This window comes from Novosphingobium sp. (assembly GCF_031424035.1).
Lineage (GTDB): Bacteria > Pseudomonadota > Alphaproteobacteria > Sphingomonadales > Sphingomonadaceae > Novosphingobium.
Map to the genome: position 1 here is coordinate 1 of NZ_JANPGP010000035.1, position 56,305 is coordinate 56,305.

At 63.2% G+C, this 56,305-nt stretch carries 53 protein-coding genes, 1 tRNA gene and 1 pseudogene (1 of these 55 cut by a window edge); 22 read left to right on the forward strand and 33 right to left on the reverse strand.

Annotated features, from left to right (window positions below; all coding sequences use genetic code 11):
• Positions 1-196, forward strand: a 196-nt coding sequence (locus RMO89_RS04920) for a thiamine pyrophosphate-dependent enzyme (protein WP_310531578.1), incomplete at its 5' end; no start/stop codon positions are given.
• On the forward strand, positions 196-1,518 hold the full coding sequence (locus RMO89_RS04925; RefSeq protein ID WP_310531579.1) for a pyruvate dehydrogenase complex E1 component subunit beta: 1,323 nt from the start codon (positions 196-198) through the stop codon (positions 1,516-1,518). The genes RMO89_RS04920 and RMO89_RS04925, both read left to right, overlap by 1 nt.
• Here RMO89_RS04925 and RMO89_RS04930 read toward each other — a convergent pair whose 3' ends face one another.
• The 6 genes from RMO89_RS04930 to RMO89_RS04955 form a co-directional block, all read right to left on the reverse strand.
• Positions 1,519-2,172 carry a pilus assembly protein gene (locus tag RMO89_RS04930; RefSeq protein WP_310531580.1) on the reverse strand — a complete coding sequence of 218 codons (654 nt, stop codon included), beginning with the start codon at positions 2,170-2,172 and terminating at the stop codon, positions 1,519-1,521. It lies immediately after the preceding gene.
• Entirely contained in the window at positions 2,169-2,738 is a 570-nt protein-coding gene (locus RMO89_RS04935) for a TadE/TadG family type IV pilus assembly protein (protein ID WP_310531581.1), read from the reverse strand. Before RMO89_RS04935 ends, RMO89_RS04930 begins: the two co-directional genes overlap by 4 nt.
• A 17-nt stretch (positions 2,739-2,755) precedes the next feature.
• Positions 2,756-4,687, reverse strand: a complete 1,932-nt coding sequence (locus tag RMO89_RS04940; RefSeq protein WP_310531582.1) for a Tad domain-containing protein — start codon at positions 4,685-4,687, stop codon at positions 2,756-2,758.
• Between the two features lie 142 nt (positions 4,688-4,829).
• A complete protein-coding gene (locus RMO89_RS04945; RefSeq protein WP_310531583.1) occupies positions 4,830-5,264 on the reverse strand; it encodes a TadE/TadG family type IV pilus assembly protein in 435 nt (144 codons plus the stop codon).
• The gene (locus RMO89_RS04950; RefSeq protein WP_310531585.1) at positions 5,261-5,746 is read right to left on the reverse strand and encodes a TadE/TadG family type IV pilus assembly protein; all 486 of its coding nucleotides are present in this window, start codon (positions 5,744-5,746) and stop codon (positions 5,261-5,263) included. Before RMO89_RS04950 ends, RMO89_RS04945 begins: the two co-directional genes overlap by 4 nt.
• Positions 5,743-7,353 (reverse strand): pilus assembly protein TadG-related protein, encoded by a 1,611-nt coding sequence (locus RMO89_RS04955; protein WP_310531586.1) that lies wholly within the window; start codon positions 7,351-7,353, stop codon positions 5,743-5,745. The genes RMO89_RS04950 and RMO89_RS04955 overlap by 4 nt, the downstream gene beginning before the upstream one ends.
• A 167-nt stretch (positions 7,354-7,520) precedes the next feature.
• Here RMO89_RS04955 and RMO89_RS04960 point away from each other — a divergent pair, with 167 nt between their 5' ends.
• Together RMO89_RS04960 and RMO89_RS04965 are read left to right on the forward strand one after the other, a co-directional pair.
• Positions 7,521-8,183, forward strand: a complete 663-nt coding sequence (locus RMO89_RS04960; protein WP_310531587.1) for a hypothetical protein — start codon at positions 7,521-7,523, stop codon at positions 8,181-8,183.
• Positions 8,184-8,219: 36 nt separating this feature from the next.
• A pseudogene (locus RMO89_RS04965) lies at positions 8,220-8,675 on the forward strand (hypothetical protein); the annotation flags it as partial.
• Between the two features lie 177 nt (positions 8,676-8,852).
• Here the strand turns inward: RMO89_RS04965 and trmFO are convergent.
• On the reverse strand, positions 8,853-10,223 hold the full coding sequence (gene trmFO, locus RMO89_RS04970; protein WP_310531589.1) for a methylenetetrahydrofolate--tRNA-(uracil(54)-C(5))-methyltransferase (FADH(2)-oxidizing) TrmFO: 1,371 nt from the start codon (positions 10,221-10,223) through the stop codon (positions 8,853-8,855).
• A gap of 53 nt (positions 10,224-10,276) precedes the next feature.
• On the opposite strand from trmFO, the gene RMO89_RS04975 reads away from it, so the two are divergent.
• A complete protein-coding gene (locus RMO89_RS04975; RefSeq protein ID WP_310531590.1) occupies positions 10,277-10,936 on the forward strand; it encodes a lysoplasmalogenase family protein in 660 nt (219 codons plus the stop codon).
• Positions 10,937-11,130: 194 nt separating this feature from the next.
• Here RMO89_RS04975 and RMO89_RS04980 read toward each other — a convergent pair whose 3' ends face one another.
• Positions 11,131-11,484: a DUF952 domain-containing protein gene (locus RMO89_RS04980; protein WP_310531591.1), complete on the reverse strand. Its 354-nt coding sequence runs from the start codon at positions 11,482-11,484 to the stop codon at positions 11,131-11,133.
• Positions 11,481-14,216, reverse strand: coding sequence for a DNA gyrase subunit A (gene gyrA / locus RMO89_RS04985; protein ID WP_310531701.1), 2,736 nt, complete (start codon positions 14,214-14,216; stop codon positions 11,481-11,483). The genes RMO89_RS04980 and gyrA overlap by 4 nt, the downstream gene beginning before the upstream one ends.
• 290 nt (positions 14,217-14,506) lie before the next feature.
• Between gyrA and RMO89_RS04990 the strand changes: the two genes are divergently transcribed.
• Positions 14,507-15,925, forward strand: a complete 1,419-nt coding sequence (locus RMO89_RS04990; protein ID WP_310531593.1) for a hypothetical protein — start codon at positions 14,507-14,509, stop codon at positions 15,923-15,925.
• A gap of 72 nt (positions 15,926-15,997) precedes the next feature.
• Here RMO89_RS04990 and RMO89_RS04995 read toward each other — a convergent pair whose 3' ends face one another.
• On the reverse strand, positions 15,998-16,651 hold the full coding sequence (locus RMO89_RS04995) for a carbonic anhydrase (protein WP_310531594.1): 654 nt from the start codon (positions 16,649-16,651) through the stop codon (positions 15,998-16,000).
• A 67-nt stretch (positions 16,652-16,718) separates the two neighbouring features.
• Here RMO89_RS04995 and lipA point away from each other — a divergent pair, with 67 nt between their 5' ends.
• Both lipA and RMO89_RS05005 read left to right on the forward strand, forming a co-directional pair.
• A complete protein-coding gene (lipA, locus tag RMO89_RS05000) occupies positions 16,719-17,648 on the forward strand; it encodes a lipoyl synthase (protein WP_409035514.1) in 930 nt (309 codons plus the stop codon).
• A complete protein-coding gene (locus RMO89_RS05005; protein ID WP_310531595.1) occupies positions 17,648-18,109 on the forward strand; it encodes a type II toxin-antitoxin system RatA family toxin in 462 nt (153 codons plus the stop codon). The genes lipA and RMO89_RS05005 overlap by 1 nt, the downstream gene beginning before the upstream one ends.
• On the opposite strand, the gene RMO89_RS05010 is transcribed toward RMO89_RS05005, so the two are convergent.
• The 4 genes from RMO89_RS05010 to RMO89_RS05025 form a co-directional block, all read right to left on the reverse strand.
• Positions 18,070-18,576, reverse strand: a complete 507-nt coding sequence (locus RMO89_RS05010; protein ID WP_310531597.1) for a CinA family protein — start codon at positions 18,574-18,576, stop codon at positions 18,070-18,072. The genes RMO89_RS05005 and RMO89_RS05010 overlap by 40 nt on opposite strands.
• A gap of 1 nt (position 18,577) precedes the next feature.
• A complete protein-coding gene (locus tag RMO89_RS05015) occupies positions 18,578-18,997 on the reverse strand; it encodes a hypothetical protein (protein ID WP_310531598.1) in 420 nt (139 codons plus the stop codon).
• Positions 18,998-19,114: 117 nt separating this feature from the next.
• Positions 19,115-19,639, reverse strand: a complete 525-nt coding sequence (locus RMO89_RS05020) for a hypothetical protein (protein ID WP_310531599.1) — start codon at positions 19,637-19,639, stop codon at positions 19,115-19,117.
• Positions 19,640-19,655: 16 nt separating this feature from the next.
• Entirely contained in the window at positions 19,656-20,801 is a 1,146-nt protein-coding gene (locus RMO89_RS05025; protein WP_310531601.1) for a bifunctional 2-C-methyl-D-erythritol 4-phosphate cytidylyltransferase/2-C-methyl-D-erythritol 2,4-cyclodiphosphate synthase, read from the reverse strand.
• Between the two features lie 74 nt (positions 20,802-20,875).
• Here RMO89_RS05025 and dusB point away from each other — a divergent pair, with 74 nt between their 5' ends.
• The 7 genes from dusB to hflX all read left to right on the forward strand — a co-directional run bounded on the left by dusB (position 20,876) and on the right by hflX (position 30,166).
• On the forward strand, positions 20,876-21,892 hold the full coding sequence (gene dusB, locus RMO89_RS05030) for a tRNA dihydrouridine synthase DusB (RefSeq protein ID WP_310531602.1): 1,017 nt from the start codon (positions 20,876-20,878) through the stop codon (positions 21,890-21,892).
• A 9-nt stretch (positions 21,893-21,901) separates the two neighbouring features.
• Complete coding sequence (locus RMO89_RS05035; protein WP_310531603.1) at positions 21,902-23,002, forward strand: ATP-binding protein; 1,101 nt, start codon at positions 21,902-21,904, stop codon at positions 23,000-23,002.
• Positions 22,999-24,408 carry a sigma-54 dependent transcriptional regulator gene (locus RMO89_RS05040; protein ID WP_310531604.1) on the forward strand — a complete coding sequence of 470 codons (1,410 nt, stop codon included), beginning with the start codon at positions 22,999-23,001 and terminating at the stop codon, positions 24,406-24,408. Before RMO89_RS05035 ends, RMO89_RS05040 begins: the two co-directional genes overlap by 4 nt.
• Positions 24,409-24,464: 56 nt before the next feature.
• A complete protein-coding gene (locus tag RMO89_RS05045; protein WP_310531605.1) occupies positions 24,465-26,693 on the forward strand; it encodes an ATP-binding protein in 2,229 nt (742 codons plus the stop codon).
• A 16-nt stretch (positions 26,694-26,709) separates the two neighbouring features.
• On the forward strand, positions 26,710-28,098 hold the full coding sequence (locus tag RMO89_RS05050) for a sigma-54 dependent transcriptional regulator (RefSeq protein ID WP_310531606.1): 1,389 nt from the start codon (positions 26,710-26,712) through the stop codon (positions 28,096-28,098).
• A gap of 161 nt (positions 28,099-28,259) precedes the next feature.
• Complete coding sequence (hfq, locus tag RMO89_RS05055; RefSeq protein WP_310531607.1) at positions 28,260-28,826, forward strand: RNA chaperone Hfq; 567 nt, start codon at positions 28,260-28,262, stop codon at positions 28,824-28,826.
• Positions 28,823-30,166: a GTPase HflX gene (hflX, locus tag RMO89_RS05060; protein WP_409035517.1), complete on the forward strand. Its 1,344-nt coding sequence runs from the start codon at positions 28,823-28,825 to the stop codon at positions 30,164-30,166. The genes hfq and hflX overlap by 4 nt, the downstream gene beginning before the upstream one ends.
• Here hflX and mazG read toward each other — a convergent pair.
• Genes mazG through RMO89_RS05110 form a run of 10 tightly spaced genes read right to left on the reverse strand, consistent with a single transcriptional unit; the run spans position 30,155 to position 39,111 of the window.
• Positions 30,155-30,925 carry a nucleoside triphosphate pyrophosphohydrolase gene (gene mazG, locus RMO89_RS05065; RefSeq protein WP_310531609.1) on the reverse strand — a complete coding sequence of 257 codons (771 nt, stop codon included), beginning with the start codon at positions 30,923-30,925 and terminating at the stop codon, positions 30,155-30,157. The two genes, hflX and mazG, sit on opposite strands and share 12 nt — an antisense overlap.
• Positions 30,926-30,976: 51 nt before the next feature.
• Positions 30,977-31,153 carry a hypothetical protein gene (locus RMO89_RS05070; protein WP_310531610.1) on the reverse strand — a complete coding sequence of 59 codons (177 nt, stop codon included), beginning with the start codon at positions 31,151-31,153 and terminating at the stop codon, positions 30,977-30,979.
• On the reverse strand, positions 31,150-31,917 hold the full coding sequence (locus tag RMO89_RS05075; RefSeq protein WP_310531612.1) for an MBL fold metallo-hydrolase: 768 nt from the start codon (positions 31,915-31,917) through the stop codon (positions 31,150-31,152). The genes RMO89_RS05070 and RMO89_RS05075 overlap by 4 nt, the downstream gene beginning before the upstream one ends.
• Complete coding sequence (locus RMO89_RS05080) at positions 31,914-32,690, reverse strand: TatD family hydrolase (protein ID WP_310531613.1); 777 nt, start codon at positions 32,688-32,690, stop codon at positions 31,914-31,916. The genes RMO89_RS05075 and RMO89_RS05080 overlap by 4 nt, the downstream gene beginning before the upstream one ends.
• Positions 32,690-34,264, reverse strand: a complete 1,575-nt coding sequence (gene metG / locus RMO89_RS05085; protein WP_310531614.1) for a methionine--tRNA ligase — start codon at positions 34,262-34,264, stop codon at positions 32,690-32,692. The genes RMO89_RS05080 and metG overlap by 1 nt, the downstream gene beginning before the upstream one ends.
• 29 nt (positions 34,265-34,293) lie before the next feature.
• Positions 34,294-35,253, reverse strand: a complete 960-nt coding sequence (locus RMO89_RS05090) for a DNA polymerase III subunit delta' (protein WP_310531616.1) — start codon at positions 35,251-35,253, stop codon at positions 34,294-34,296.
• Complete coding sequence (gene tmk, locus RMO89_RS05095; protein WP_310531617.1) at positions 35,250-35,879, reverse strand: dTMP kinase; 630 nt, start codon at positions 35,877-35,879, stop codon at positions 35,250-35,252. Before tmk ends, RMO89_RS05090 begins: the two co-directional genes overlap by 4 nt.
• Positions 35,876-37,102 carry a D-alanyl-D-alanine carboxypeptidase family protein gene (locus tag RMO89_RS05100; RefSeq protein WP_310531619.1) on the reverse strand — a complete coding sequence of 409 codons (1,227 nt, stop codon included), beginning with the start codon at positions 37,100-37,102 and terminating at the stop codon, positions 35,876-35,878. The genes tmk and RMO89_RS05100 overlap by 4 nt, the downstream gene beginning before the upstream one ends.
• A gap of 40 nt (positions 37,103-37,142) precedes the next feature.
• Positions 37,143-38,096, reverse strand: a complete 954-nt coding sequence (locus RMO89_RS05105; RefSeq protein ID WP_310531620.1) for an SPOR domain-containing protein — start codon at positions 38,094-38,096, stop codon at positions 37,143-37,145.
• Positions 38,080-39,111 (reverse strand): lytic murein transglycosylase, encoded by a 1,032-nt coding sequence (locus tag RMO89_RS05110; protein ID WP_310531621.1) that lies wholly within the window; start codon positions 39,109-39,111, stop codon positions 38,080-38,082. The genes RMO89_RS05105 and RMO89_RS05110 overlap by 17 nt, the downstream gene beginning before the upstream one ends.
• Before the next feature lie 178 nt (positions 39,112-39,289).
• Here RMO89_RS05110 and RMO89_RS05115 point away from each other — a divergent pair.
• Positions 39,290-39,379 (forward strand) — tRNA-Ser (locus RMO89_RS05115).
• 85 nt (positions 39,380-39,464) lie between these two features.
• Here the strand turns inward: RMO89_RS05115 and RMO89_RS05120 are convergent.
• Positions 39,465-40,289 carry a flagellin gene (locus RMO89_RS05120; protein ID WP_310531622.1) on the reverse strand — a complete coding sequence of 275 codons (825 nt, stop codon included), beginning with the start codon at positions 40,287-40,289 and terminating at the stop codon, positions 39,465-39,467.
• 202 nt (positions 40,290-40,491) lie between these two features.
• Here RMO89_RS05120 and RMO89_RS05125 point away from each other — a divergent pair, with 202 nt between their 5' ends.
• The 4 genes from RMO89_RS05125 (at position 40,492) to RMO89_RS05140 (ending at position 46,229) form a co-directional block, all read left to right on the forward strand.
• Positions 40,492-42,186: an FAD-binding protein gene (locus tag RMO89_RS05125; protein WP_310531623.1), complete on the forward strand. Its 1,695-nt coding sequence runs from the start codon at positions 40,492-40,494 to the stop codon at positions 42,184-42,186.
• Positions 42,183-42,710 carry an SRPBCC family protein gene (locus RMO89_RS05130; RefSeq protein ID WP_310531624.1) on the forward strand — a complete coding sequence of 176 codons (528 nt, stop codon included), beginning with the start codon at positions 42,183-42,185 and terminating at the stop codon, positions 42,708-42,710. Before RMO89_RS05125 ends, RMO89_RS05130 begins: the two co-directional genes overlap by 4 nt.
• Positions 42,711-42,809: 99 nt before the next feature.
• On the forward strand, positions 42,810-44,060 hold the full coding sequence (locus RMO89_RS05135; protein ID WP_310531626.1) for a FecR domain-containing protein: 1,251 nt from the start codon (positions 42,810-42,812) through the stop codon (positions 44,058-44,060).
• 3 nt (positions 44,061-44,063) lie between these two features.
• Positions 44,064-46,229 (forward strand): CHASE2 domain-containing protein, encoded by a 2,166-nt coding sequence (locus RMO89_RS05140; protein ID WP_310531627.1) that lies wholly within the window; start codon positions 44,064-44,066, stop codon positions 46,227-46,229.
• Here RMO89_RS05140 and RMO89_RS05145 read toward each other — a convergent pair.
• Positions 46,216-46,719 carry a hypothetical protein gene (locus RMO89_RS05145; protein ID WP_310531628.1) on the reverse strand — a complete coding sequence of 168 codons (504 nt, stop codon included), beginning with the start codon at positions 46,717-46,719 and terminating at the stop codon, positions 46,216-46,218. The two genes, RMO89_RS05140 and RMO89_RS05145, sit on opposite strands and share 14 nt — an antisense overlap.
• A 34-nt stretch (positions 46,720-46,753) precedes the next feature.
• Positions 46,754-47,449: a response regulator transcription factor gene (locus tag RMO89_RS05150; RefSeq protein ID WP_310531630.1), complete on the reverse strand. Its 696-nt coding sequence runs from the start codon at positions 47,447-47,449 to the stop codon at positions 46,754-46,756.
• A gap of 307 nt (positions 47,450-47,756) precedes the next feature.
• Between RMO89_RS05150 and RMO89_RS05155 the strand changes: the two genes are divergently transcribed.
• Positions 47,757-48,083 carry a PilZ domain-containing protein gene (locus tag RMO89_RS05155; protein ID WP_310531631.1) on the forward strand — a complete coding sequence of 109 codons (327 nt, stop codon included), beginning with the start codon at positions 47,757-47,759 and terminating at the stop codon, positions 48,081-48,083.
• A gap of 41 nt (positions 48,084-48,124) precedes the next feature.
• Here RMO89_RS05155 and lpdA read toward each other — a convergent pair whose 3' ends face one another.
• From lpdA to RMO89_RS05170, 3 genes are read right to left on the reverse strand one after another with little or no spacing between them, the layout of a single operon-like run.
• Positions 48,125-49,537, reverse strand: coding sequence for a dihydrolipoyl dehydrogenase (lpdA, locus tag RMO89_RS05160; protein ID WP_310531632.1), 1,413 nt, complete (start codon positions 49,535-49,537; stop codon positions 48,125-48,127).
• 6 nt (positions 49,538-49,543) lie between these two features.
• Positions 49,544-49,918, reverse strand: coding sequence for an acyl-CoA thioesterase (locus RMO89_RS05165; protein WP_310531706.1), 375 nt, complete (start codon positions 49,916-49,918; stop codon positions 49,544-49,546).
• 1 nt (position 49,919) lies between these two features.
• Entirely contained in the window at positions 49,920-51,353 is a 1,434-nt protein-coding gene (locus RMO89_RS05170) for a 2-oxo acid dehydrogenase subunit E2 (RefSeq protein ID WP_409035515.1), read from the reverse strand.
• Positions 51,354-51,479: 126 nt separating this feature from the next.
• Here RMO89_RS05170 and RMO89_RS05175 point away from each other — a divergent pair, with 126 nt between their 5' ends.
• Positions 51,480-51,935 (forward strand): universal stress protein, encoded by a 456-nt coding sequence (locus RMO89_RS05175; RefSeq protein WP_310531634.1) that lies wholly within the window; start codon positions 51,480-51,482, stop codon positions 51,933-51,935.
• 1 nt (position 51,936) lies between these two features.
• Here RMO89_RS05175 and RMO89_RS05180 read toward each other — a convergent pair whose 3' ends face one another.
• The 3 genes in view from RMO89_RS05180 to RMO89_RS05190 are tightly spaced (each overlapping or abutting the next) and all read right to left on the reverse strand, a layout consistent with a single transcriptional unit that may run on beyond the window.
• Positions 51,937-54,204: a VacB/RNase II family 3'-5' exoribonuclease gene (locus RMO89_RS05180; RefSeq protein ID WP_310531635.1), complete on the reverse strand. Its 2,268-nt coding sequence runs from the start codon at positions 54,202-54,204 to the stop codon at positions 51,937-51,939.
• Positions 54,204-55,523, reverse strand: coding sequence for a M20/M25/M40 family metallo-hydrolase (locus tag RMO89_RS05185; protein WP_310531637.1), 1,320 nt, complete (start codon positions 55,521-55,523; stop codon positions 54,204-54,206). The genes RMO89_RS05180 and RMO89_RS05185 overlap by 1 nt, the downstream gene beginning before the upstream one ends.
• Positions 55,504-56,305: the 3' portion of an aminoacyl--tRNA ligase-related protein gene (locus RMO89_RS05190; protein ID WP_310531638.1), read on the reverse strand. It continues 746 nt past the right edge of the window; only the last 802 of its 1,548 coding nucleotides appear in the window; its start codon lies beyond the right edge, outside the window; its stop codon occupies positions 55,504-55,506. Before RMO89_RS05190 ends, RMO89_RS05185 begins: the two co-directional genes overlap by 20 nt.

The following is a 56,305-nucleotide window of genomic DNA, read 5'->3' on the forward strand; positions in this document are numbered from 1 at the left end:
GGAAATGCGCGAAAAGCACGATCCGATCGAAGCCGCGAAGGTTGAACTGATCGCCCGCGGCATGTCCGAGGACAAGCTCAAGGACATCGACAAGGCAATCCGCACCCGCGTTTCCGAAGCCGCCGATTTTGCCGAAAGCTCACCCGAGCCGGAGATGGGCGAATTGTACACCGACGTTCTGGTGGAGCGTTACTGATGGCCGTCGAACTCAAGATGCCCGCGCTCTCGCCGACGATGGAAGAGGGCAAGCTCGCGCGCTGGCTCGTCAAGGAAGGCGATGAGGTCAAGTCCGGCGACATTCTCGCCGAGATCGAGACTGACAAGGCGACGATGGAATTCGAAGCCGTCGATGAAGGCACGATCGGCAGGATCCTCGTGGCCGAAGGCACCGAGGGCGTGAAGGTGGGAACGGTCATCGCTGTGATTGGTGATGGCGATATCGCTTCGCCAACCGCCGCTGCGCCTGCGCCAGTCGCCGAAGCCGCGCCGGTTGAGGCTGCTCCGGTTGAGGCCACACCCGCGCCCGCCAAGTCGAACATGAAGACGATCACCGTGCGCGAGGCCCTGCGCGATGCCTTGGCCGAGGAAATGCGCCGCGACGACCGTGTCTTCGTCATGGGCGAAGAGGTCGCGCAGTATCAGGGCGCCTACAAGGTTACGCAGGGCCTGCTCGACGAATTCGGGCCGAAACGCGTGATTGATACGCCGATCACCGAATACGGCTTTGCCGGCATCGGCACCGGCGCGGCGATGGGCGGCCTGCGCCCAATCGTCGAATTCATGACCTTCAACTTCGCCATGCAGGCGATTGACCACGTCATCAATTCGGCGGCCAAGACCAATTACATGTCCGGCGGCCAGATGCGCTGCCCGATCGTGTTCCGCGGACCCAACGGCGCGGCCAGCCGTGTCGGCGCGCAGCACAGCCAGAACTATGGTCCGTGGTATGCCTCGGTCCCCGGCCTGATCGTAATCGCGCCGTTCGATGCGTCGGACGCCAAGGGCCTGCTCAAGGCGGCGATCCGCAGCGACGATCCGGTGGTCTTCCTCGAAAACGAGCTGGTCTATGGCCGCAATTTCGAGATCGCCGAGGAAGATGACCACGTCATCCCCATCGGCAAGGCCCGCGTCATGCGCGAAGGCAAGGACGTGACGATCGTGTCCTATTCCATCGCCGTCGGCTGGTCGCTTGACGCGGCGGAAGTGCTGGCAGGCGAGGGGATCGACGCCGAGGTACTCGACCTGCGCACCCTGCGCCCGCTTGACCGCGAGGCCGTGCTCAAGAGCCTGGCCAAGACAAACCGCCTCGTCATTGCCGAGGAAGGCTGGCCGGTCTGCGGCATTGCGTCGGAAATCATGGCGATCTGCATGGAGGAAGGTTTCGACCACCTCGATGCCCCTGTGCTGCGTGTCTGCAACGAGGATGTGCCGCTGCCCTATGCCGCGAACCTTGAGAAGGCGGCGATCATCGATCCGGCGCGCATTGCCGCGGCGGTGCGCAAGGTCTGCTACAAGTAATCAGGTCGCGCTGAAAGTCGAGCAGCTGGCAACGGTTCCGGCGGGGTTGGTCTGATAGACTTGCGTCAGGTCGCGACTGTCGCGCACGTTGAAGGCGGCGGTCGACCGGATGGTCTTGTTGGCGATCAGCGCGGCGGAAATCAGCGGCTTGTAGTCATAGACGACCTCGACGAAGATCACCCCGTCGCCCACCGGCGCGAGGACTTCCTGGCCCGTTGGTCCGATGCCGGTCGGCTTGAGATCGCCTTGCACGCCATAGCTGGAGGCGACGTTCTTCAAGCCCTTGCAGCGCTGCCAGTGGATGTACTGCTTGCCGGCGGAGTTGACTTCGAGGCTCGAGACAATGACCCGCGCGCTGGACAGCAGGTTCAGCGCGTCGCCGCCATCGAGCTGGGCGCCAATCATCACGTCGTTGATGTCGCCTTCGTAGATCTTGCGGTTGGTCAGGCTCGACGTGTCACCGATGCGCGAGGCGTTGTCGGCTACCTGCAGCGTCACCTGGCTCACCCGCAGGTTGACCATCATGTACCACGCCATTTCCCCGCCATACAGAAGGGTTGTCAGCAGGATCGGCGCGATCAGGGCAAATTCGACCGCCGCGACGCCGCGCTCCGAAATGCCCAAGTGGCGCAGAAATGGACGCAGTTTTTTCATGGCGGACAGTTCCTGTTGACCTTGGTCAGGTCCTGGATGCCGAACGGCTGGTTGCGCAGCACGGTCTGGGTCTTCACCGTAACGGTGTTCGAAAGGCCCACCATCGGCGCAACCGCGAGCGGGCGCGGATAGGTCATGGTCACCGAATAGAGCACTGCATCCTTGGCGCCGCCCTGGCCTGTCTTGCCCCGGTCAGTGTCCCACTTGTTGTTGCCGTTGATGTCCTCGTAAGGTTCACCCTTGTCACAGGAGCCGTTGCCGTTGACGTCCGTAAAATCCTCGGGCTTCGAGACGGATCCGAAGGTTGCATAGGCCTTGCGCGCGTAAGCCAGCGTGGCGTTGGGCACGACCATCTTGATTTGGTCTGTCACGCGCTGGTCGATCGTGGAGGTGGAGGTCGCCGCCCCTTCGATCGTCGAATCACGGCCCGCTTTCTGAAGCGCCCCCTGCAACACCGAGGTGGCATAGAGCTGGTAACCGAGGTCATACGTGCCCATCAACAAGACCAGCAGGACCGGCGCGATCAGGGCGAATTCGATGACCGTAACACCACCTGTGTCGCGCATCAGGGCGCGCAAGGTGATCACTTGGAAATCCGCAGGTCGCCCATGGCTTCGGCGATCTTGGTGAAGACGTTATTGAGCGTGGCGGCATCCTTGGCGCTGAAGGACTTGCCGGGGCCGGCGCAGTCAGCCAGCACCGGGTTGAGATCGAGCCCGAAGCTGATCACCCAGACGGTGATGTTCTTCTTCTTCACTTCGTTGCAGGCCACGGTGAAACGGTTCTCGACCGTCTGGGTCAAGGTGTAGGGCGAGGCCGAATTCCAGCGGCGCTGGGTCAGCGGCTCGATGCCATAGGTTCCATAGGACAGCTCGAGTGGTGCGGTCAGGCCGTCGGTCAGGAAGATCAGGTGGCGGTGCGTGGCCGATCCGCCGACGTCCGCGTTTTCTGTGGCGAACAGGCCGGTGGGCGAAAGCAGGCGGCCGCCCCAGATCATGCCGATGTCGTGATATGTGCTGCCCGCGGGCACCAGGCTATCGACATAGTTGGACACAGCGGTGGCGTTCATTTCGCTCAGCTTGGCGGCAGGTGCCGGGCAGGCGGCATAGCCATTCCAGCCTGCGTGAATGTAGTCGCCATCATAGTTGATCGGTCCGACTGACCAAGGCCATGACGACCAGTTCCACCAGTCGATGCCGCGCGCCCAGGCCACGTCGGGCAGCCTGAATTTCCACTGGGTATCAGGGTTTCCGGCAGTCGGAACCGTATCGATGTCGAGATCAAGCGCCCGGGTCAGGTCGACATTGGCATAGTCCGTAATCACGTAGGTGGCGCGTTCTTCGATGCAGCCGCTGTACCAGGCATCCAGCTTGTCGACCTTCTCGGGATAGCCGCCCATATCGACCGAAATCTTGCCGCCTTTCGGGGGCTTGCTGGCGTTGCTATCCTTGAAGGTGCTGACATCAAGTGTGTAGGGCTTGTAAGTCCAGTCGTAGTCCTTGACCTTTTTGTCGCCGAGCCGCTTCTCGGTATAAACATAGGTGTAATTCGTATAGGTATAGGGCTGAACGGAGATGTACCCTTCTGCCGTGGTCGAGCAGTTGTACCCCGTCCCGTTGACGACATAGCGAATGTTCACCGTCCCGTCAGGATCGGTCCACCGCGCAATTTCGGTCCAGGTCGGATAGCCTGACGGGCACGATACGGCGGAATAGGCCGTGCCATAGGCAAAGCCTCCGCTCTCGTAGATCCAGTTTTGCTGATATTGCGGGACGATCACCGTATTGCCCGTGTCGCGCGCTTCGCGACCGTGGAACACGTTGGTGTCGGCCATCCAGCCCGACTGGAGCAGCCCGGCCACGTTGACGTTGGTCGAGTAGGGCACAAAGCCATAGCGCATCCGCGTACCGGGGGTCTTGGCAGCTTCAAGCCGGGCGTGGAAACCCTTTACCACATCGCGCAGCACTTCGATCTTGGATTTGCTGTCTCCGGCGTTGGTTTCTGTCATCGACCCGGTGGTATCGAGCACCATCATAACGTCGGTGTTGGAAAAGTTCAGTTTGGCCTGGCAGGTTACCGCGATGTTAAGCTGGGTATAGCCGAACAGCGCCATCAGCGTGGTCGGCACCTGGACATTTGCGTTGCCGGTGATCGAGTAATTGGCCTCGATATTCATCGTGAAACTGCGGGTGCCGGTGCCATAGGAACCAGACTTGAAGTTCGCGTTGAACAACTTGTCGCCTTCGGCCTGGACGTCGCTGGTCGGCGTGGCGGTGGTGATGATGTCGCTGCCCAGCTTCTTGCGCGCGGCGAGCACGCCGGCATCGCAGGCCTGCTGCAAACGGCTTTGCGACAGATAGCCGCGGCCCATGTCGATCCCGCCGCCGATCATGGCAAGGATCGGGACGAGCGCGAACGCAACGATCATCAGGGTATTGCCGGCCTGGTCGCGCGAAAGCCGCGCGAAGAATCGCGCTGCCTGCCGTGCCATATCCCTGCCGTTCGAAAAGCGCATGCGCCCCACCTGAGGTTTCCCGGTACGCTGCCGCAATAGATCAGGGCCTGTAACGGCTTCGTTAATTCTGAGGGTTAATTTGTTGACCGAGTGCGTTTTTACTTAGCGCTCGAAACCACATGCCCGGAACCGCAATCGGGGCCTATTCGACCAGGAACACCGGTTGTGAATAGCTGAGCGGGATGTCGCTGACGCCAATCAGGTTCATGACCGATGGGGCGTTGTATCGGATCGATACCGACAATTCGGTCGTGCCTGCAACGCGCTGGGTCACGGGACGGCTGACGCTGATCGTCAGCCGGGACGTATCGAGCATATAGGGTGCCGAAGTCGCCATGGTCCGCGCCGTGGTCGTCAGGTCGTTGGTATCGCGGTAGCTTCCGGTCTGGTACTGCACCACGGCATATCGGGAAATATCGGCCGCCGCGCTGCGCATGGCGTTGTAGCTGTTCATCGTGATGCCGATCTGGAAGACGCCGAGCATCATCGTGATCAGAACGGGGATGAGCAAGGCGAATTCGATCGCAACAGAGCCGCTGGAGTCGCGGACAATGCAATTTGCGCGGCGCTTGATCATATCGCGTCCGTCGATGTGGTCTGCTGCTTGATCATGACATAGCGCGTGACGTTGAGCGGAACTGCATTGCCAATGCCGAACTGTGTCCAGACCGGGGCATAGCTGTCAGTCAGCGATATCTTGATGTAAGAACTGATAAGGTTGGTGCCGCACCCGGTTGCATCGGTGGCATATGTAGTCGTCGACCCGCACCGATATGCCGCGTCAACCGCGACATGGTCCTGATCAAGTCCGGTGGATGTCTGCAGGATCCCTTTCAGGGTTGCGCGGCGCGAAGGACTGGTCGGTTCAGAGGCCAGCGCAACGGACGACGCCTCGGCTGAAGCGATCTGCAGTTCCGATTGCCGGGCGACAATGCGGCTGGCTTCATAGGATCCCACTGACATGCTCAGAAGCACTGGCGCAATCAGCGCGGTCTCCAGTGAAACCGCGCCCAGCTTGTCGCCAGCCAGGCCGGAAAGGATTCGCTTCAGGCCCATCATGAAACCAGCGTCACTACGGATTCTGCGCCGCCGGCATCAAGGATGTTGGCACCTGCGGGAATGCAGAAATTGTTGAAGTCGGTCGCGCCGGTGATCGTCACGTTGTTGGCCACCACCATCATGCACACACCGGAAACTGCGGTGGTGCCGTTGAACCAGATTTCCCGCTTGGGCGTATAGAGGATCCCGTTCAACACGACGTCGGAATTGCCGTTCAGCTTGATCTGTTCGGTTGAATCCTGATCATGGAAGACCAGCGATGCCAGCGTGTCGGCAACCGCGTTGGTGAAGCCATAGGTGTTCACCAGGGTTTCCTTGGTGATTCCGCTCAACGTCACGTCGGAATTCGAATTGATGTGCATGCCGTTCGAAGTCTTGATGACGAACATGACGTCAGTGCCAGTCACTACCTGATTCTGGCCGAAATCGATAGAATCGACAACATAGATTCCCGGCTGGAAATGGGTCTCGCAGGCGACGCTGATGGCTCCATATGTCCCCGGCTGAGGGCGGGCGATGCCGTCTGAACCGGCCGTCGTGGTGGTGGTGACATCGCTGAGGGTCGTTGTTGTGACGATCTTCTTGATTTCATACTTCTTGGGCGACGTGCTGACCTGTCGCACATAGGAATAGCTGGTTACCGACGTCGATCCGTTTACCGAGCCGGACGGAACTTCTGCATTGCTGATCGCTGTTCCGGCGTCAGACGAACCGGCGGTTGCCGGCGACCAGGTCGTCGTGTTGGTTCCGGCATTGGCCGATGCCAGCGCCTGATTGGAATTGTTGCCGGTGTGGTACTGATAGGTCGTAACCGTCGAAACCCGCTTGGTTGCCTTGGTGGATGTGCTGGCCGCCGAAACAGAAGGACACGAATAGGTCTGGGCCGGGCTGGGGCTGGGGTTCGGTTGGGGAATGGACCCGAGCGGATTGGTCAGGCCGCCGCTGTTGGGGTGCATGGTGCCATTGCTCGAGAATTCGCTGTCAATGCCGCCGCCCGCAACCAGCATGCCCAGCTGCGCCGTGGAGGATCCGTTCTTGACCATTGCTGCCGTCGCGTGCGTTGAAAGCGCGACAACGCCGCAAGTTGCGGAGCCGCTGGCATTGCCGCCAAGGGTAAAGGCACCTTGCATCGATGGATGCAGCGCGACAATACAGCCGGAATAGTTCGTTCCCGCCGAGGTGGCGGCCTTTGCGCTGACCTTTACCGTCACTGAGCTGCCGGTCAAAAAGCTCGAAAAGGGCAGCGACTTGCTCGCCGAAGCTTCGACGGTGACGGCATTGTTCAAGCCTGTGCCATAGTTGCCCAGCGTCACCGTTGGCGTAGCGTCGAAGTCCCCAACGGTCTGGATGTTGGCGTTGTATTCCTGGATTGCGCGGGTCTGGTAGGTGGAAATGGTCGATGAACTGGTGCGTGCCCAAGCACCGGCGATCGCCGCCTGATCGACCGCGACCTGCAATTCGCGCTTCCACAGAAACCATTGGGCCGTATCGACGGCAAGCCCGCCACCGCCAATGATTGCCGGCATGCTGATCGCCACGACCAGAGCCGCATTGCCACTGGCGTTGCTGACCAGATCCCGGAAAATCTTTCGCGCTCTGTCAAACATCGGATTACCTTGCTCAGGCCCATTTTTGGCACGTGGCGTATTGGCCCTAATACGTAGGTGCTGGTAAACGCTTCATTGCAAAGGTTCGGTTAACGCTGCGGAAGGTGGCAGATTGCTGCGAATCTCGCCCCGAAGCCGGCCCGCACTTGACAGCGAGCGGCCAAGGCATGAACGCGCTGGGCATGGATGCTGCGCTGATCGACGGGCTTTCGCCGCTTTATCGCCTGGCGCTGGCCTATGCTCCCGGCCCCGCCAAGCCGGCCTGGCTGACCTTTCTTGCGCTGGATGCTCGACTTGCCGGACTGCTGCGGCAGGCGCGCGATCCGGTGCTGGCGCAGATCCGTCTGGCCTGGTGGCGCGAGCGGCTGGAGCAACCGCCCCGCGATCGCCCGCGCGGTGAGCCCTTGCTCGCCAGGTTTGCTGACTGGCCGGATGGGGGGAGTGCGCTTTCGCCATTGGTCGATGGTTGGGAGGCGCTGCTAGGCGATCCCCCCCTGCCGCTGGCTGCGCTGGATTGCTTTGCCGAGGGCAGGGCGGCAGGAATATCCGCGCTGGCAGCCTGTCTGGGACTGGCTGATCCGGCGCCCGATCTGGCTCGTTCATGGGCCATGGCGGACCTCGCTTGCCACCTCGGCGATCCGCACGAACAAGCGCTGGCTCTGGAGGGGCTGGCGGATGGCCCTGCGCCTGCCGGCCTGCCAAGGGGGCTGCGTCCTTTGCTCGTGCTCCAACGTGTGAACCACCGTGCCGCGCGTAAGGGCGGGGCGGCGCAGCTGACCACACCTGCGGCCCTGTTCACAGCCATGCGCGCGGGCTTGCTAGGCCGCTAAGGACTTGGCACTAAGGCTTTTCACGGAGAATCAGCGATGAATCGCACTGTCATGGGAGCTTTCGCCGCCCTGCTGCTCGTCGCTACGGGCTTGTTCTGGTGGCAGGGCCGCGCCGCGCTCGACATCGGCGAGCCGCCGCCCGCCGTTCCGGGGGGATTGCCGGCGGACGAAGGTCTGCCTGATGCAACCGGGCAGGGCCTGCGCGGGGCATTGCCGCCGGCGGCCAGCGAAGCGACCAAGGAACAGCGCCGCTTCGACCGGCTTGACCGCAACCGCGACGACAAGATCACCCGCATCGAAATGCTCACACCGCGCATCGCCGGCTTCCGCAAGCTCGATGCCGATGGCAACAACCTCCTGAGCTTTGAAGAGTGGGCGGTGAAAACCTCCAATCGCTTCAAAGGCGCGGACGGCAACGGCGATGGCAATCTGGACCGCGGTGAATTCACGAAGACCAAGCCAAAGGCGAAAGCGAAGCCCGCGTGCAATTGTGGGCCGACAGCCAAGGCGCGGGCGACCAATAACCGCGCTGCGGCGACCGAGTCGGCAGACGAAGAGAGCGAGGAATAGGCGCGCCGTTCGGGGTTTGACCGGGACTGCTGGCCAAATTGCTCAGCCTTCACGTTCGCGCCAGCGTTCCGCCGGTCCCGGGTCAAGTCCGGGACGACTTTACAGCGTGGCGGCCTGCTTCCAATCTGACAAATCTGCCTTGGCCCGGTCCGTATAAGCCGCCTTGCGCGCCTTCTTCTTCACATCGTGCAGCGGCGGGAACAGGCCGAAGTTGACGTTCATCGGCTGATAGCTGTCCGCCTCGGCATCGCCGGTGATATGCGAGAGAAGCGCGCCCAACGCCGTGGTGGCCGGCGGCGCTTGCCAATCGGTGCCCGCCAGTTCGCAGGCCGTCATCAACCCGGCGATCAGGCCGACGGCCGAGCTTTCGACATAGCCTTCGCAGCCGGTGATCTGCCCGGCAAAGCGGATGTGCGGCGCAGACTTCAGCCGCAATTGCCGGTCGAGAAGCGTCGGCGAATTGAGGAACGTATTGCGGTGCAGCCCGCCCAGCCGCGCGAATTCCGCATTTTCCAGCCCCGGGATCGTGCGGAACAGGCGCACCTGTTCGGCGTGCTTCAGCTTGGTCTGGAAGCCGACCATGTTCCACAGCGTGCCCAGCTTGTTGTCCTGCCGCAGCTGGACCACGGCATAGGGCCAGCGGCCATTGGGATGCTCCTCGGTCGCCCAGTGCGGGTTATCGAGCCCGACCGGCTTCATCGGCCCGAAGCGCAGGGTTTCGACGCCGCGCGATGCCATGACCTCGATAGGCATGCAGCCATCGAAGTAGGGTGTGTTCGCCTCCCACTCCTTGAACTCGGTCTTTTCGCCCGCCATCAGTCCGGCGTGGAATTCCGCGTATTGCTCGCGGGTCATCGGGCAATTGATATAGTCGCGCCCGTCGCCGCCCATTTCAAAGCTGGCCTCGGCACCCTTGTCCCAGCGACTGGCCATCCAGGCGACGTCCATGTCGATAGAGTCGCGATAGACGATCGGCGCGATGGCATCGAAAAAGGCGAGGCTTTCCGCGCCGGTGGCACGGCCGATGGACCCAGCAAGGCTCTCTGCTGTCAGCGGCCCGGTGGCGACGATGGTCAGGCCGGCTGCGGGCAGGGTATCGATGCGTTCACGCACCACGGTAAGATTGGGCAGGCCGGCCAACGCGGCTTCGACCTGAGCCGAGAAAACATCGCGGTCGACCGCCAGCGCCGATCCGGCGGGCACGCGCGCCTTGGCGGCGGCAGCCATGACCAGCGAATCGAGCGCACGCATTTCATGATGCAGCAGGCCGACCGCGTTCGACGTGTCGTCGTCCGAACGGAACGAATTCGAGCAGACCAGTTCGGCCAGCTGATCGGTCTGGTGCGCGGGCGACCTGTCTCCGGCTCCGCGCATTTCCGACAAGCGAACCTTGAGCCCGCGCCGCGCGAGCTGCCACGCTGCCTCGCTTCCGGCGAGCCCGCCGCCGATGATGTGCACGTCATATTGCATGGAGCCAGCCTCTAGCCCTTGCGGCCCTGCTTGGACAGGGGTTAGCTGGCCCGATGATTTCGACATTCGACACCCGGGGTAAAACACTGATCGCGGCGAGTGTGATCGCCGCGATTGCTTTCTACTTGCTGCGCTCCGCTGATCCCATGCCTGTGGCGCTTATCATCCTGAAAGGCACCGGAGTCGGGATGCTGGCCCTGCTCTCCCTGCTGTACGGACCCGGACGAAACGGCGCGATGTTGGCGGGCGTCATGGCGCTGGGCGCGTTGGGCGACATGCTGATCGAGTTCGACACGGTCGCCGGAGCCGCCGCCTTCCTGATCGGCCACCTGCTCGCCGTGGTTCTCTATCTGAGGTTCCGGCGTGAACGGTTGACGACCAGCCAGATGATGCTCGCCTTGGTGATCCTCGTAACCGTGCCATTCGCCGGCTGGAGCCTGCCCGCCGACCGCGCATCGGCCCCGATGGTTCTGGTCTATGCACTGGCGCTTGGACTGATGGCAGCGGCGGCGTGGACCAGCCGGTTTTCGCGTTATTCAGTCGGGATTGGTGCGGTGCTGTTCGTGCTGTCTGATCTGCTGATCTTCGCGGAGGGCGGCCCGCTGGCGGATAGCGCCTTGCCGCACCTGCTGATCTGGCCGCTCTATTATATAGGGCAGCTGATGATCTGCCTCGGTGTGCTGGGCGTCTTGAGACGCGAGCCAATTCGTTGAACAGGTCAACTGCTCCTTTACCAACTCGTCATGCTGAACTTGTTTCAGCATCCATTTCAAGTGTCGCCCCTAAGCCTCGTTGCGAAGAGCGACCGAGAGGCTGCATAATATTCACCGCGCCGAGCGTGCGGCCTGATGGATGCTGAAACAAGTTCAGCATGACGACACTCTTGGATCGGGCAAAGCCCGCAAGCCTAGCCCGCGACAGGCAGCCGCACTGTGCCGTCGTCGTCGCGGTGCAGGGGGCTGTAGGCCACGGCGGCGGATAGCGGCAGGTCACCATAGATATGCGGGAACATCTGCCCGCCGCGCGATGGTTCCCACTTCACCGCGCCGCCCAGCGCTTCGAGATCGACCGCGACGATATGCAGGTCATCCTGCCCGTCGAAATGCTTGTCGACCGTTTCGGTCAGTTGCGCGGCGGTCGACAAGTGGATGTAGCCATCGGAGAGATCAACCGGCGCGCCCTTGAACACGCCGGCCTCTTCCAGTTCGGCCATCTGCGGCCCGGTCAGGACCTTGTAGGCGGTGAGGGGGAGTTCACTCATTCGGCAGCGGGTTCCGCATCGTCTGTCGGGGCTTCGGGGGCTGCCTCGGTCGCTTCGATATCCTCGACCTCGGTCTCATCCTCGCCGGAATCAGCCAAACGCACGGCGCTGACCACATGTTCCGCGTCGGCGACGCTGAACAGGCGGACCCCGGCCGAACCGCGCCCGATCACGCGCAGCGACTCGAGTGGCAGGCGGATCAGCTTGGCCTGATCGGTAACAAGCATCAGCTGGTCGGCCTGAACCGCCGGGAAGCTGGCGACGACAGGCCCGTTACGGCCAATATTGTCGATATTGGTGATGCCCTGACCACCACGGCCCGTGCGGCGATATTCATAGGCGGAGCTCATCTTTCCATAGCCATTGGCGCAGACGGTAAGGATGAACTGTTCGCGCTCCGCCAGTTCGGTCATGCGTTCGCCCGTCAGCGAAGGTTCGCCTTCCTTTTCGCCCTTCCACGGGGCGAAGCGGACATATTGTTCGCGCTCTTCCGCGATGGTGCCAACGCGGTGGAGGATCGACAGGCTGATCACCTCGTCGTCGCCCTTGAGCAGCATGCCGCGCACGCCGGTGGAGGTGCGGCTGGTGAACTCGCGCACTTCGTCGCCGGCAAAGCGGATCGCCTTGCCGGAGCGGCTGGCGAGCAGCACGTCGTCGGTCGGATCGAGCAGGGCGACGCCGATCAGGCGATCTTCGCTGCCCTCTTCAAAGCGCATGGCGAACTTGCCGTTCGAGGGCACGTTGGCGAACGAGTCCATCGAGTTGCGGCGGACATTGCCCTTGGCCGTGGCGAAGACGACCGAGAGGTTGCCCCATTCCGCCTCGTCCTCGGGCAGGGCGAGAACGGTCTGGATCGTCTCGTCCTTGTCGAGCGCCGGGAGCAGGTTGACGATGGGCCGCCCGCGCGTGGCCGGCCCGCCTTCGGGCAGCTTCCACACCTTGAGGCGGTAAACCTTGCCGGCGGTCGAGAAGAACAGCACCGGATTGTGAGTCGAACAGACGAACATGGTCTGCACCACGTCCTCATCCTTGGTCGCCATGCCGGCACGGCCCTTGCCGCCGCGATTTTGCGCGCGGAAAGTGGCAAGCGGGGTGCGCTTGATATAGCCGTCCATGGTCACGGTAACGACCATTTCCTCGCGCTCGATCAGGTCTTCGTCGTCGATGCCGTCCCATGCGGGGGCGATCTCGGACTTGCGCGGCGTGGCATAGGCGGCGCGGATTTCGGTGAGTTCCTGCACCATCACGGCATAGAGCTTCTTCCGGTCCCCAAGGATCGCGAGGTATTCCTCGATCGCAATCGCCAGCAACTTGAGCTCGCCGCCGATCTCGTCGCGGCCCAGCGCGGTGAGGCGGTGCAGGCGCAGGTCGAGGATCGCCTTCACTTGCGCTTCGGACAGGCGATAGGTGCCGCCGCTCTGCTCGGCATCGGGCTCGATCGCTTCGACCAGACGGATGTACTGGGCAATATCGCCGATCGGCCATTCGCGGGTGACGAGGGCCGCGCGGGCCGCTGCCGGATTCGGCGCGGCGCGGATGATGCGCACGACTTCGTCGAGGTTGGTCACCGCAATGACGAGGCCGAGCAAGATGTGCGCCCGGTCACGCGCCTTGTTCAGTTCGAACTTGGTGCGGCGGGTAATCACTTCCTCGCGGAAGGTGATGAAGGCGCTGATGAATTCGCGCAGCGTCAGCGTTTCGGGGCGGCCGCCACGGATGGCCAGCATGTTCGCCGGGAAGCTCGACTGGGCTGGCGTATGCCGCCACAACTGGTTGAGCACGACTTCGTGCGTCGCATCGCGCTTCAGTTCGATGACGACGCGCACGCCAAGGCGGCTCGATTCGTCGCGAATGTCGGAAACGCCTTCGATCCGCTTGTCCTTGGCGGCTTCGGCAATCTTTTCGACCAGCCCCGATTTGCCGACCTGATAGGGCATCGAGGTGAGAATGATCGAGCGGCGGTCGCCTCGGCCTTCCTCGATCTCGTAGCGGCAACGCTGGAGCACGGAACCGCGCCCGGTCAGATAAGCGGAACGCGCTCCGGCCTGACCAAGGATCATCGGCGCGGTCGGGAAGTCCGGCCCGGGGATGATCTCGATCAGTTCCTCGGTCGTGATCGCGGGATTCTCGATATAGGCGAGGCAGCCGTCGATCACTTCGCCCAGATTGTGCGGCGGAATGTTGGTCGCCATGCCGACCGCGATGCCGCCGGCGCCGTTGACCAGCAGGTTGGGGAAGCGGGCCGGGAGGACCGACGGTTCCTGGCGGGAGCCATCGTAGTTGTCGATGAAGTTGACGGTATCCTTGTCGAGATCGTCGAGCAGGGCATTGGCAACGCGGGCAAGGCGCGCTTCGGTGTAGCGCATCGAAGCCGGTGGATCGGGATCCATCGAGCCGAAGTTGCCCTGACCGTCGATCAGCGGCAGGCGCATCGACCAGTCCTGCGTCATGCGGGCCAGCGCGTCGTAAATCGCGGTATCGCCGTGCGGGTGGTAGTTGCCCATCACGTCGCCGACGATCTTGGCGCTCTTGCGATAGGGCCTTCCCGCGACCATGCCGCCTTCCTGCGCGGCGAACAGGATGCGGCGGTGAACCGGCTTCAGACCGTCGCGAACATCGGGCAGGGCGCGCGCCACGATCACGCTCATCGCGTAATCGAGGTAGCTGGACTTCATCTCGTCGACGATGTCGACGCGGGTGAATTCCTCTGCCGGTTGCGGCACTACAGGCATTTCGGTTTCATCGCTCACTGCTGCGGTAATCTTTGTTCTGTTTTCGGTTCCGTGGCCCTAGGCGAATGCGCCGCAAAGGGCCAGCGCGGCGTGCCTTTGCCGTCCCTTTACGCCCCGTTTTTCCACACATTGCCGTCTGCTCGCTGCACGAGCCATTCAATTGGCATTCACCGGGCAAATTCTAGGCATGCCAGCATTGCAAAAGGCCCATTTCCCGGCCATTGCTGGGGATGAAGTCTTGCAGTCCGCCACGACAGTCGCGGCGGGCACTTTGGAGGAGAATACTGCCCATGTCCGCCATTTCCCGGCGCTCAGGCCTGCTTTCGCGCGGTGCCATTGCCTTGGCGCTTGCCGCTGCTTCGGCAGCGGTGGCCATGCCGGCCAATGCCGCCAAGAAGGAAAAGGAGGCCGCCGCGCCTGCCGCTTCCAAGATCCAGATGTCGAAGGCCTTCCAGCCGCTGGCAATTGCTGCGCAGAAGAGCCTCGACACGGCCAAGGTGCGGCCTGACGTTGTCGCTGCCCAGCAGGCCGTCAAGACGGCAACTGATGCCTACAACGCTGCCCAAGGCTCAGCCGCTCGCAAAACTGCTATGACCCAGCGTGAAGCTGCGCTTGCCAGCCTGCTCACCGCTTTCTCGGCCGAACGCACGCAGATCGAAGCGCTCAAGGGCGCCGCGACGACTCCGGATGACAACTTTGTCGCCGGTCAGCTGCTTTCGGGTTTGGGACTTGCCGCACAGGACATGAAGATCGTCCGTAGCGGTTATGAAGCGATGCTGGTCTCGGGCAAGTATCCGGCTGCCGACACGCCCAAGCTGCAGAACGCGATCGGTTCGATCTGCTATGATCTCAAGGATTACGCCTGCGCCGTCACGCAGCTCGATGCTGCGGTGAAGATGGGTTACAAGGGTGACGCCACCGAAGTCCTGCTGGCCGACTCTTACATCCAGCAAGGACAGGTCCAGGTTGGACTCGACCGCCTGATGGCCGGGATCAAGGCGCGCAGCGCTTCGGGTACTGTCGCTCCGCAGGAATGGTATCGCCGTGGCCTTTCGGCCGCTTACAAGGCCAAGATGCTTGATCAGGCCGGCGCCTTCTCTAACGCGTTGGTGGAAGCCTATCCGACCAAGGAAAATTGGGCGGGTGCCATTTCGATCCTGCGTCTTGTTGCCAAGTACGAAGTTCAGGAACGCCTCGACCTGATGCGCCTGATGCAGCGGACCGACAGCTTCAGTGACGGCTCTGACTACTTCGAATTCATCCAGGCTGCCGATCCGCGCCGCCTGCCGAGCGAAGTTCTCACTGTGATGAACGCAGGCCTCGCCGCCGGCAAGCTGCAGCGCAGCGACATCTCGGTGACCGAAGCGCTGTCGCAGGCCAATGAGCGAGTGAGGACGGAAACGCCGACGCTGCCGGGCCTCGAAAAGAGCGCGATGGTGCCGACCGCGACGGGCAACTCGATCTCCGCAACGGCTGACGCGCTGATGTCCTATGGCCAGACGGCCAAGGCTGAAGCGCTGTACCGGATTGCCTTGCAGAAGGGCGGCGTTGACGTCCAGCGCGTCAATACTCGCATCGGCATCACTCTGTTCGATCAGGGGAAATATGCCGAAGCCAAGGCCATGTTTGACGGGATCACCGGCATTCGCCAGCCGATGGCGCGCCTGTGGTCGGTCTATGCCTCGCAGAAGATGAAGCCCGCCGTCTAAAAACGCGGCACTGCCAGAATTGAAAGGGCGGCGGGAAACCGTCGCCCTTTCCGTTTGCGCGCTGCCTGGGGCTCAATCGGCGGGGTGGAAGTGGCCGTCATACTCGTCAAGTACGTGGAGCAACCCATCCGAGATGGCGAAAAATGCGCCGCGCAATGTAAGCTCGCCTTTGGCTTCCTTGCGCTGGATGCAGGGGAAGGTGCGCAGGTTTTCCAAGCTGACCTTGACGCCGGCCTGTTCCATCGCTCGCTCTGCTACGCGGCCTTCGGTGCCATGCTGGGCGGCGACTTCTTCGCGCGCTTCGTCGAGCAGGGCGATCCAGTCAGCCACGAAGCCGCCTTCGCCGGGTTCGGTGCCGCGCAGCTCCTGAGTCAGCGCCGCCTTGCAGCCACCGCACATGCCGTGACCGACGACGACGATTTCCTTCACCTTGAGCACCTGAACCGCAAATTCCAGCGCGGCGGAAACGCCGTGGTGACCGGGCGTCGTCTCGAAAGGCGGGACCATCGCGGCGACGTTACGTACGACGAACGCCTCGCCCGGATCGAAGTCAAAGATCTGCGACGGGTCAACGCGGCTGTCCGAGCAGGCGATGACCATGATTTCGGGCTCTTGCCCTTCGCGCAGCGTTGCCCAACGTTCGCGGTTGGGATTCCAGCCAGATTGGCGAAAGCGGCGATAACCTGCGAGCAGGCGGTCGAGTTGGGGGGACTTTGCATCGGCCATGCGCAGTCCCATGCGCAAGGCGATTGCCTCTGGCAAGAGGGCATTTTGCAGCCTATGGGCAGGCGCGATGAACGACATGTCCTCTCCGCCCCCTGAACGTCAGCGCAAGCCGGACTGGATCCGCGTCAAGGCGCCGACTAGCCGCGAATATGCCGCGACTCGCGATCTGATGCGCGGCCTCTCGCTCACCACGGTGTGTGAGGAAGCGGCCTGCCCGAACATTGGCGAATGCTGGTCGAAGAAGCACGCCACGATGATGATCCTGGGTGACGTCTGCACGCGGGCCTGCGCCTTCTGCAACGTCAAGACGGGCCTGCCGCGCAAGGTGGATCCGCTGGAACCGGAACATGTTGCCGAAGCCGCCGCCAAGCTGGGTCTTGAACATATCGTCATCACTTCGGTTGACCGCGATGACCTTGCCGATGGCGGGGCCGGGCAGTTCGTGAAAGTGATTCAGGCGCTGCGCCGCATGACGCCGTCGACGACGATCGAAATCCTCACCCCCGATTTTCGCGGCAAGATGCGCGCGGCGGTTGAAGCCATCGTCGCGGCGGGGCCGGATGTCTACAACCACAACCTTGAAACGGTGCCGCGGAATTACCCGATGATCCGCCCGGGCGCGCGGTATTACTCATCGCTGCGCCTGCTTGAGGAAGTGAAGCACCACAACCCGATGATCTTCACGAAGAGCGGCATCATGCTCGGCCTTGGTGAGCAGCGGCTTGAAGTACATCAGGTGATGGACGACATGCGCAGTGCCGACATCGATTTCCTCACCATGGGGCAATACCTGCGGCCGACGCCGAAACATGCCGAGGTCAAGGAATTCGTCACCCCGCAGGCATTCAACGCCTATGGTGCGATCGCCCGGGCCAAGGGTTTCCTGCAAGTCGCATCGACGCCGCTGACCCGTTCGTCATACCACGCTGGCGACGATTTCAAGGCGATGCGCAGCGCGCGTGAAGCCAAGTTGGCCAAGGAAATGGCGAAGGCCTGATGCCCGGTATCGCCGAGATTCGCCGGCTGCCATGGAGCGCCCAGCAGATGTTCGATCTGGTGGCTGACGTTTCGCGCTATGGCGAGTTCCTGCCCTGGGTCATCGCCACGCGAGTGCGATCCGACTCTGACGAGGAAATGATCGCCGACATGCTGGTTGGCTTTTCGGCGATCCGGGAAAAGTTCACCTCGCGGGTCATCAAGCACGGGCCCCATGCGATCGAAGTGATTTACGAAGACGGCCCGCTCAAGGACCTCGACAACCGCTGGCAGTTCCGCGATCTGCCCGAAGGCGGCTGCGAGGTCGACTTTTCGGTCCAGTTCAGCTTTCGCAACGCCCTGTTCGAAAAAATTGCCGGCCAGTATTTCGACAAGGCTTTCAGGAAGATGGTCGCTGCTTTTGAGACGCGAGCTGAACAGCTTTACGGCAATAGCAATTCCAGCGCCACCAGCGCCGCCTGAAGCCGCACCTGCGCCCGGGTGCCGGGTTCGAAGTGCTTTTCTTCCGAACTTGAATCTACTTCGCCGCGAATGGCCTTGGCGAAGACCACCGTGCCTACCGGCTTCTCGCGCGATCCGCCGCCCGGTCCGGCAATCCCGCTGATCGCCACGGAAACGTCGGCCTGGCTGTGCTTGAGCGCGCCTTGCGCCATGGCCCAGACGCAGGCGATGGAAACCGCGCCGAACGTGTCGATGATGTCGGGCGATACGCCGAGCAGTTCCTGCTTGGACTCGTTGGAATAGGTCACGAAACCGCGATCGAACACGTCGGACGACCCGGAAATCTCGGTCAGCGCCGCGGAAACAAGTCCGCCAGTGCAGCTTTCGGCGACTGAGACCCTGCGGCCAGCGGCAGCGTTTTCTTCGATCACCCGGCGGGCGAGTGCGGTCAGTTCAGCGGGGAGCAGGGAGTCTTGCTGGTCGGTCATTTCAGTTCGCCTGGCAAATCATCGCGCCAGCCTTGCTCTTGCGGTCGCGCACGGCGACGACGATGATCTCGCCCGCCAGATCAACCAGCTGATCCGGAGACAGCGGTGAAAGTTTAGCAGCTATTCCGCTGATATCCTTGCATTCACTGGCGTTCAATTTGCCAATAATTTCCTTGGTGACCTTCTCGTTCAGACTGGCCTGGAGGACGTCATCAGGCAAATCGAGCTCTTTTGATCCTCCCCAAACGCGCATGACGGCCGCTTTCGCCGCCTTCCATTCCACATCCTTGCGCGCGGCAAGAGCCTCTGAAATCCGTTGTCCGCCCGACAGCAAATAGGCATCCGAAGCGAGGTGCGGCCGGCAGCTGGTGATCATCGGGTCCATGACGACCGGCAGGGCATAGGCGATCAGGCTGTTCACTTCCGCACGGGTGAAGCAGGCCGGTTCGGCCGCTTGCGCCGTCGTGGAAATCAGGGAGGCAATGCCCGCGGCGGCGCGAAAGGTGGCTTTCATCGAATGTCCTTGCGTCATGTCTGGTCAGCCCTTGCAGATCGCGATTCTGCCGATCCGCGGATTTTTCCCCTGTGCCATGAGCCCCAGTGACAGGGCAATCAGCTCAGCCGTGTTTTCCGGAGGCAAGGGCGAGAGCAGCCACAAGGCGCGGTCAATCGGGCTGCAACGGTCGGTCGGCATCTGTTCCACGACCATGCTTGTCACCAATCCATCGACCAGTGGCTGCACGGTGGCGTCGGGAAGCTTGCGCACGGCGTCGGTCATGTCACCCGCGCCGCCCACCTTGAGCAGCGCGGCCCTGGCTGCGGGCCATGCTGCCGCCTTGCCGGGGCCATAGCGCGCGGAAAGCTTCATGCCCTCGCGCGTCAGATAGGCGTCCTTGCCCAGAACCGGGCTGCAGCGCTGGCTGGTGCCGGCAATCACGCTGGGCAGGGCGTAGGAGGCCACCGCCGTCGCCTCGCGCGGGGTCAGGCAAGCCGCATCGGCCGCCATCGCCGCTTGCGAGGAGGCCAGCGACATCAGCGAAAGTGTCAGGGCTATGGCACGCATCGGGATAAAGTCCGTTTCATTTGCGGATCACGCTGGCAACGGCCTGAGCGGCAATGCCCTCGCGCCGGCCAGTGCTGTCCAATCCCTCGGTTGTCGTCGCCTTGACGCTGACCTGGCTGGAGGCGACGCCCATGATATCAGCCAGCCGCGCCTGCATTTCCGCGCGGTGCGGTCCAATTTTCGGAGCCTCGCAGATGATTGTTACATCGACATTGCCAACCGCATAACCCGCCTCTGCGACCAGTTGCACCGCGTGGGCGAGGAACCGCGCGGAAGGTGCGCCCTGCCATTGTGGGTCGCTCGGCGGGAAGTGCTGGCCGATATCACCTGCTGATATCGATCCGAGCAGTGCATCGACAAGCGCATGGATCGCTACGTCGGCATCGCTGTGCCCGGCCAGGCCGTGGCTGTGTTCGACCTGCACGCCGCAGAGCCACAGTTCCTCACCTTGCGCAAGCCGGTGGACGTCATAGCCGGTGCCAACGCGCATGGCGGGCAGGGCGGCGAAGTCCTCGGCGAAGGTCAGTTTGTGCAAAGCTTCGTCTCCTTCGACGAGTGCGACGGGAATCCCGGCTGCCTGCGCGACTTGCGCATCGTCGCCCGCATCAGGTGCGCCGGCCCATGCACGATGCGCGGCGAGGATTGCGGCAAAATCGAACGCCTGCGGGGTCTGGGCCCGCCGCAGCGCTTCACGCGAGGCAGGGGCCCCCATATAGCCGCCCTCTGCGTGGGTCAGGCTGTCGACCACCGGCAGGACCGGGATCGCGGCCTTGTCGACTTCCAGCGCAGCGTTGAGGCGGTCCAGCAGGGTGTCGGGGATCAGGGGCCGCGCGGCATCGTGGATCAGCACCCGCGCCGCAGCATGGGCAGCGAGGGCCTCAAGACCCGCGCGAACCGAGGCCTGCCGCGTCGCACCGCCGGTGACGAACCGGACCTCAAGGCCTGCCAGCGCTTTGGCAGCGATGTCCTCTGCGCCTTCCGGAATGCACACGACAATCGGCGCAATACCGCGACGCGCCAGCCGTTCGACCGAATGGCGCACTAAAGGCTTGCCGCGCCACAGGGCGAACTGTTTGGGCAGCGGTTGTCCGGCGCGCAGGCCGGCACCGGCCGCAACCACGACAGCGGCAGTATCGCGAATGGGGTAAGGATGCTCGCTCATCAGGCAACGCGGGTAGTATCTTGCGGTTGCCGGGGCAATCCACTATGCGCTGCCCAAATTTTAGGCACATTTCGATGATCGCAGTTCCTCCTCCTCCGCAAGTCAGGCCGATTGCTGTCGGACCGGTCGGTATCGACTGCCCGGTGATCCTTGCGCCGATGACGGGCGTTACCGACTTACCGTTCCGCCGGCTGGTGCGCCGCTTTGGCTCGGGGCTCAACGTCACAGAGATGATCGCCAGCCCCGCCGCGATCCGTGAAACGCGCCAGTCGCTGCAAAAGGCGATGTGGGATGCGGCGGAGGAGCCGGTTTCAATGCAGTTGGTTGGCTGCGAACCGGCGCAAATGGCCGAAGCTGCGAAGCTGGTCGAAGATCAGGGCGCCGCGATCATCGATATCAACATGGGCTGCCCGGTGAAAAAGGTGGTCAACGGCGATGCCGGATCGGCACTGATGCGCGACATTCCGCTCGCCACGCGGCTGATCGAGGCAACGGTGAAGGCGGTATCGGTGCCGGTGACGGTCAAGATGCGCATGGGCTGGTGCCATGACAGCCTCAACGCCCCCGAACTCGCCCGCATTGCCGAGGATCTCGGTGCGAAGATGGTCACCGTCCACGGCCGCACGCGCAACCAGATGAACAAGGGCGAAGCCGACTGGCGCTTCGTCCGCAGCGTCAAGGAGGCCGTTTCGATCCCGGTCATCGTCAATGGCGATATCTGCACGATTGAGGACGTCGCCGCCGCCATGGAGCAATCAGGCGCCGACGGCGTGATGATCGGGCGCGGCGCTTACGGCAAACCGTGGCTTCTGGGCCAGGTCATGCACTGGCTGCGAACCGGCGCGGCGATAGCGGACCCTGATATTGACACCCAGTTCGCCACCATGATCGAACATTACGACATGATGCTTGAGCTCTACGGCCGCGAAACCGGCGTGAAAATGGCCCGCAAGCACCTGGGTTGGTACACCAAAGGCCTGCACGGGTCGGCAGACTTTCGTAACAAGGTGAACTTTGTTGATGATCCCGATGAAGTTGTTCGAAATTTACGCGAGTTCTACGCGCCGTTCTTGAAGCGGCAGGCAGCCTGAACGACCATCATGGCAGAATTCCCCGATGCTCAGCGTCAGCTATCATCCCTCGGGCTGGCGCTTGTGCTGCTGGGGCCGGGGCAAAGGATTATTCAGGCCAACCCTGCTGCCGAGCAGTTTTTCAGCCAGAGCCTGCGCCGCTTGCGCAGGTTTTCACTGACCGAGCTGATTCATTTCAAGGATAACCGGCTGATTGCCCGGCTGCAGGACAGTGAAACGCCGATATCAGCGCGTGATATCAATGTAATCGTGGCCGGACTGGGGCCAAAAAGGCTTGATATAACAGTCGCTCCGATCATTGACGAGCCTGGTTGGCAGATGGTCACCCTGCAGGACGCCAGCGGCGCCGAAGCGCTGGGCAACGATGGCGGCGGCGCTGAGGATGTGGTGCTGCGCGCGCCGGAAATCCTCGCGCACGAGATCAAGAACCCTCTGTCCGGCATAAAGGGAGCGGCGCAGCTGCTGGCCCGCAAACTCGGCGAGAAGGACCGCGCGCTGACCAGCCTGATCGCGGAAGAGGTCGACCGGATTGCCCGCCTAATCGATGAAATGCAGGCGCTTTCCAGCCGCACTGTTGCTCCTGTTGCTGCCTGCAATCTGCACGAAGCCGTGCGCCGCGCGCGGGCCGTACTTGACGCGGCGGGCAAGGGGGACGCGCTTGCCGAGGAGTTCGATCCCTCGATCCCGCCAGTCCTCGCCAGCCGGGATGGCCTCCTGCAAGTGCTGATCAACCTGCTGTCCAACGCGGTCGAGGCTTGTCAGAACGTGCGCGGGCCCAAGGTAATCGTGCGCACGCGATTTTCCAGCGGCATCCAGCTTTCTGCGGCAACGCCGGGGGCCAAGCCGGTGCGCCTGCCGATCGAATTGCGCGTCAGCGATAACGGCCCAGGGATCGATCCGGCCATGGTCGACCACATTTTCGAGCCGTTCGTCACGACCAAGAAGACGGGGCAGGGGCTTGGCCTAGCACTGGTGCGCAAGCTGGTGCGCGACATGAACGGCCGCATTGTCCACGAGCGCGATGATGCCGGGGGTTGGACGCATTTCCGGCTGCACCTGCCGCTCGCTACTGATGCTGGCACGCATGAGAAAGGAAAAGCCCCGCGATGAGCGTTCTCCTCGTCGAAGACGACATGTCGATTGCGATTGTCATCACCGCCGCTCTCGAGGCGGAGGGATTTTCGGTCACGCACTGCGATTCGGTTGCCATGCGCGACCGTCTGCTGGCTGACAGTGACTTCAATGTGCTGGTCACCGACGTGATGCTGACCGATGGCGACGGCATCGTGGGCCTGCCCGGCATCCGGGAGAGTTTTCCGAAGATGCCGATCATCGTGCTTTCGGCGCAGAACACGCTCGATACGGCGGTGCGCGCCACGGATACCGGCGCTTTCGAGTATTTTCCGAAGCCCTTCGACATCGACGAACTGGCCCGCACGGTGCGCCAGGCGGCGTTGTCTTCGGGTGGGCAGATCAACGAGATCGAGGATACGCCGACGCCGGGTCTGCCGCTGGTTGGACGCTCTGCACCGATGCAGGCCGTATACCGCATGATCACGCGGGTGCTGCGCAACGACCTGACAGTGCTGGTGCTCGGTGAATCGGGCACGGGCAAGGAGCTTGTTGCTGAGGCAATTCATCAACTTGGGCATCGTAGCTCAGGTCCGTTCGTAGCTGTGAACACAGCCGCGATCCCCGCCGAACTTATCGAAAGCGAACTGTTCGGGCACGAAAAGGGCGCATTCACCGGCGCTGTCGCCCGGCACATCGGCAAGTTCGAGCAGGCCAACGGCGGCACATTGTTCCTCGACGAGATCGGCGACATGCCGATGCAGGCGCAGACCCGGCTGCTGCGCGCCCTGCAATCGGGGACTGTCCGCCGCGTTGGCGGGCGCGACGAGGTAAAGGTTGACGTGCGCATCATCGCTGCGACCAATAAAGACCTTGAACCGATGATCGCGGCAGGGACTTTCCGCGAGGACCTCTATTACCGGCTCAACGTCGTACCGATCCAGATGCCGCCGCTGCGCGAACGCGCTGATGATATCGAAGCGCTGGCCCGGCATTTCCTCCAGCTTGCCGCCGGCGAAGGCCTGCCGCGTCACCAGCTGTCGGCCGATGGCGCTGAACTGCTGTCCCGCCAGCCATGGCGCGGAAACGTGCGCGAACTGCGCAATTTCATCTACCGGGCGGCGCTGCTCGCACGCGATGATATCATTGATGCTACCACGCTAGATACCTTGCTCGTCAGCCAGCCGCGCGATGTGGGCGAGGGCGGCCCTGCCAGCCTGGACGATAGCGTGATCCGCTGGCTCGCCGATACGGCCCCCGGCGCGGGGCAGGTCTATGACGAGGCGCTGGCGGCCTTCGAGCGACCGCTGTTTTCGCAAGTCCTGCGCTCGACTGGCGGCAACCAGCTTCGCGCCGCGCAGATTCTCGGCATCAACCGCAATACGTTGCGCAAGCGCATCAGTGAATTGGACATCGATCCAGACAGTTTTGCGCGCCGTAACTGACGGGTCGCGACAAAGGCCTTGCATTTCTGCAACAGTCGCGTTGTAACGACGCAACGATGGAAGAAGCATACATCCGCAGGCGGAGTGGCTGGCAGCGCTTCTGGCGCCGGTTGCAGGTAACCGCACGGCGGGCCAACTTTTTCGCGCTTATGGCGGTTGCTGCGGCGATCGCCTTCGTCATCATGTCTTCGATCACGGTTTACACTGTGACACAGCCTGACGAAAAAGGTCAGCTCCTCTCCACCAATGTCACGGCCACGCTGCTGATTGGCACGCTGGTGCCGGCGATGGCACTGCTCGTCCTGCTAGGGCGCCGGCTTGCCCTGCAACGCGCTGCAGAAACGCTGGGCGGCACCGGTCGGTTGCACACGCAGTTGGTGTTCCTGTTTTCGATGATCGCCGCGATCCCGACGCTTCTCGTGGTGATTTTTGCGTCGTACCTGTTCCAGTCGGGCGTTGAGTTCTGGTTCTCTGACAAGTCACGCGGATTGCTGGAAAACGCCAACAAGCTCGCCGTCGGTTATTACGAACAGAACGTGCGCGATGTCGGCAATGAATCGATCATGATGGCGAGCGACCTGCACCAGTATCTCGCTCAGGTGCCGATCCTCAGCCCCGCGTTCCGCGAAGGCTATTCCTACCAGGTGCTCAACCGCCGGCTGAATGAAAGCGCGATCCTGCAGAAGGGTTCGGACGGCAAGCTACTCACCGTTGCTATCGTCGATCCCGAGGGCAATGCCAGCCGCGAACGTGTTCAACCTGCCGTCTTGTCCCGACTTGAAAAAGGTGAGCCGCTGGTCGTTACGGTCAATGCCAACCGGGTCGAGGCTGTCGTGCCGATCGACAAGCAGGCCGGAATTTACCTCTACGCAGCCCGCACATCCGACCTCTTGGCATTCAGCCAGGGCCAGCGGGCCGAAAATATCGTGCGCGATTATGAAGTGCTGACGGCGCGCGCGCGGCAATTGCAGCTGCGCTTCAACATCGCCCTGTTCGCCGCCTCGCTGGCTATCGTCGGGCTGGCCGTGTGGTTCGCACTGCGCTTTGCCGACCGGCAGGTGAAGCCGCTCTATGATCTTGTGTCCGCCGCGCGGCAGGTTGGTTCGGGCAATTTCTCGATGCGGGTCGAAGGACGTACCGGCGCGGATGAGGTGGGCCTGCTCAACCGCGCCTTCAACCGCATGACCGCTCAGCTTGAACGCCAGACGCAGGCGCTGGTCAGTGCCAACCAGCAGCTTCACGAACGCCGCGCCTTTATCGAAGCGGTGCTGGAATCGGTCTCCGCTGGCGTCATCTCGGTTGATGGCAAAGGCGTGATCCAGCTGATCAACAGCCCGGCCATGCGGCTGCTTTACGGCGATCAGGATGCAGAGCCGGTGAGCGAGAAGCTGGCCGATGCCGCTCCGCAATTTGCCGCGCTCATGGAAACCGGGCGCGATCAGGGTGTGATCCAGTACGGCAAGGGCGGAGATCTGCTTACCCTCGCGGTCAAGATCGCCAAGGACCGGGCTGGCCACGTGATATCATTCGAAGATATCACCCGCCAGGTGCTCGATCAGCGGCAGGCCGCATGGTCTGACGTTGCCCGCCGCATCGCGCATGAGATCAAGAACCCGCTCACCCCGATCCAGCTCGCCACCGAGCGGCTGAATCGGCGCTACAAGAAGCAGATCGTCAATGATCCCGAACTGTTCAGCGAACTGACCAGCACGATCATCCGTCAGGTCGGCGACTTGCGGAAGATGGTCGACGAGTTCTCCAGCTTTGCGCGGCTGCCCAAGCCGGTGTTCCGCAATGAGGACCCGGTCGATCTCGCCCGGCAGGCGCTGTTCCTGCAGGAAGTCGCGCGCCCCGATATCGATTTCAACTTCCGCGCCGAAACCGACGTTCCCGACCGCATCCTCTGCGACCGCCACCAGTACGGGCAGGCGATGACCAACGTCATCAAGAACGCCATCGAAGCGGTTGAAGCGCGGGCGCGCAACGCTTCGGCCGACTATCGCGGCAAGGTTTCGGTCGAGATGTGCGCCGAAAGCGAGCAGGTCGTCATCGCCGTGGCTGACAATGGCATCGGCCTACCGCAAGATCGTGAACGGATTGCCGAACCCTATGTCACCACGCGCGAAAAGGGCACCGGGCTCGGCCTCGCCATCGTCAAGAAGATCATCGAGGAACACGGCGGCATCATGACCTTCGCCTCGGTTGAGAGCGGCGGCACACTCGTCACCATGCGCTTTGCGCGTGACCCCTTGGCGCGGCGCCCCGCGTCCGAAGCTGCAGAATAGTTGAGAAGAGGAACTTATGGCGCTCGAAATTCTGATCGTCGACGATGAACGCGACATCCGCGATCTCGTCGCTGGAGTGCTCAGCGACGAGGGGTACGAATGCCGTACAGCCGGGGATAGCGGTGCCGCGCTCGCCGCGATTGACGAGCGCCGGCCCAGTTTGGTCCTGCTTGACGTCTGGCTCCACGGCAGCCCGATGGACGGGCTCGAAGTGCTCGACGCGATCAAGGCGCGCGAACCCGAACTGCCGGTGGTGATCTTTTCGGGCCACGGCAACATCGACACGGCTGTTTCCGCCATCAGCCGAGGCGCAATGGACTTCATCGAGAAGCCGTTCGAGGCCGAGCGCCTGCTGCTGCTCGTTGGCCGCGCTACCGAAACCGAGCGACTGCGCCGCGAGAATGCCCGCCTCAAGAAGGACCGGGTGCCCGAATACGAATTCACCGGCAATTCGAGCGCGATCAACCAGGTCCGCGCCACGCTGAAGCGCGTTGCCAACACCGGCAGCCGACTGCTGATCACCGGTCCGGCCGGTTCGGGCAAGGAAATCGCCGCCCGCCTGCTGCACGACTGGAGCCCGCGTTCCGCCAGCCCCTTCGTCAGCGTCAATTCGGCGCGCATCACGCCTGAACGCTTTGAACACGAACTGTTCGGCGAGGAACAGGATGGCAATCTCGTCCGTCCGGGCCTGCTTGAAATGGCCGACGGTGGCACGCTGTACTTCGATGAAGTTGCCGACATGCCGCTATCGACCCAGGCCCGTATCCTTCGCGTGCTGACCGAACAGGCGTTCGTCCGTGTTGGCGGCAACCGGCAGGTCCGCGTCGACGTGCGGGTGATTTCCTCGACATCAAGGGACCTCGAACGCGAAATCGCCGAGCGCCGCTTTCGCGAGGATCTGTTCTACCGGCTCAACGTGGTGCCGGTTCATGTGCCCGCATTGTCCGACCGGCGCGATGACATTCCCTCGCTCGTCGATCACTTCTTCACGCGCTACGCCGCCGATCAGGGGCTGGCCGCACCGGAGGTTTCATCCGAAGCCATGGCCGCGTTGCAGAGCTATGAATGGCCGGGCAACGTGCGCCAGTTGCGCAACGTGGTCGAACGCACAGTCATCCTCACCCCGCGCGACAAACTTGGCCGGGTAGAGGCCGATATGTTGCCGCCGGAAATCCTTTCCGGCCGGATCGCGGGCGAATCGGGCCTCTCAGCTCTGATGGGCGTGCCGCTTCGCGAAGCGCGAGAGAACTTCGAGCGCGAATATCTGCGCGTCCAGATTCGGCGGTTTTCCGGCAATATTTCCAAGACGGCAACTTTCATAGGGATGGAGCGTTCCGCCCTGCACAGGAAGCTCAAGCTGCTAGGAATGGTGGGTAAGGACTTTGAGGAAGAAGCCGAAGCCTGACGGAAATTGTGTAATATTATTGCCATTTTCCGCATTTACCCGAAGCCGGCTTGATAGTAGCATTCTTCAACCAAACGGCTGTTCACCCGCTTCGCAGGCGGGACGATCAGCCTGATCGCGGACCGTATAAACGGCCGCCAAAAAAGAGAAGGAAGTGAATGATGCCCGGACCGACCAAGACTCTGACTGCGCGCCCCAAGCCTGCTTCCGCTGCTGTTGAAAGCGAAGCGCCCGCCCCGGTAACGGCAGGGAAGGGCAGCCCCAACCTTCAGGACCAGTTTCTCAACCTGCTGCGCAAGAACAAGACCCCGGTGACGATGTTCCTCGTCAAGGGCGTCAAGCTGCAGGGCATCGTCACCTGGTTTGACAATTTCTCGATCCTGCTGCGCCGCGATGGCGCCTCGCAGCTGGTTTACAAGCACGCGATCAGTACGATCATGCCCAGCCAGCCGGTCGATGCGCGCCAGTTCTCCAGCGCGGAAGGCAACAAGCGGCAACGCCTGCTGCAGGACGTGTTCCTCGCCTCTATCCGCGCCGCCGGCGTGCAGGTGACGATGTTCCTGGTCAACGGTGTGATGTTGCAGGGCCGCGTTGCCGCCTACGACCTCTTCTGCATGCTTCTCGAACGCGAGGGCTATGTGCAGCTCGCCTACAAGCATGCGGTCTCGACGATCCAGCCGGTCACGCCGGTCGACCTCCAGGGCGAGGAAGACGAGGACGACTCCTGAACCAGGATGACGATCTCGTCGGCGAGGTAGCCCGCGGCGCGCGGGCCGTCGTCGTTTGCCCGGTGATCCGGGGCAGGGGCGGTGATGGCGATGCGCGGGTTGAGGAAGCGAAGGGCCTGGCGCTCGCCATCGGTCTCGAGGTCGTGGAAGCGATCATCATCTCGGTGCGCGAGCCGAAGGCTGGGACGCTGTTCGGCGAAGGCCAGATCCAGAACATTGCCACGGCCTGCACTCTGGGTGAGGCGGAACTGGTCGTCGTCGATGGCGCACTGACGGCGATTCAGCAGCGCAATCTTGAGGAAAAGCTCAAGCGCAAGGTGATTGACCGTACCGGGCTGATCCTCGAAATCTTCGGCGAACGCGCGCGAACGGCGGAAGGCCGGCTTCAGGTAGAGCTGGCGCACCTTGATTATCAGGCCGGACGGCTGGTGCGCAGCTGGACTCACCTCGAACGCCAGCGCGGCGGCTTCGGCTTCCTTGGCGGCCCCGGCGAAACCCAGATCGAATCCGACCGCCGGATGATCCGTGACCGCATGGCCCGGTTGCGGAGAGAGCTTGAACAGGTGCGCCGCACCCGCGGCCTGCACCGGTCGAGGCGCGGCAAGGCGCCCTGGCCGGTAGTTGCGCTGGTCGGCTATACCAACGCCGGCAAGTCCACACTGTTCAACCGGCTGACCGGGGCGGACGTAATGGCGGAGGACTTGCTCTTCGCCACGCTGGACCCGACGATGCGCGCAATCCGGTTGCCCGGCGTGGACAAGGCCATCCTGTCGGACACGGTGGGTTTCATTTCGGACCTGCCGACGCAGCTTGTCGCCGCTTTCCGTGCCACGCTGGAAGAGGTCACCGCGGCAGACGTGATCGTCCACGTGCGTGACATCGCCAATCCGGATAGCCAGGCGCAGAAGTCACAGGTGCTCGATGTGCTGGCGGAACTCGGCCTTGTCGAGACAGAGGAAGGCGAGGAGCCAAAGGCGCCGATTGTCGAGGTCTGGAACAAATGGGACCTGCTCGAACCTGATCGCATGGCTGACCTTGAAGAAGAGCGGGCACGCCGCAAGGGTGACAAGATCGTTACATTGTCGGCGCTTACGGGTGAAAACTGTGACGATCTGTTAGAAGTTCTCGGTCATATGCTCACAGCCGAAGCGCAGAGCTATGTTTTCGTGTTGCCCGCCAGTGACGGGCAACGAATTGCCTGGCTGCGCGCCCACGGTGATGTCATATCCGAAGACGAACTCGTGGCCGGCGACGAAATCGAGGAAGGGGAGCAGGGTCCCCAACGCCGCCTGACTGTGCGGCTCACCCCGCGCGAATTCGGCCGTTACTCACACCTCTGAAGCTTTGGCCTCAAGCCAGAGGGCTTCCTGTTCGTCGAGGCTGAGTGCGGCGAAATCTTGTCCGCGCGCGCTGGCCATCTGTTCCATTTGGCGGAACCGCCGTTCGAATTTGGCATTGCCCCGGCGCAGGGCATCTTCGGGCGCGATACCGTGCTTGCGGATCAGATTGACCGCCGCGAAGAGCAGGTCTCCCGCTTCCTCGACAGCATGATCGGGATCGCGCGCGTCAGCGAGTTCAGCCATCTCTTCAAGTACTTTGTCAGCTGGAGCTGACACGTCCGGCCAATCGAACCCGACCCGGGCCGCGCGCTTCTGCAGTTTTTCAGCGCGCATCAGCGCCGGCAGGGCGGCAGCCACGCCATCGAGCGCGCTGCTGGCGCCCTTGGCGGCGCGTTCCTGGGCCTTGAGCGATTCCCAGCGGACTTCACGGGACTGGCCAATGTCTGGCTGGTCGCCGAACACGTGCGGGTGGCGCGCGTGCATCTTGTCGCTGATGGCATTGGCCACGGCCGAAAAATCAAAGTGGCCAGCTTCTTCGGCGATGCGCGCGTGAAACACCACTTGCAGCAGCAGGTCGCCGAGTTCGTCCTTGAGCGCCGCCATATCGTCGCGCTCGATGGCGTCAGCGACTTCATAGGCTTCCTCGATCGTATAGGGCGCGATCGTTGCGAAAGTCTGGGCGACATCCCATTCGCAGCCGTCCTGCGGGTCGCGCAGGCGGGCCATGATCGAGAGAAGGCGGTTCAGAGGTTCTGACATATTAGATTGATAATATATATTATGTTAAATTAAGCACGACTGAAGGGGATGTCATTGCTCCACTCCCAGCTGTTTGAGCACGAAAACAAGCGCTACGAATATGCCGACCCAGGCCGCAGCCATGATCGCGGTCTCGCGCCTGGACTTGCGATAGCTGCCAAACGATCGCCATGCGAGAAAGCCGCACGCCGTCAGCGCGGCCAGCGAAACGAGCATGTCGCCGGTCATGCCGTTATCACCATGCCATCGTAGCCGACCAGCACATGATCCGGGATCTCACGGCTCAACGTCTGGTAGTCCATCGACTTGTCGAGATGGGTCAACACGGCCTTCTTGGCGCGCGTCGCATTGGCCAGTTCGATCGCCATTTCCAGGTGGCAATGCGTAGGATGCGGCTCGCGGCGCAGGCAATCAACCACGAGTACGTCGCAGCCGTAGAACAGATCGAGCATTTCCTTGGTAACGGCGCTGAAGTCTGTCGCGTAAACTATTGTCTTTCCGTTGCTATCGAAGCGAAAGCCGGTTGTTTCACTCGGCCCGTGCGGCATCTGCACGCTGGCCACGCCGATACCGGCGCAGATCCTAAGACGGTCGAGGCTTTCGAGCGAAATGATCGTCGGATAGCCGTGCTGCCCGGCAAAGGCATAGCCGAACCGCTGGCGCAGTATGCGCACGACATCGCTATGCGCGTAGCCCAGCAACGGCCCGCCTCGGCCATAGCGCAGGACGCGCAGATCATCGATGCCGTGGCAATGATCGGCGTGCTCATGAGTCCAGAAAATGCCGTCGATCCGGTCGATGTCATTGGCGAGTAACTGCGCGCGCAAGTCTGTTGAGGTATCGACCAGCAGCCGCGAACCATCATCGCTTTCGACCAGGATCGAAGCGCGCAGCCGCCGGTTGCGCGGCTCTTCGGGGTCGCAATCGCCCCAATCGTTGCCGACGCGCGGAACGCCGGTCGATGTGCCTGATCCAAGGATCAGCGCCTTCATGCGGCGGCTTTCGTGAACAGATTGAAGAAGTTCCGGCTGGTGGTAGCGCGCAGGTCTTCTTCCGAAACCCCGCGCAGGCCCGCAACGAAGCGCGCCGTATCGGCCACGAAAGCCGGCTCGCAGACCCTGCCGCGATGCGGGATCGGCGCGAGGAACGGCGCATCGGTTTCGACCAGCAACCTGTCCTCAGGCACTTCGGTGGCAACGGCCTGCAAGTCCTTGGCATTCTTGAACGTTATGATACCAGACAGCGATATCGTCAGCCCCATGTCGATCACCTTGCGGCCGAAATCGGCCGATGCCGTGAAACAGTGGATAAGCGCCGGGAAGGCCCCCTTCCCCATTTCGTCCGACAGGATCGCGGCGGTATCGTCTTCGGCATCGCGGGTATGGACGATCAGCGGCAGGCCGGTTTCGCGCGAAACGGCGATGTGCGTGCGGAACAGCGCCTGCTGGGTCTGCCGGTCGGAGTGATCGTAATAGTAGTCGAGCCCGGTCTCTCCGATGGCCACCACACGCGGGTGGGCGGCGGCTTCAAGCAGCGCAGCCTCGCCAAGATCGGCATGGGTGTCAGCCTCGTGCGGATGAATGCCCACGCTGGCCCAGACGTCGCTTTCCTGTTCGGCCAGCGCGATGATGTCGGCCCATTCGCGTTCGCGGGTCGAGATGTTGAGAAACCCGGTCACTCCGGCAGCGCGCGCGCGGGCCAGCACGGCCTGCTGCTCCTCAACAAGGCCTTTGTAATTCAGGTGGCAGTGCGAATCGATCAGCATCAGGCGTCTTCGGCCGGCAATTCGAGCCGGGGAAACAGCGGCGTCGGCGCGGCGAGGCGGAATTCGCCCTCGGCGAGCGGCGAATACCAATGCGAGCCGATTGCCTCATATGTTCGCAGGTCCGCCGCGATGCCCATGGCGTCAAGCAGCCGATCGGCGCTCGCCGGGATCACCGCGCGGGCGGCAACGGCCAGTTGCGCGATGCAGATGTAGAGCGTGGCCAGCACGGTTTCCATGCGCTCCGGGTCGGTCTTGCGGAGCGCCCAGGGGGCCTGCGCGTCGATATAGGCGTTGCAGGCGAAGACGGCCTGCGTCCATGTTTCCAGCGCTTGCGTTGGCGCCACAGCGTCAAACAAGGCGGGAATGTCGTGATGAACTGCCTTGCCAACCGCAGAAAAAAGCGCGTCATCGGCTGCATCGTGACCTGAAATGCGCGGCAGTGCGCCTTCGAGGTTCTTGGCGATAAAGCTCAGCGTGCGCTGCGCGAGATTGCCGAAAGCGTTGCCCAGTTCGCTGTTGCCGCGCAGGACAATGGCCTCGGGCGAATAGGATCCGTCCTGCCCGAAAGCGACTTCGCGCATCAGGAAATAACGCAGGACGTCGACGCCAAAACGATCCGCCAGTCCGAGCGGATCGGTGACATTGCCTAGCGACTTCGATTCCTTCTGCCCGCGATTGAGCAGGAAGCCGTGCCCGAACACCTGCTTGGGCAGCGGCAGCTTGGCGCTCATCAGGAAGGCCGGCCAGTAGACCGTGTGGAAGCGGACGATGTCCTTGCCAATCAGGTGGAGATCGGCTGGCCACCACTTGGCCATATCTTCGGTTTCTACAGGAAAACCAAGCCCCGTCAGATAGTTGGTTAGCGCATCGACCCAGACGTACATGACGTGCCCGGATTCTGCTTGAGCGTCGCTGCCGGGAACCTTGACGCCCCAGTCAAAGCTCGTGCGCGAAACGGAAAGATCGCGCAGTCCGCCTTCCACAAAGCGCAGGACTTCATTGCGGCGGCTGTCAGGCTGGAGGAATTCCGGGTGGTCGCGGTACAATGCGAGCAGCGGTTCGCCGTACTTCGAAAGGCGGAAGAACCAGCTTTCCTCGACCGTCCACTCGACCGGGGTACCCTGCGGCGAGAGCTTCTGCCCCCCTTCTCCGTCGGTCAGCTCGCTTTCGTCGTAATAGGCCTCGTCGCGGATCGAGTACCAGCCTTCGTAGCGATCGAGATAGAGGTCGCCATTGGCCTCCATCCGCCGCCACAGGGCCTGGCTGGCCGTGTGGTGGCGGGACTCGGTCGTGCGCATGAAAACGTCATAACTGACATTCAATGCGTCACACATTTCAATGAAATACTGAGACATTTCATCGCAGAGCGCTTGCGGCGTCATATTCAGCTCGCGCGCCTTTTGCGCCATCTTCAGGCCGTGTTCGTCGGTCCCCGTCTGGAATCGCACGTCGCGCCCGCGCATGCGCTGGTGGCGGGCGATGACATCGGCCGCAATCGCCTCATAGGCGTGGCCGATATGCGGCTTGCCGTTGGGATAAGAGATCGCCGTGGTAATGTAATAGGGATCGGCCATTGCCGGTGGGGTACTTTCAAAGCTGCAAGTCAGGCCGTCTCTCTAGGCATGGCTGCCGAGGCCAGCAACCCGCCAATTTCCATAGCCAGCAGGCCAGCATCGAAATTGTGCGTCGGAACCAGCGCGGTCAGGCTTGAAAGCTCGGCATGGGCAGCGATCACGCGCGACTGCTGCGCGGGGCTGGCGACGCGCAACATCCCGGTGAGCACGGCGCGGGCAAGGTCGAGCGTGGCCAGTTGCCGTTCCCGATCGGGCCGGGCGCCGATCAGGGCGGAAAACTCGCCGCGCAGGGCAAAGTGCTCGTCGCCTTCCTGAACCAGCCGGCCCATGATCCGGTGGAGGGGCGCGAGATCCTGATCGACGAAGCCGAGCGCCGCCCCCGGCGATCCCCCCGCGGCGGCAATCGCGGCGCTGCGGGTCGCAGCGTCGGCTTCGGGCGCTTCGAGGGCGAGGATGCGCTCCATTTCGGCATCGCTGATCGCCGGAAAGCGCAGGACGCGGCAGCGTGAGCGGATGGTCGGCAACAGCCGCGCCGGTCGGTGCGTGACGAGCAGGAAGAAGGTGCCGACGGGCGGTTCCTCCAAGCTTTTGAGCAGCGCATTGGAGGCCGCGCGCTCCAGATCGTCCGCCGGATCGAAAATCACCGCCCGGCGGCTGCCCAGCGTGGGCCGTGTGGTCAGGCGGCGCTGGAGGGCGCGCACTTCCTCGACCGGGATCGAGCGCTTGCGCTTCACATCTGGATCGCCCGCCTCGGCCTTTTTTTCCTCGCCTTTTTCGGGCGGGTGTTCGGGGATGAGGATGTCCGGGTGGTGGTCCCAAGCAGGTTGCGAAACGCCCGCCTGCGCCACCAGTTCGGCAGCGGCGGCGCGGGCGAACAGGCCTTTGCCGGTGCCTTTCGAGCCGACCAGCATCCACGCGTGGTGCATCCGGTCGCCCGCCATGGCACGGCGCCATTCGCGCCATGCCTCCTCATGGCCGACCAGCGTCATGTCAGCGGCTCGATGGCTGAAAGGATCGCGCGATGAATCGTCTCGGCATCGCCATTGCCGTCAATCAGGGCAAAGCGTTCGGGCTGCTCGGCGGCAAAGCGGGCAAAAGCGGCGGCGACGCGGGCGTGGAACTCTGCCGGGCGGCCGCCGATGCGGTCCGAAACGTCGCCATCGCGCGCGGATAGCCTTCCTTCTGCGACTTCAGGCCTGACCTCGATCAGCAGCGTCAGGTCGGGCAGCAGACCCTGGCTGCCGATGCGGTGGAGTTCCATCACCTCTTCATCGGAAAGGCCGCCGCCACCGCCCTGATAGGCGCGGCTTGAATCGACGAAGCGGTCGCAGATTACCCATGCGCCACGAGTCACTGCAGGCACGATCAGCCGCTCGACATGGTCCGATCGTGCAGCAGCGAACAGCAACGCCTCGGCGCGCGGGTTCCAGCCATCGCCGTCCAGCCCGAGCAGCAGCCCCCGGATCGCCTCGGCACCCGCCGTGCCGCCCGGTTCGCGCGTGGTGACAACTTCAAGGCCGCGTTCGCGCAAAGCCTCTGCCAGCAAGCGGGCTTGCGTGCTTTTGCCCGCCCCTTCCCCGCCTTCAAGCGCGATGAAGCGACCGCGGGTGGTCACAGCAGCGGGCTCACGATGCCGTTGCGCAGTCGGGCCAGCCAGCCAGCCGGCGCGACGTCAGCCCCGGCGAACAGCGGCACGCGGTGCGGTTCGCCCTTGCCGGTGGTAATTTCGAGCGCGGCGATCATGCTTCCCTTTTTCACCGGAGCCTGGATCGGACCTTCATAGACGATGCGCACATGCACGTCGCCTCCCGCATCGCGCGGCATGGTAATGCCGAAGGCGGCTGGCGCGACGAGCGGCACGGTGAGGTTCTCACCGCCCTGCACCCGCGCTTCGCCCACGCGCGAACCCGGCGCAAAGATCGGGCGATTGGAAAAGGCGGAGAAGCCCCATTCCATCAGCGCCGCGGCGGCCTTGTCGCGTTCCTTGCCCCGGTCGACCCCGGCTACGACCATGACCAGCCGCCGCCCGTCGCGCTCTGCCGATCCAAGATAGCCGAAGCCGGCCTGATTGGTGAACCCGGTCTTGATCCCGTCTGCGCCGCGCAATTTGCCGATCAGCGGATCGTGATTCCGTTTGCTCCTGTCGTCCCATTGCAGCGACTTGTGACCAATATAGTGGCTGTAAAGGTCCGGATGGGCGGAAACCATGGCCGTGGCTAGCGTGACAAGATCGCGCGCGGTGACATAGGTTTCGCCTTGGTCCATCCAGCCATTGGGCGTGCCGAAATGGCTGTTGGACATGCCGAGCTGCCGGGCATCGGCATTCATCAGCGTGATCCAGTTATCTACAGATCCGGCCGCGCCTTCGCCCAGGACCGCTGCCGCATCGTTCGCCGATATGTTGGCGATTGCGAGGACCAGCGTTTCAACCGTGGCCTGCTTGGTCAGGTCCAGTTCGAGTGACGTGCCGACATTGTGCCACTTGCGATAGGCCTCGGGGCTCATCACCATTGGCTGTTCGGGCTTGATCCGGCCTGCCTTGAGCAGATCGAAGGCGGTATAAAGCGTCATCACCTTGGTGATCGAGGCGGGCAGGAACCGGCGATCGGGCTCTTTTGAATAGAGCACTTGTCCGGATCCGACATCGACGAGGAAGGCGATCGGGATCGTGTCCAGCTCAGCCGGGGGATGGGTGCGGTCGCCCACGGCAATCGGTGTGGCCGTGACTTCGGGCGCATCGGTCACGGCAACGATGACGCGAGTCGGTTCGGACAGCAGCGGTGAACCGAGCAGCGGCAGCGCCGCCAGGGCCAACATCAGCTTGAGCTTTGTCTTCAACAGGACACCCGCACTCTTACCGCGCAGGCCTGATCAGACGTCAGGACGCGGTCTGGATTCGTGCCTCGCTATAGCCAGCCGCCTTCGCCTTGGCGAGCGCGGCTTCGGCTTGTCCACGGCTGGTGAACGGCCCCATGCGGACACGGAACAGCTTGCCGGCAGGCGCCACGCCGGCGCCAAGTTTGCGGGCGATTTCGTTAGACCTGGCCTCACTGGAAAACGCACCGATCTGGACGACGAGCGAGCCCGAAGACTTGGCTGCGGGTGGGGCCTTTTGCGGCGGTGCTGCCGCCTGAACTGGTGCAGCGTTCGGCGCAGGCTTGGGTGTAGCTGCGACCGGGGTAGCCTTGGGTGTCGACACCCGCGGGCTGGTCGGTACGGGCGGGTTAGCAGCAATTGGCGGAGTGACCGCGGCGCCTATCACCTTGGGCAGCGGCAAGAGGACCGGCGCGGCCGCCGGATCGAGCTTGCGGCGCAGCACGGCGACCAAGGACTGCGGCGTATCCATGCGCAGCGGCGCGGCGCGGCCATCGCGCAGGGCGGCGCGTTCGGCCTCGGGCGGGTTGACCCGGCGTATGCGGATCGCGGTGCGGCTTGCGGTGACGCCAAGCTGGGCGGCGGCATCGGGCGACAGATCGACGATGTTCGGCCCGTCCATCGGTCCCCGTCGCGTAACGCGCACAAGGATTGTGCGGCCGGAATCGAGCGAGGTTACCTCGGCATAGCTTGGCATCGGTAGTGTGCGGTGCGCGATGCTGATGCCTGTGCCCCCGCCCACGCCGGCATAGCCGACCTGATCGAAGTTCAGCTTGTCCTGCGGGGTATAGGTCACGCCATCGACCACGAAGGGATCACCCAGCACCATCGGATAGTCGGCCGCCGGGCCGCTTGTAGGAGCAAGCACGACAGCGCGCTTGTCCCCCGCGTGAGCGGCGGTGGCGAACAACAAGGTAGTAAGGGTCAGCGCCGCAAAGCGGTTAACGGGCAATCTCATCTGCAAGCAATCCCACGGAAAGAGCGTAGAAGTTCGAGCAGTTGTAATGGAGGATAACCCGATAATTCCCGGTTAACAGGTAAGCCGGCGCGCCCGGGCCATCGGGTTCGAACAGCGCGGCCATCACCGAATCGCCGACCGGAGCCAGCGGCGTTATGCCGCGTGACTTCCATTCCGACACCGGCATCCACCGCGAATGGCGGGCATGGACACGCGGACAGGACGGGGATTTGACCTTGCCGGCAACCGAGGCACGGTCGAACTCGGCAGGAACGGCGGCCTGAACGCCCCACGGCTGACCGGGACGCCAGCCAGCATCGCGGAAATAGTTGGCGATCGAGGCGAGCGTATCAGGCTGCGAATGCCAGATGTCGCGGTCCCCATCACCGTCGCCGTCGACAGCGAGGCGCAGGTACATGCTGGGCAGGAACTGCGGATTTCCGAAGGCGCCGGCCCACGATCCCTTGAGCCGGTCGCGCGGCACGCCGCGGTCCGCCATCTTGAGAACAGCGACGAATTCCTCGGCAAACAGCTCGCGCCGACGGCCTTCGAAAGCGAGCGTTGCGAGTGCGCGCGCCAGATCGAAATCGCCCTTGTAGCTGCCGTAATTGCTCTCATGCCCGAATATGGCGAGGAGAATCGGGGCCGGAACGCCGTATTGCGCCTCGATCGAGGGGGCAAAGCTAGCGACCTGTTGATAGACGCGGCGGCCCCCGTTGATACGCGCGGCATCGACATGGGTGCGGCGGTAAGGTTCGAAGCGGGGAATGGCGCTGGTCGAACTTGACCCCGGCTGCGAGCGATCAAGCGCAACCACGCGCGGATTTTCGGTCAGGCCTTCGGTAAAGGCTCGGATCGTCCGCTCGCTCACCCCTTCGGCCCGCGCGCGTGCGGCGAGTAGCTGGACATAGCCCTGGAAGGCGGCATTGTTTGGAGCCTGCTCCTCAGGCGCGGGGTTTTCCGGCAGGGGCTGGACAACCGGCACGGAAACGCTCCCCGACGATTGCGCCGCCATTTGCTGGGGCCCGAGCAATGTCGCTGCGGCAAAAACCCCTGTCAGGCGAAAGATCTGCTGAATTCCAATCATTGCCCCAACAATTGCACAGTCAGGCCGCAAAGGGAATTGCACTCGTCGCAGACTGCCGCTAGCCGCGTCCATCTGGGCATTCGGGCGTTGAGTTCGAACCGGATGCGGAAGAGTGGCCGAGCGGTTTAAGGCACTGGTCTTGAAAACCAGCGATGGGGAAACCTATCCGTGGGTTCGAATCCCACCTCTTCCGCCAGATTTGCCATTTCCAAACGCGCAAAAAGACCCGGCACCGAAACCGGTACCGGGCCTTTCTGGGGGGCGTCAGCCTGTCCGAGCGCTTACTTGAGAAGCGATAGAACGTTCTGCTGTGCCTGGTTGGCCTGCGCAATCATCGCGGTCGAGGCTTGGCTGAGGATCTGCGCCTTGGCGAGCATGGTGGTTTCGGCCGAATAGTCGGCGTCCATGATGCGGCTGCGGGCATCTGACAGGTTGGTCGAGTTCGACGTCAGATTGTTGATTGCCGACTGCAGCTGGCTTTCACCGCCGCCAAAGGCCGCGTTGGTGTTGGCCACTTCGGCCAGCGCCGCATCGACATTGGCCATGGTGGTCACGGCCAGCGCCGATGTCGAAACGTCAAGCGCGGTGGCATCAATATTGGTGCCGTCGATGGCAAGGCTGGTGACCGAGATGACGTCGGCAGCATTGGCGCCGGCCTGGATGTCGAAGGTGATGTCGGTGCCAGCAGTGGTGCTGAACAGGGCAACGCCGTTGAATTCGGTATTGGCGAGGACCGAGCCGACTTGCAACGTCAGCGAGCTGACTTCCTGCTGCATGTTGGCGCGGTCGGCAGCCTGATAGGTGCCTGATGCAGACTGGACGGCGAGTTCGCGGACCCGCTGCAGCATGTTTGTCACTTCGTTCAGAGCGCCTTCTGCCGTCTGGGCGAGGCTGATGCCGTCGTTGGCGTTGCGGACGCCCTGCTGCATGCCGGTGATCTGCGAGGTCATCGAGGTCGAGATGGCAAGGCCGGCGGCGTCGTCCTTGGCGGAATTGATGCGCTTGCCGGTAGCGAGGCGCTGCATGGCGGTGCCCTGCATGAGCGCGGCGGAATTCGAAGCATTGGCAGCGCGCATGGCGCTGATATTGGTATTGATGACAGTCATGGTCTAAAACCCCCCGGGTATAGGAACCTGCGATGCTCTTCCGGACCATCCGGCCGAGCTGTCATGGGTAAGACCGGCAAGGGCGCGCCAAAGTTAAGTGCCGTTTGCCCGCCAGCGCAACATCTCGGCAGTTTTTAGGGCGCTGGAATTAATGCTACGCTTGAGGTAGCATTAATTCGAGAACACATCCGGGAGAGATTCGATGCTCAACAACCAGGCCGCCCAGTGGGACATGGAAGCCGACTTCGTTTCGATCGGTTCGGGTGCGGGCGGCCTTGCCGGAGCGATCGCCGCGCATGATGCGGGCGGCAGCGCCATCGTGCTTGAGCGCACCAGCAAGGTGGGCGGGGTTACGGCGCTGTCGATGGGTGAAGTCTGGGTGCCGGGCAATCGCTATGCCGCCGCGTTGGGAGTCGAGGATTCGCCGGGCAAGGGGTTTGAATACCTCCGCCGCCTGTCGATGGGCCACGCCGATGAGCGGGCGATCCTGAACTTCGTGCTCCATGCGCGCGAGGCGCTGGCCTGGTTCGAGGAACACACCGACCTGCGGATGAAGGCGATCCGCCACTGCCCGGACTACTTTTATGGCGTCGATCCCGATGGCGTGCCCGAAGGCCGCTTGCTGGAAATAGAGCCCTTCCCCGCCGCCACATTGGGCGAATGGGCCGAACAGACGCGGATTTCGCCGCAGATGCCGTTCGGCTTCACGCACGATGACATGTACGAATTCGGCGGCACCGCGCACCTCGCCAAGTGGGACTTCTCCCGCCTGGCCGAGCGGATGGAGCGCGATGAGCGCTGCCTCGGCCCGGGTCTCGCGGCCGCCTTCGTCAAAGCGGCGGTCGATCGCGGCATCCCGCTGCTGACCGGGGCCGAGGCAGTCGAACTGTTCAGCGATGGCACCCGGATCACCGGAGTGCGCGTGATCCATGACGGCCGCGAACTGGCGATCCGGGCAGACAAGGGCGTGCTGATCGCGGTCAGCAGCTATGAACGGCGCGAGGATTACAACCGCAGCCTGAGCCAGCAGGTCGATGCCGGATCGCTGGTGTTCTCGGCCGTCGACGGCGCGAATTTCCGCCTCGCCTGCCCCTTCAACGCGCGGATTTCACGCGTACCCGATATTTCGCTGCTCGGTGTGAGCCTGCCCAACGAGGAGGACGAGGAAGGCCATCCGATGTACCGCAGCGCCATGGCGGTGATCGGGCTGCCGCACGTCATCGTGGTCAACCGTTCGGGGCAGCGGTTCGCCAATGAATCGTTCTACCGCGATTACGGCTTCAAGCTCGATCTGGTGGACGGCAATACCCAGACCCAGCCGAACTATCCGTGCTGGGCGATTATGGACAGCCAGGCGCGGGAAAATTACCCCTTCGCCGGGCTGATGCCGGGACAGGAAGTGCCCGAGGGTGTTGGCCATACCGCCGATACGCTTGAGGAACTGGCCAACCTCGCCGGCATCGATCCGGCTGGACTAGTGGCGGCGGTGGCGCGGTTCAATCCGCTGGCCGATCAGGGCGTTGACCCCGACCATCACCGTGGCACCCATCCGTGGAGCGCATGGATGGCCGGCGACCGGTTCCACCAGCCCAACCCGAACCTCGGCTCGCTGGTGAAGGCACCGTTCCACGCCATCCAGCTGAAACGCATGTCCGGCTCGGCCATTCCCGCCACCGGCCTGCTGGCGGACGAGCATTGCCGGATCATGTCATGGGCCGATGCGCCGATCGAGGGGCTATACGGCGCAGGTAACTCGCTGGCGCGGATCGAAACCGGCGGCATGATGCAGAGCGGCATCTCCAACGCGCGCGGGATCACCACCGGCTGGCTCGCAGCCCGCCACGCCATGGGTCAGCCGAGTACCTTGCTTGCCGAAGAACTGGCGCGCCGGGCATGATTGAAACGACGCAAGGCACCGTGATTGCCGCGCCCATTGGTGCGGTGTGGGACTTTGTTTCCGACATTTCCGGCTGGGCCCCCCTGATGCCGGGGATGCAGCACGTCGAGATGATCGACGCTGATCACTCGCGATGGGTGCTCAAGGTCGGGGTTGGCGGACTGGTGCGCACGGTCAAGGTCGATGTCTCGGTCGATCGCTGGGCTGGCCCCGGCGAGGTCGACTTTACCTATGCGCTGACCAGCGATCCGGTCAAAGGGAGCGGCACCTACCGCGCCGTAGCTCAAGGCGCTGGTGAAACCGCAATCGAGCTGCACGTGAAGGTCGAAGGCAGCGGGCCAATGGCACCGATGTGGGAAGCGATGGGCCGGCCGCTGTTGCCTCAGCTCGCCAAAGCCTTTGCCGGTGCTCTCAAGGCGCAGATCGAAGCGGCGGCTTCGCCCGTCGCGGCGGCAGGTCCGGGGCCTGTCTCGATTGTGGACCGCTTCTTTGCGTGGCTGCACAGGCGGCTAGGACTGTCCTGACCGAAACTGTGCTATGGGCCTCCACACGAATCCGTGGGGGTATCCGTGCAAGTGCATATTTTTCGCAGAAATTTGCCGATCGTCGCCGTGTTGCTCTGCATGGGATCGGGCCCGCTGCACGCTGCTCAGGGCGGTGAGGACACGTTTGTTTACACGGTGAAGCGATCCGACACGCTTTACGGCCTCGCACAAGGCTATCTGATCGGGCCAAATGCCTGGCGCGAAGTGCAAGCTGCGAACCGCGTTCGCATCCCCCGGAACATGCCGGTCGGCTACCGTCTTGCGATTCCGCGCCGCCTGCTGAAGTTCACGCCGGTTGCGCTGCGCGTGCAGACCTTTTCCGGCCCGGTTGCAGTTTCCGGCGCAGAGATGCGCAAGGGCCTTGAACTGGCTGAGGGCAGCGTGATCACCACCGGGGCGAACGGCTTCGTGGTGATCTCTGGCGCCGATGGATCGCGCATTGCCCTGCCTTCCAACACTCGGGTGAAGATCGGGCAGGCGCGGAAATATCTGCTGATGCCGGCTACCGATATCGAACTGCAGGTCGATCGCGGCAAGGCCGAGGTTCAGGCGGCGAAGCAGGCGCCAGACAGCCGTTTCCGCGTCCGCACACCGGTTGCAGTCACCGCCGTGCGCGGCACCGTTTTCCGCGCTGGCTATTCCGAGGAAGCCGCCAGTTCGGCCAGCGAGACGATCGAAGGGGAAGTCGCGGTCGCTGCCGGCAAGGCCGAGCTGGCCGTGCCCGCCGGCTTCGGAGCTGCGGCAAAGGCAGGCCGCGGCTTGGCCAAGGAAGCCCTGCTCCCCGCCCCGACCCTCGCCGATCCCGCCAAGGTCCAGACCGAAGTGCAGGTTTCATTTGATTTCAAGCCGATAGAACGTGCGCAAAGCTACCGTATCCAAGTCGCCCGTGATGCCGGGTTTCTTGAAGTGATCGCCGAACTTCAGGCGCAACGGCCCCATGCCGAATTCGAAGGCCTGACGAACGGCATGTACTTCGTGCGCGCCGCTGGTTTTTCCGCTGCCGGTTTGCAGGGGTTGGAAGAAGCCTATGCCTTCCGCCGCCAGCGGCTGGGCCTCGCCGCCGATGCCGGGCAAGCCGGCTTGCCTGGAGGATTCCGCTTTGCCTGGCAGTCGGAAGGCGAAGGGACCTCGCTGTTCCGCTTCCAGCTGTTTAACACCAGCGATGATGGTCTGCCGCTGGTGGACGAACCGGCACTCGGCAAGCCCGAGATGACCATCACCGGGCTGCGGCCGGGTGCCTATCGCTGGCGGGTCGGGGTGATCCAGACTACGCCGGATGGTTCGGCTCAGGTGTGGCTGCCGTTCCAGAAGCTGACGGTCGGCGGCTGATCCTTGCCCCGCGCGCGGCTCTTTGCCGAATGGCTGACGATCTTCGTGCTGACGCTGGTGATTGCCGGCTGGGCCTGGCGATCGAGTCTGACCGGGCGGTTCGATAACGCCATATTAGACCGGGCGCTGGTGGCAGGAGCATCGCCGGCCAACCCGGACATCGTTATCATCGCCATCGATGAGCGCAGCCTCGCGAGCGAAGGACAATGGCCTTGGAACCGCAGCCGTATTGCCGCGCTGGTTGACCGCGTTGCCGAGGCCACGCCGCGCGCGGTGCTGCTCGATATTCTGTTCACCGAACCGTCCGACGCCGAGGCAGACGCCGCGCTGGCCGCCAGCCTGAGGCGCGCCGGCAACGTGGCCTTGCCCGTGGGGCTGGCCCCGGCCCCTGACCGCAATTCCGGAACGATCGAGGTGCCGCCGATCGTCGCGCTTGACGAAGCGGCGCTTGTCACCGGGCACGTCGGCATCCGTCAGGACAACGATGGGCCGGTGCGGCGGATCGAGCCCTTTCTGCCGGTCGCTGGACGCGCTCCGGTGCCACATCTGGCGCTCGCCTTGCATGAGAAGCTGGGCGGCGCACACACAGCACGGGCCGATAATGCACTGCACTTGCGCGCCGCCGGATCCTTTCGAACGCTGCCTGCTTCCGCCGTGCTGACGGGTGAGGTTCCGGCGCAGTTCCTCGCCGGGAAAGTGATTATCATCGGCGCAACGGCGCAGGGTCTGAGCGATAATTTCCCGGTTTCTGCGCCTGCCGGATCGATGATGAGCGGTTCGGAATTGCTCGCCAACGTATACCAGAACGCCGGCGAGGCAGGTTTTATCGCGCCGCTCGGAGACGGCACCACTTTCGCCTTGCTCTTCGTATTCATTGGGCTGTTGTTCGCTTCGTTTTGGGTCTTGCGACCCGTCTGGTGCCTGTGGACCGCTCTGCTGTGCGGCGCATTGGCGCTGACGGTGTCCTACCTGCTTGCGGTGTTGGCGGGCCTGTGGGTTGCCCCCGGGCCGGTGCTGCTTGGCCTGGTGATTGCTTATCCGCTGTGGGGATGGCGGCGGCTCGCTGCGATCAACGGCTATCTGATGGCCAAGGCCGATCGTTTGTCGAGCAGCAAGCCGTTTCTCGTCCGCCGGGCAGACGGCTTCGATTCTGTCGCACGCGCGGTGAACCGGCTCGACTTTCTGGTCGACGAACTGAGCGAGCGCCGGACTTTTCTTGGCCGCGTGGTCGAATCGACGCCGGACGCGTTGTTCGTCTTTGATTCGCAGTTCCGGCTGCTGACGATGAACCGCCGCGCCACCGCCATCATGGGCGCGCCGCTTGCCGCGATGGAGGGCGAAACAGTGGCCCAGTTGCTCGCTCGCATCGATGGCGCACTAGGCACGAATGAAACCGAGCTCAAGTTTGGCGATGGCCGCATTTTCGTTGTCACCCGGTCAATGGGCGAGCCGGAAGCGCAGTGGAGCGACATTCACCTCGCGATGCTGACCGACGTGACTGACCAGCGCCGCGCCGAGGCAGAGCGCCGCCATGCGCTCGAATTCCTGTCGCACGACATGCGTGCGCCGCAAGTTGCAATTCTGGGCCTGACGAGCGGGCGTGCCGATCGCGAAGCGCCTGAGGCCCGGTTTGGCCGGATCCGCCTCCATGCGCGCCGGACGCTGGATCTGGCTGATAACTTCGTCGAACTCGCCCGGCTCGGCGATAGGCCGCTGGACATCGCCGACACAGACCTCGGTGCGCTGACGGATGAAGCCGCTGACCGGGCCTATGCCCTTGCGACCGATCAGGGCGCCAGAGTTGCCGCGCAGGTCGGTGAAGACCCGGTTTATGCCTTGGCCGACGGCGCGGTGCTTTCGCGCGTGCTCGACAACCTCGTCGGCAATGCCATCAAATATGGTGCCACGCTGGTCACGCTGGTGGTTGCCGTCACGGAGGACAGGGCCGTGATCGAGATCGATGACGATGGCCCCGGTCTGCCTCCTGAGCGCGCCGGCGATCCGTTCAAGCGTTTTGGTTCGCGCGCTGGCGAAGGCAAGGGCGGCTCTGGGCTTGGCCTTGCCTTTGTCTCGGCTGCAATCGCACGCCACGGCGGCAAGATCACCTGTCGAAGCGACGCAGGCGCCGGCACGAATTTCAGGATTGAATTGCCGCTCAGCGGCGGGTGATTGCCCCGGCCAGAGCTACGGCAAGGCGGTCAAGTTCGGCAGTCCGGTCCTTACAGCTATCGAGTTCCGCTTCAGCGACGAGCGGCGGATTGGCATTGAGCCCGATGCTGCCCACCGCGACCGCGCGCAGGCGATCAGCCGCACAATTCTCGAACAGTCCCTTTCGCCGTGGCCGCGACTGCCAGTCGATTGCCTTCGGGTCGCTGCCGCCATCGCTGGTCACACCTGCCAAAGATGGCTGCGCCGATAGTGTCAGGGTCAGCCGATAAGGCGCATCACTGCGCACTGTTACCCCGCCCTCATTCAGTTGGCGGGTGAACCGGTTGGCAAAGGCGGTCAGCGCTGGACCGGGCTGCGGGCCAAGATCGAGCGAGACGGCGTCAGGCAGAGCGGACTGGCGCGGCACCGACAGGCGCACCGGCGTAGAGACGGCGCAGGCCTGAACCGCCACGACAGAGATCAGCAGGAACGCCTTTGGGAAAAACTGCATGGATTTACGCCAGTTGATGCCGCACGGAGCAACCTCAATCGCGCGCTTGGCCCGTGCTGTCCAGCCGATAGCCGAAACCGAAGATCGTTTGCAGGGCAAAGCCGCGCTCGGGGCGAAGCTTCAGCTTCGCGCGGAGGCGGGAAATGTGCACGTCGAGCGTGCGCGTTTCGATGTCGGGGCTGCTTTGCCAGACCTTTTGCAGGATATAGCTGCGCGACAGCGGCCGATTGAGGTTTTCAAACAGCAACCGGGCGAGCGAATATTCCTTCTGGCGCAGTTCGATGACTTCATTGTCAAAGCGGACGGTGCGCGTAATGGCATCGAAGGCGAAACCACCAAAGGAGTCGGAAGGCTCCGGCGTTTCCTTGCGGCGGTCGCGAAGTGCGGCGCGGATGCGGGCGCGAACGATTTCGGGCTCTTCTGGTTTGCGAATATAGTCTGCGGCGCCGGCATCGAGCGCGAAGACAATGTCTTCCTTGCGGTCGCGGTTGGTCAGCATGATGACTGGCGGCGGCGGATCGAGATTTTCGCGCGCCCAGGCCAGCACCTTCATCCCTGACATGCCCATCATGTTCCAGTCGAGCAGCAACAGATCAAAGGTTTCGCGGCGCAAGGCGGCAAGCAATTCTTCGCCGCTGGAATATAGCGAACAATCTGTTCCGGACGCGCGCAGAGTTGCTGCAATATCGGCAATTTCATCCGGATCGTCGTCAACCAATGCGATGCGCATACCCTGCAACCCCTCTGTCCGGACCCCTGTTGGGTTAGCCCGGTTCCCCATTTTCGCCTCTCGAAACATGTTGCAAACCCGATTGGGGATTTTAGCCCCATGATCGCAATCAATTAGCATTTCGAATTAGGTAAAAAACTCAGTAAAACATCGCTGCCCCAAGTCCGCGCAACAACCAAGTTAACTGATGTAAATTGTTAAACACCTGTCCCGAAACGATACTTCCGAAACCCCGGATTTAAGCGGGTTGCGTGCCTAACCGCTTGTTAAGAATTTAACGCGAAAAGGCGCTGTAACGGAGGCCCAAGTGACCTATCAACCTCATGGCAACGACCGCAGCGACATGAACGCCCGCGCCACTCGCGCGGAAGTATCGCTTACCTGCGACGTGCGTCAGGGCACGAAGCCGTGGATGCGGATCAAGTTGCACGACATTTCGGAATCCGGCTTCTGCATGGATTGGCGCCCCGGGCTGAGTGAGCAGCACCAGATTTACATCCGAATTCCGGGACTTGAACTGCTGGTCGCGCACCTGCGCTGGAAGCGCGAAGGCATGATTGGCTGCGAGTTTTCCTCGCGCCTCTATCCGCCGGTATTCGATCACATTGTCCGGCAGTCGCTGCTCGAAAACTGAGAATTCTGGCCGGAGCGCTTTATGCCCCGGCCCATAACCAATCAGATGTGTAGCGCGCGCCCGTAGGCGGCAAGCGTGGCCTCGTGCAGCATTTCCGACAGCGTCGGATGCGGGAACACGGTCTGCATCAGCTCGACCTCGGTGGTTTCCAGCGTCTTGCCCACAACATAGCCTTGGATCAGCTCGGTCACTTCCGCGCCAATCATGTGCGCGCCGAGCAGCTCGCCAGTCTTGGCGTCAAACACCGTCTTGATGAAGCCTTCCGCCTCGCCCAGCGCGATGGCCTTGCCATTGCCGATGAACGGGAACGTTCCGGCCTTCACCGTGTAGCCGGCTTCCTTGGCCTTGGCCTCGGTCAGGCCGACAGAGGCGACTTGCGGGTGGCAATAGGTGCAGCCCGGGATGTTGCGCTTGTCCATCGCATGCGGGTGAACGTCCTTGTTGCCAAGCGCCTGGGCAATCGCCTCGGCAGCGGTAACGCCTTCGTGGCTGGCCTTGTGGGCAAGCCAGGGGCCAGGGGTGACATCGCCAATGGCCCAGACGCCGGGCACGTTGGTGCGGCCATAGCCGTCAATGGCGATGATGCCGCGCTCTGCCTTGATGCCCAGCGTTTCGAGGCCGATGTTTTCGGTGTTGGGCGCGATGCCCACGGCCACGATAACGTGGCTGAAGTCGGTTTCGCTGACTGCACCGTCCTTCGCCTTGATCTTCGCCTTTACGCCGCTGTCACTGCCCGCAAGGCTTTCCACACCGGCCCCGGTCATGATTTTCATGCCCTGCTTGACCAGCGCCTTTTCAAGGAAGGCAGATACGTCGGCATCTTCCACGGGAACAACGCGGTCCATCATCTCGACGACGGTAACGTCCGAACCCATGTCGTTGTAGAAGCTGGCGAATTCGATGCCGATCGCGCCCGATCCGATAACCAGCAATTTGCTTGGCAATTCGGTGGGTGTCATGGCGTGGCGATAGGTCCACACCCGCTTGCCATCAGCCGGGGCGAACGGCAGGTCGCGCGCGCGGGCGCCCGTGGCGACGACCACGTGCTTGGCTTCGAGCACTTCGGTGCCCTTGTCGGAAGTCACTTCCAGCTTGCCCGGCGCAGTCAGCTTGCCGGTGCCCATGTGGACGGTGATCTTGTTCTTCTTCATCAGGTGCGTGACGCCCTGATTGAGCTGCTTGGCGACGCCGCGGCTGCGCTTGACGACGGCATCCAGATCGGCGCGGATATTGTCAGCGGCCAGGCCATAGTCGGCGGCGTGCTTCATGTTGTGCAGCACTTCGGCGGACCGCAGCAGTGCCTTGGTCGGAATACAGCCCCAGTTAAGGCAGATGCCGCCCAGGTTCTCACGCTCGACGATGGCGGTCTTCAAGCCCAGCTGTGCGCAGCGGATCGCGCAGACATAGCCGCCGGGGCCGGAACCGAGGATGATGACGTCGTAAGCATCTGCCACTGGGAACTACTCCTGATTTACTGGCCGCGGCCGTCCCGCATCGTCGATGGCGACGAAAGTGAAGACGGCCTCGGTAACTTTCTGCTGAACTTCCTCAAAGCGGTGGCGGCGCCATGCTTCGGTCGCAATGGTGATCGATGAGCGGCCGACCTTGGTGACCTCGCAATAGACCGAAACTTCGTCACCGACGCCCACGGGCTGATGGAACTGCATTCCGTCCATCGCGACCGTGGCAACGCGCCCATGCGCGAGCCGCGCGGCGACGAGCCCTGCCCCCATGTCCATCTGGCTCATCAGCCAGCCGCCGAAGATATCGCCGTTGGCATTGGTATCCGCCGGCATGGCCGTGACGCGGATGGCGGGTTGGCCGTCCGGCGTCATGTCAGACAACGAGACCCAGCGGGCTCTCCACCAGTTCGCGGAAGGCGGACATCAGGCGAGCGCCGTCAGCCCCATCCACCGCCCGGTGATCGAAGCTGCCGGTGACGGTCATGACGTTGGCCACGCCAAGCGATCCGTCAGGCATGACCCACGGCCGCTTCTCGCCCGCGCCAACCGCAAGGATCGTCGATTGCGGAGGGTTGATCACGGCGGTGAAGTGCTTGATGCCCATCATGCCCATGTTCGAAATGCTGGCCGTGCCGCCTTGGTATTCACCGGGCTGGAGCTTGCCTTCCTTGGCGCGGGCACCCAGGTCCTTCATGGCCGTGGCGATCGAGGCGAGGCTGCGGCCACTGGCGTCCTGCACGATCGGCGTGATCAGGCCGCCCGGGATCGATACTGCCACCGAAATATCTGCGCGGCTGTAGCGGATCATCTCGTTACCGGCGAAGGTCACGTTGCATTCGGGCACGGCGACCAGCGCCTTGCCGAGCGCCTTGACGAGCATGTCATTGACCGAGAGCTTGACGCCGTCCTTTTCCAGCACAGCATTGAGCTCGCCGCGCAGCCTGAGCAGCTTGTCGAGCTGCACATCGACCGTGAGGTAGATGTGCGGCGCTTCGGCCATCGACTGGGCAAGGCGGCGGGCGATGGTCTTGCGCATGCCCGACAGCTTCTCGACCGAGTGCGGAATGCGGTCATCGAGCAAGGCGCGGGTTTCGGCGGCCATGTCAACTGTCGGCACGCTGGCGGCGGCAGGTGCGGCGCTCGCCGGAGCGGCAACCCCGACTGGCGCATTCTCTACGTCGGCTCGGACGATGCGGCCATTGGGACCGGAGCCCTTGATGCCGGCGAGGTCAACTCCGCGATCGGCAGCGATGCGCTTGGCGAGCGGGCTGGCGATCACGCGGGCGCCGCTGGTGGCAACGGGGGCGGCAGGCGCAGCCGGGGCCGGACTTGCAGCGGAAGCAACCTTCGGAGCGCTGCCTTTCGCGCCTTCAACGTCAGACTGGACGATGCGGCCATTCGGCCCCGTGCCCTTTATGGCCGAAATGTCGAGGCCCCATTCTTCGGCCAGCTTTTTCGCCTTGGGGCTGATGAGCACGGCGGGGGCTGCCGGAGCGGCAACGGGTGCCGGTGCAGCCGCAGGAGCCTCAGCCACAGGTGCCGCCGCGACCGGAGCCGCCGCTTCACCCTCAGCACCAAGCTGCGCGATGACCGTGCCGACTTTCACGCCTTCAGTGCCTTCGGCCACGTCGATTGACAGGATCGTGCCCTCGTCGACGGCTTCGAATTCCATCGTCGCCTTGTCGGTCTCAATCTCGGCCATGATGTCGCCGGAAGAGACGGTATCGCCCACCTTGACCAGCCACCTGGCAAGTTTGCCTTCCTCCATTGTCGGGGAAAGGGCGGGCATCTTGATGGCGATCGGCATAGGTCTGATTGGCTCCGCATCTGGGCTTTGCTTGGATAGCCTTTGGCCAAATTGCGCCGCTACGGCAAGTCGCCTTGCAGCGAAATCGAATGTGACAGATAAGAACTGATGGCGGGAGGGCCTTTGATGCGCGTTTACTTGGTAATCATGGACGAAACCGACGAGGCGAGCGCGGCGCTGCGCTTCGCATCCCGGCGCGCGGTGCGGACGGGTGGGCAGGTCCATTTGCTCGCCATTGTTCCGCAACAGGAATTCATCGCTTTTGGCGGCCTTCAGGCGACAATCGAGGAAGAGGCCCGCACCCGCGCGGAAGTGCTGGTGACCAGCGCGGCAGGCAGCCTTGCCTCCGAAAGCGGCGTGATGCCGGTGATCGCCGTGAGCCAAGGCGAAACCATCAAGGTCGTGACCGATTACATCGCGCAGCATCCAGAGGTGTCGGCGCTTGTGCTCGGCTCGGCGGCCAATGGCGCGCCGGGGCCGTTGGTCACCTATTTTTCGGCCGCCGGCGTCGGCGTGCTGCCCTGCCCGCTCTACATCGTTCCGGGCGGGCTGAGCGAGGAGGCGATTGACCGCCTGAGCTGAGCTACTTCTTCCGCCCTTGATGTCGGATATTCCCCGGCCGACCGCGCGGACCGGCAAGGTGCTTGCCCTTGTGCTTCAGCGGCAGCGGTTTGCCGCGCCGTTCGATGGGCGCGCTGCCGCCTTCGGGCAGTTCAAATTTCAGGGCTCCGGTCAGCGGGTTCGCTTCGGCCAGCCGCAGGTCGAGGATCTGGCCCTGGGCATAGCGTTCACCGCTTTGCGCGCCTTCCAGCGCCTGCGCCTTTTCATCGAATTCGAAGCGTTCGTAGCCAAGTGTCGAAACCGGCACGAGGCCATCTCCGCCCAGCCCGATGATCGTGGCGAAGAAGCCAAAGCTGCGCACGCCGGTGATGCGGGTCTTGAACACTTCGCCGACGCGCGCTGACAGCCACGCCGCGACATAACGGTCGATGGTGTCGCGCTCGGCCTCCATCGCGCGGCGCTCCGCCTGACTGATTGCCTCGGACACGCGCGAGAGGTCCGCGCGGTCGCGGTCCGACAGGCCGCTGTGCGAAGGCAGGTCCTTCGGTGCAGGCTGCTCCAACCCATAGGCATCAACCAGCGCGCGGTGGACCAGAAGGTCGGAATAGCGGCGGATCGGCGAGGTGAAGTGGGCATAAGAGCCAAGCGCCAAACCGAAGTGCCCGGCGTTGCGCGGACCGTAATAGGCCTGGGTCTGGCTGCGAAGCACCGCCTCCATGATCAGCGCCTTCTCGGCCTCGTCAGCCACGTCCTTGAGCATGCGGTTGAATAGGCCGGGGGTGATCACCTGCCCCAGCGCCAGCTTGCGATCAAATGTGGCGAGGTAATCCTTGAGAGCGACGAGCTTTTCGCGGCCCGGCGGTTCGTGGATGCGGTAGACGACCGGCGCGACCTTGGCCTCGAGCGCCTTGGCGGCAGCGACATTGGCGGCGATCATGAAATCTTCGACCACTCGGTGCGCGTCGAGCCGTTCGCGAATGGCGATCTCGGTGATGCGGCCTAGGTCATCGAGCTTTACCCGCCGCTCGGGCAGGTCCAGTTCGAGCGGATCGCGGGCATGGCGTGCTTTTTCGAGCAGCTTCCAGCAATTCCACAGGTTTGTCAGATACGGCTCCGCACGCTCCTCGTCGACACGCGCCTGTGCTTCTTCGTAGGCGATGACTTCGTGGATGCGGACCAGTGCGCGGGTGAAGCGCCATTCGGTGACACGGCCCTGCGCGTCGATCTTCAGGTGGCAAGCCATCGCCGCCCGGTCCTCGCCCGAGCGCAGCGAACAGACGTCGGCGCTGAGCACTTCAGGCAGCATCGGCACGACGCGGTCAGGGAAATAGACCGAGTTCGCTCGCTTGCGCGCCTCGCGGTCCAGCGGACCGCCGGGGCGGACGTAGAACGACACATCGGCGATGGCGACGAGTGCAGTGAAGCCGCCCTCGCCATCGGGTTCGGCCCAGATCGCGTCATCGTGGTCGCGCGCATCAGCCGGGTCGATGGCGACGATTGGCAGCACGCGCAGGTCTTCGCGCTTGGCCTCACTGAGCGGCAATTTGGCTGCGAGTTCAGCTTCCTGAACCGCTTCCTCAGGCCAGTGGAACGGAATGCCGTGCTTGTGAATGGCGATCAGGCTGAACGCGCGCGGGGCGAGCGGATCACCGAGCACAGCGGTGACCTTGACGCCCGAACGCGGCGATTTGCCCGCAGGTTCCGCCAGGACAAGCTGGCCGATTTCCGCATTGCCGACATCGGCAACGGGGAGCGAATTGCGGACCCGCTTGTCCACGGGGGCAAGCCAGTGCTTGCCCGCGTTGTCCCGCTCAATCACACCGAGCATGGCATCCTCGGCGGACGGCAGTTTCTTCATCGGATGGGCAACAAGACCGCCACCCGTTTCCTCGGTGCGCGCCAGCACCCGGTCGCCGACCTTGAGCGCCGCCATCGGGGCCTTGGGTCCCTTCGTCTTGCCGCGTGCCTCGATAATCCGCAGGCGCGGCGGCGGCGTGGCGTCGTCGGGCTGCCAGGTATCCGGAATGGCAAAAGCCTCGCCATCCTCGATCGCCATGACGCGTAGCACAGTGACCTTGGGCACTCCGCCCATGCGGTGGAAGGCGGTGCGATTGCCATCGATCAGGCCCTCATCGGCCATGTCCTTGAGCAGCGCCTTAAGCGCGATCTTCTCATGGCCTTTCAGCCCAAAGGCCTTGGACATTTCCCGCTTACCGGCGGGGCCTTCAGACGATGCAATGAAGTCGAGAATCTGCTGCTTGCTGGGCAGTCCCTGGGGGAGCTTGGCCATTACTTGAGCGGCGCAAACTGGCCGCCGGGAACGGCGGAGGAAATGGGGCTTTCGACGCCTTTGGCCGAAATTGCGCTGACGCCGAAGATCCAGTCGTCACCTCGCACGCCCTTGAGTGTGCGGCTACCGGCATTTCCGGCTTCACAAACGTAGGACTTGCCCCAGCTCGCTGCGGTCGTGGCGCGGCGGTAGATGCAATAGGTGGTCGCGCCGGGTGCCGGGTTCCAGCTCACCTTGGTATCGGTCGATACGGCTGCCTCGACCTTGGTCACTGGCGGCGCCGGCGCATTGGCAATAGCGGCCAGAGCCCGGACGTTCAGGCGCGTGACCTTGGCCAGATAGGGAAAGTCCATAAATTCGATCGTGTCCCCGTAAACCTTGCCCATTTCGGTGCGCAGGTCCTGATGCTGGTGGTCATAATTCTCGACGCCAACCGAGAAGCGGATCGCCGGGATGCCGGCATCGAGGAAGGGAATGTGATCCCCGCCCCGGCCCATGCGGTCGGTGCGCCAGATCTGCCGCACGGCGAGTTCCGGCGCGGCAAGGCTGGCGACATAGCGCGAGAGGTTGCGGCTGGGATTGTCGTTCTCGCCGCCAAAGCGCCGGGCAGCAGCGCGCAGCTTGTCATCGCCGTCCGCGCGCGGCCCTTCGGAGAATACGCGCACGGTCTTGGCATCGATCAGCCCATCCGAGCCGCGCGTGTTGCCGACGATGTCGTTGTTCAGCACGGCCTTCACGGTCCAACCCTGCTCCTTCGCATAGTCCGCCAGAAGTTTTCCGCCGAGCAGCCCCTGCTCCTCGCCGGAGAGCACGGCATAAACGATTGTGGTCGGGAAACGGCTGCGCGAAAGCACGCGCGCGGCTTCGAGTACCAAAGCTGTGCCGGAACCATCGTCGTTCGCTCCAGGGGCGTCGGACGTGGCGTTCATGACGTCGGTTACGCGGCTGTCGATATGGCCCTGGACGATGACGACCTCATTCGGACGTTCGGTCCCGCGCTGGATGGCGACAACGTTGACCAGCCGCGTGGGTTTGGGTACCCGGTCACCCGTCACCATGCGTTCTGGCAGCACCACCTCAAGGCAATTGCCACAGGCGGCGGAGGTCTTGCGAAGCTCGCCTTCCGCCCAGCGCCGTGCCGCGCCGATACCGCGCTTCGGGTCGTCCTGAACGGATAGCGTGTGGCGCGTGCCGAAGGACACCAGCGCCTCGACATCGGCGCGCAGCCGTGCTTGCGAAACCGTTTCCGGGGTGGTGGCCAGCGAAGGTGTCGCCAGCACGCTGGTGATCAAAAGGCCCCTAGTAAGAACGCGCAACATAAATCGTCTCCACAGCCGGCTTCCCGGTGAAGAGACATTGCCCGCTCGGGGTTCCCGCGTCCATCGGCGTATTGCGGATTGTCAGCTTGAGCGTCTTGAGCTTGGCGATCACCTCTTCGAGTTCATCGCCCGAAGGCCGTGACCAGCCGAGCTCAACCCAGCCGGGGTACTTGTTGCCGTCGTCAAAATGGGCCGAGAGATCGTCCATCGAAGTGACTCCGCGCACGATATTGGCATCGCGGCGCGTGGCGGCTTCGGTGTGCAGCGCGGACTGGATATCTTCGAGCAAGGCAGCAGCATCGGCGGCGAATTCATCGCGGTCCTGCGGAGCGAAGTTGACCTTGGCTGCATCGTTCCACAGCCGGTCGCGGCGGATGACGCTGACCTTGCCTTCGGCCATATCTCGGCCGCCGACTTCGAGGATGACCGGCGCGCCCTTTTTGACCCACGCCCAGCGCTTCTGCGTGGCCTTGCCGGGGCGCTTGTCGAGTAGCACGCGGATCGGCTCGCCCAGCGCGGACAGGCCGGCAACCTTGGCGCGGACCTCTTCGCAATAGGCGAGCAGCGCGGCATCACCATCGTCGTCGCGCAGCATCGGCAGGATGACGATCTGCTGCGGGGCGATGCGCGGCGGCACGCGCAGGCCGTCGTCATCGCCGTGAGTCATGATCACGCCGCCGATCAGCCGCGTCGAAACGCCCCACGATGTCGTGTGGCAATGCGCCTGCTGGCCTTCCTTGTTCTGGTACTGGATGCCCGCGGCTTCCGCGAAACCGGTGCCG

Coding starts and splice junctions, on each gene's coding strand:
- metG (WP_310531614.1), bottom strand. CDS start 34,264: ATGGCCGATCCCTATTACATTACCACGGCGATCTCTTATCCCAACGGC.
- gyrA (WP_310531701.1), bottom strand. CDS start 14,216: ATGCCTGTAGTGCCGCAACCGGCAGAGGAATTCACCCGCGTCGACATC.
- RMO89_RS05120 (WP_310531622.1), bottom strand. CDS start 40,289: ATGACTGTCATCAATACCAATATCAGCGCCATGCGCGCTGCCAATGCT.
- RMO89_RS04950 (WP_310531585.1), bottom strand. CDS start 5,746: ATGATGGGCCTGAAGCGAATCCTTTCCGGCCTGGCTGGCGACAAGCTG.
- RMO89_RS05035 (WP_310531603.1), top strand. CDS start 21,902: ATGGCAGAATTCCCCGATGCTCAGCGTCAGCTATCATCCCTCGGGCTG.
- RMO89_RS05145 (WP_310531628.1), bottom strand. CDS start 46,719: ATGCAGTTTTTCCCAAAGGCGTTCCTGCTGATCTCTGTCGTGGCGGTT.
- RMO89_RS05125 (WP_310531623.1), top strand. CDS start 40,492: ATGCTCAACAACCAGGCCGCCCAGTGGGACATGGAAGCCGACTTCGTT.
- lipA (WP_409035514.1), top strand. CDS start 16,719: ATGAACGACATGTCCTCTCCGCCCCCTGAACGTCAGCGCAAGCCGGAC.
- RMO89_RS05040 (WP_310531604.1), top strand. CDS start 22,999: ATGAGCGTTCTCCTCGTCGAAGACGACATGTCGATTGCGATTGTCATC.
- RMO89_RS05080 (WP_310531613.1), bottom strand. CDS start 32,690: ATGCTGATCGATTCGCACTGCCACCTGAATTACAAAGGCCTTGTTGAG.
- dusB (WP_310531602.1), top strand. CDS start 20,876: ATGATCGCAGTTCCTCCTCCTCCGCAAGTCAGGCCGATTGCTGTCGGA.
- RMO89_RS05185 (WP_310531637.1), bottom strand. CDS start 55,523: ATGTTGCGCGTTCTTACTAGGGGCCTTTTGATCACCAGCGTGCTGGCG.
- RMO89_RS05170 (WP_409035515.1), bottom strand. CDS start 51,353: ATGCCGATCGCCATCAAGATGCCCGCCCTTTCCCCGACAATGGAGGAA.
- RMO89_RS05105 (WP_310531620.1), bottom strand. CDS start 38,096: ATGAGATTGCCCGTTAACCGCTTTGCGGCGCTGACCCTTACTACCTTG.
- RMO89_RS04980 (WP_310531591.1), bottom strand. CDS start 11,484: ATGAGTGAACTCCCCCTCACCGCCTACAAGGTCCTGACCGGGCCGCAG.
- RMO89_RS05150 (WP_310531630.1), bottom strand. CDS start 47,449: ATGCGCATCGCATTGGTTGACGACGATCCGGATGAAATTGCCGATATT.
- RMO89_RS05090 (WP_310531616.1), bottom strand. CDS start 35,253: ATGACGCTGGTCGGCCATGAGGAGGCATGGCGCGAATGGCGCCGTGCC.
- RMO89_RS04975 (WP_310531590.1), top strand. CDS start 10,277: ATGATTTCGACATTCGACACCCGGGGTAAAACACTGATCGCGGCGAGT.
- RMO89_RS05005 (WP_310531595.1), top strand. CDS start 17,648: ATGCCCGGTATCGCCGAGATTCGCCGGCTGCCATGGAGCGCCCAGCAG.
- RMO89_RS04955 (WP_310531586.1), bottom strand. CDS start 7,353: ATGTTTGACAGAGCGCGAAAGATTTTCCGGGATCTGGTCAGCAACGCC.
- RMO89_RS05110 (WP_310531621.1), bottom strand. CDS start 39,111: ATGGCGGCGCAATCGTCGGGGAGCGTTTCCGTGCCGGTTGTCCAGCCC.
- RMO89_RS05180 (WP_310531635.1), bottom strand. CDS start 54,204: ATGGCCAAGCTCCCCCAGGGACTGCCCAGCAAGCAGCAGATTCTCGAC.
- mazG (WP_310531609.1), bottom strand. CDS start 30,925: ATGTCAGAACCTCTGAACCGCCTTCTCTCGATCATGGCCCGCCTGCGC.
- RMO89_RS05050 (WP_310531606.1), top strand. CDS start 26,710: ATGGCGCTCGAAATTCTGATCGTCGACGATGAACGCGACATCCGCGAT.
- RMO89_RS04995 (WP_310531594.1), bottom strand. CDS start 16,651: ATGGCCGATGCAAAGTCCCCCCAACTCGACCGCCTGCTCGCAGGTTAT.
- RMO89_RS04925 (WP_310531579.1), top strand. CDS start 196: ATGGCCGTCGAACTCAAGATGCCCGCGCTCTCGCCGACGATGGAAGAG.
- RMO89_RS05025 (WP_310531601.1), bottom strand. CDS start 20,801: ATGAGCGAGCATCCTTACCCCATTCGCGATACTGCCGCTGTCGTGGTT.
- RMO89_RS04990 (WP_310531593.1), top strand. CDS start 14,507: ATGTCCGCCATTTCCCGGCGCTCAGGCCTGCTTTCGCGCGGTGCCATT.
- trmFO (WP_310531589.1), bottom strand. CDS start 10,223: ATGCAATATGACGTGCACATCATCGGCGGCGGGCTCGCCGGAAGCGAG.
- RMO89_RS04960 (WP_310531587.1), top strand. CDS start 7,521: ATGAACGCGCTGGGCATGGATGCTGCGCTGATCGACGGGCTTTCGCCG.
- RMO89_RS05070 (WP_310531610.1), bottom strand. CDS start 31,153: ATGACCGGCGACATGCTCGTTTCGCTGGCCGCGCTGACGGCGTGCGGC.
- RMO89_RS05130 (WP_310531624.1), top strand. CDS start 42,183: ATGATTGAAACGACGCAAGGCACCGTGATTGCCGCGCCCATTGGTGCG.
- RMO89_RS05075 (WP_310531612.1), bottom strand. CDS start 31,917: ATGAAGGCGCTGATCCTTGGATCAGGCACATCGACCGGCGTTCCGCGC.
- RMO89_RS05010 (WP_310531597.1), bottom strand. CDS start 18,576: ATGACCGACCAGCAAGACTCCCTGCTCCCCGCTGAACTGACCGCACTC.
- RMO89_RS05135 (WP_310531626.1), top strand. CDS start 42,810: ATGGGATCGGGCCCGCTGCACGCTGCTCAGGGCGGTGAGGACACGTTT.
- RMO89_RS04930 (WP_310531580.1), bottom strand. CDS start 2,172: ATGAAAAAACTGCGTCCATTTCTGCGCCACTTGGGCATTTCGGAGCGC.
- RMO89_RS04940 (WP_310531582.1), bottom strand. CDS start 4,687: ATGCGCTTTTCGAACGGCAGGGATATGGCACGGCAGGCAGCGCGATTC.
- RMO89_RS05175 (WP_310531634.1), top strand. CDS start 51,480: ATGCGCGTTTACTTGGTAATCATGGACGAAACCGACGAGGCGAGCGCG.
- RMO89_RS05045 (WP_310531605.1), top strand. CDS start 24,465: ATGGAAGAAGCATACATCCGCAGGCGGAGTGGCTGGCAGCGCTTCTGG.
- RMO89_RS04945 (WP_310531583.1), bottom strand. CDS start 5,264: ATGATCAAGCGCCGCGCAAATTGCATTGTCCGCGACTCCAGCGGCTCT.
- RMO89_RS05165 (WP_310531706.1), bottom strand. CDS start 49,918: ATGACGCCGGACGGCCAACCCGCCATCCGCGTCACGGCCATGCCGGCG.
- hfq (WP_310531607.1), top strand. CDS start 28,260: ATGCCCGGACCGACCAAGACTCTGACTGCGCGCCCCAAGCCTGCTTCC.
- RMO89_RS05020 (WP_310531599.1), bottom strand. CDS start 19,639: ATGCGTGCCATAGCCCTGACACTTTCGCTGATGTCGCTGGCCTCCTCG.
- RMO89_RS04935 (WP_310531581.1), bottom strand. CDS start 2,738: ATGCGCGACACAGGTGGTGTTACGGTCATCGAATTCGCCCTGATCGCG.